The 50,013-nt window shown below is 59.2% G+C and carries 48 protein-coding genes (1 of these 48 running past the window's edge); 19 read left to right on the top strand and 29 right to left on the bottom strand.

Annotated features, from left to right (window positions below; genetic code table 11):
• Positions 1-76: 76 nt before the first annotated feature.
• The 6 genes from lpxK to MUU53_RS01275 form a co-directional block, all read right to left on the bottom strand.
• On the bottom strand, positions 77-1,123 hold the full coding sequence (gene lpxK / locus MUU53_RS01300; RefSeq protein WP_247259231.1) for a tetraacyldisaccharide 4'-kinase: 1,047 nt from the start codon (positions 1,121-1,123) through the stop codon (positions 77-79).
• A 38-nt stretch (positions 1,124-1,161) separates the two neighbouring features.
• A complete protein-coding gene (locus MUU53_RS01295; protein WP_247259230.1) occupies positions 1,162-1,896 on the bottom strand; it encodes an HAD family hydrolase in 735 nt (244 codons plus the stop codon).
• Positions 1,896-3,212 (bottom strand): lipid IV(A) 3-deoxy-D-manno-octulosonic acid transferase, encoded by a 1,317-nt coding sequence (waaA, locus tag MUU53_RS01290; RefSeq protein WP_247259255.1) that lies wholly within the window; start codon positions 3,210-3,212, stop codon positions 1,896-1,898. Before waaA ends, MUU53_RS01295 begins: the two co-directional genes overlap by 1 nt.
• 119 nt (positions 3,213-3,331) lie before the next feature.
• Complete coding sequence (locus MUU53_RS01285) at positions 3,332-3,571, bottom strand: DUF4170 domain-containing protein (protein ID WP_247259229.1); 240 nt, start codon at positions 3,569-3,571, stop codon at positions 3,332-3,334.
• Between the two features lie 59 nt (positions 3,572-3,630).
• The gene (locus tag MUU53_RS01280; protein WP_247259228.1) at positions 3,631-4,440 is read right to left on the bottom strand and encodes a 3'(2'),5'-bisphosphate nucleotidase CysQ; all 810 of its coding nucleotides are present in this window, start codon (positions 4,438-4,440) and stop codon (positions 3,631-3,633) included.
• On the bottom strand, positions 4,427-5,773 hold the full coding sequence (locus tag MUU53_RS01275) for a TldD/PmbA family protein (RefSeq protein WP_247259227.1): 1,347 nt from the start codon (positions 5,771-5,773) through the stop codon (positions 4,427-4,429). Before MUU53_RS01275 ends, MUU53_RS01280 begins: the two co-directional genes overlap by 14 nt.
• 101 nt (positions 5,774-5,874) lie before the next feature.
• On the opposite strand from MUU53_RS01275, the gene MUU53_RS01270 reads away from it, so the two are divergent.
• Positions 5,875-7,674, top strand: coding sequence for a monovalent cation:proton antiporter-2 (CPA2) family protein (locus tag MUU53_RS01270; RefSeq protein WP_247259226.1), 1,800 nt, complete (start codon positions 5,875-5,877; stop codon positions 7,672-7,674).
• 284 nt (positions 7,675-7,958) lie between these two features.
• Here the strand turns inward: MUU53_RS01270 and MUU53_RS01265 are convergent, their stop codons facing one another.
• From MUU53_RS01265 to MUU53_RS01255, 3 genes are read right to left on the bottom strand one after another with little or no spacing between them, the layout of a single operon-like run.
• Complete coding sequence (locus MUU53_RS01265) at positions 7,959-8,840, bottom strand: patatin-like phospholipase family protein (protein WP_247259225.1); 882 nt, start codon at positions 8,838-8,840, stop codon at positions 7,959-7,961.
• A gap of 12 nt (positions 8,841-8,852) precedes the next feature.
• Positions 8,853-9,413, bottom strand: a complete 561-nt coding sequence (gene rsmD / locus MUU53_RS01260; RefSeq protein WP_247259224.1) for a 16S rRNA (guanine(966)-N(2))-methyltransferase RsmD — start codon at positions 9,411-9,413, stop codon at positions 8,853-8,855.
• A gap of 3 nt (positions 9,414-9,416) precedes the next feature.
• A complete protein-coding gene (locus MUU53_RS01255) occupies positions 9,417-11,516 on the bottom strand; it encodes a pseudouridine synthase (protein WP_247259223.1) in 2,100 nt (699 codons plus the stop codon).
• Between the two features lie 158 nt (positions 11,517-11,674).
• Between MUU53_RS01255 and MUU53_RS01250 the strand changes: the two genes are divergently transcribed.
• Positions 11,675-12,148 (top strand): nucleoside deaminase, encoded by a 474-nt coding sequence (locus MUU53_RS01250; RefSeq protein WP_062553115.1) that lies wholly within the window; start codon positions 11,675-11,677, stop codon positions 12,146-12,148.
• 18 nt (positions 12,149-12,166) lie between these two features.
• Here the strand turns inward: MUU53_RS01250 and MUU53_RS01245 are convergent, their stop codons facing one another.
• From MUU53_RS01245 to chrA, 6 genes are all read right to left on the bottom strand, one after another.
• Complete coding sequence (locus tag MUU53_RS01245; RefSeq protein WP_062553116.1) at positions 12,167-12,793, bottom strand: hypothetical protein; 627 nt, start codon at positions 12,791-12,793, stop codon at positions 12,167-12,169.
• Positions 12,794-12,925: 132 nt separating this feature from the next.
• Positions 12,926-15,841 carry an isoleucine--tRNA ligase gene (ileS, locus tag MUU53_RS01240; RefSeq protein WP_247259222.1) on the bottom strand — a complete coding sequence of 972 codons (2,916 nt, stop codon included), beginning with the start codon at positions 15,839-15,841 and terminating at the stop codon, positions 12,926-12,928.
• A 237-nt stretch (positions 15,842-16,078) separates the two neighbouring features.
• Positions 16,079-16,318: a BrnA antitoxin family protein gene (locus tag MUU53_RS01235; RefSeq protein ID WP_062553118.1), complete on the bottom strand. Its 240-nt coding sequence runs from the start codon at positions 16,316-16,318 to the stop codon at positions 16,079-16,081.
• 43 nt (positions 16,319-16,361) lie between these two features.
• Positions 16,362-17,342: a bifunctional riboflavin kinase/FAD synthetase gene (locus tag MUU53_RS01230; protein WP_247259221.1), complete on the bottom strand. Its 981-nt coding sequence runs from the start codon at positions 17,340-17,342 to the stop codon at positions 16,362-16,364.
• A gap of 14 nt (positions 17,343-17,356) precedes the next feature.
• On the bottom strand, positions 17,357-18,205 hold the full coding sequence (locus tag MUU53_RS01225; RefSeq protein WP_247259254.1) for a TIGR01459 family HAD-type hydrolase: 849 nt from the start codon (positions 18,203-18,205) through the stop codon (positions 17,357-17,359).
• Positions 18,206-18,328: 123 nt separating this feature from the next.
• Positions 18,329-19,651, bottom strand: coding sequence for a chromate efflux transporter (gene chrA, locus MUU53_RS01220; protein ID WP_247259220.1), 1,323 nt, complete (start codon positions 19,649-19,651; stop codon positions 18,329-18,331).
• Positions 19,652-19,830: 179 nt separating this feature from the next.
• On the opposite strand from chrA, the gene groES reads away from it, so the two are divergent.
• On the top strand, positions 19,831-20,127 hold the full coding sequence (groES, locus tag MUU53_RS01215; protein ID WP_004109735.1) for a co-chaperone GroES: 297 nt from the start codon (positions 19,831-19,833) through the stop codon (positions 20,125-20,127).
• Between the two features lie 72 nt (positions 20,128-20,199).
• On the top strand, positions 20,200-21,837 hold the full coding sequence (gene groL, locus MUU53_RS01210) for a chaperonin GroEL (protein WP_062553121.1): 1,638 nt from the start codon (positions 20,200-20,202) through the stop codon (positions 21,835-21,837).
• Between the two features lie 356 nt (positions 21,838-22,193).
• On the opposite strand, the gene MUU53_RS01205 is transcribed toward groL, so the two are convergent.
• Complete coding sequence (locus MUU53_RS01205) at positions 22,194-22,508, bottom strand: hypothetical protein (protein WP_165132663.1); 315 nt, start codon at positions 22,506-22,508, stop codon at positions 22,194-22,196.
• A gap of 246 nt (positions 22,509-22,754) precedes the next feature.
• Here MUU53_RS01205 and MUU53_RS01200 point away from each other — a divergent pair, with 246 nt between their 5' ends.
• Complete coding sequence (locus MUU53_RS01200; protein WP_247259219.1) at positions 22,755-23,201, top strand: DoxX family protein; 447 nt, start codon at positions 22,755-22,757, stop codon at positions 23,199-23,201.
• 84 nt (positions 23,202-23,285) lie between these two features.
• Here the strand turns inward: MUU53_RS01200 and hisG are convergent, their stop codons facing one another.
• The 3 genes from hisG to hisS all read right to left on the bottom strand — a co-directional run bounded on the left by hisG (position 23,286) and on the right by hisS (position 26,902).
• Entirely contained in the window at positions 23,286-23,981 is a 696-nt protein-coding gene (gene hisG / locus MUU53_RS01195; RefSeq protein WP_247259218.1) for an ATP phosphoribosyltransferase, read from the bottom strand.
• On the bottom strand, positions 23,978-25,102 hold the full coding sequence (locus MUU53_RS01190; RefSeq protein WP_247259217.1) for an ATP phosphoribosyltransferase regulatory subunit: 1,125 nt from the start codon (positions 25,100-25,102) through the stop codon (positions 23,978-23,980). Before MUU53_RS01190 ends, hisG begins: the two co-directional genes overlap by 4 nt.
• A gap of 246 nt (positions 25,103-25,348) precedes the next feature.
• Positions 25,349-26,902, bottom strand: a complete 1,554-nt coding sequence (gene hisS / locus MUU53_RS01185) for a histidine--tRNA ligase (RefSeq protein WP_247259216.1) — start codon at positions 26,900-26,902, stop codon at positions 25,349-25,351.
• Between the two features lie 164 nt (positions 26,903-27,066).
• Here hisS and MUU53_RS01180 point away from each other — a divergent pair, with 164 nt between their 5' ends.
• From MUU53_RS01180 to MUU53_RS01155, 6 genes are all read left to right on the top strand, one after another.
• On the top strand, positions 27,067-27,816 hold the full coding sequence (locus MUU53_RS01180; protein WP_247259215.1) for a hypothetical protein: 750 nt from the start codon (positions 27,067-27,069) through the stop codon (positions 27,814-27,816).
• A gap of 194 nt (positions 27,817-28,010) precedes the next feature.
• A complete protein-coding gene (locus MUU53_RS01175) occupies positions 28,011-29,792 on the top strand; it encodes a di-heme-cytochrome C peroxidase (RefSeq protein WP_247259214.1) in 1,782 nt (593 codons plus the stop codon).
• A gap of 145 nt (positions 29,793-29,937) precedes the next feature.
• Positions 29,938-30,381 (top strand): hypothetical protein, encoded by a 444-nt coding sequence (locus tag MUU53_RS01170; RefSeq protein ID WP_247259213.1) that lies wholly within the window; start codon positions 29,938-29,940, stop codon positions 30,379-30,381.
• 45 nt (positions 30,382-30,426) lie between these two features.
• Positions 30,427-30,801, top strand: coding sequence for a CopM family metallochaperone (gene copM / locus MUU53_RS01165; RefSeq protein WP_247259212.1), 375 nt, complete (start codon positions 30,427-30,429; stop codon positions 30,799-30,801).
• A gap of 93 nt (positions 30,802-30,894) precedes the next feature.
• Positions 30,895-31,608: an HAD family hydrolase gene (locus MUU53_RS01160; RefSeq protein WP_247259211.1), complete on the top strand. Its 714-nt coding sequence runs from the start codon at positions 30,895-30,897 to the stop codon at positions 31,606-31,608.
• 162 nt (positions 31,609-31,770) lie between these two features.
• A complete protein-coding gene (locus tag MUU53_RS01155) occupies positions 31,771-32,007 on the top strand; it encodes a hypothetical protein (RefSeq protein WP_247259210.1) in 237 nt (78 codons plus the stop codon).
• A gap of 81 nt (positions 32,008-32,088) precedes the next feature.
• On the opposite strand, the gene MUU53_RS01150 is transcribed toward MUU53_RS01155, so the two are convergent.
• Positions 32,089-32,718 carry a DNA-3-methyladenine glycosylase I gene (locus tag MUU53_RS01150; RefSeq protein ID WP_247259209.1) on the bottom strand — a complete coding sequence of 210 codons (630 nt, stop codon included), beginning with the start codon at positions 32,716-32,718 and terminating at the stop codon, positions 32,089-32,091.
• 195 nt (positions 32,719-32,913) lie between these two features.
• On the opposite strand from MUU53_RS01150, the gene MUU53_RS01145 reads away from it, so the two are divergent.
• Both MUU53_RS01145 and MUU53_RS01140 read left to right on the top strand, forming a co-directional pair.
• Positions 32,914-33,759: a L,D-transpeptidase gene (locus MUU53_RS01145; protein ID WP_247259208.1), complete on the top strand. Its 846-nt coding sequence runs from the start codon at positions 32,914-32,916 to the stop codon at positions 33,757-33,759.
• A 133-nt stretch (positions 33,760-33,892) separates the two neighbouring features.
• A complete protein-coding gene (locus MUU53_RS01140) occupies positions 33,893-34,564 on the top strand; it encodes a L,D-transpeptidase (RefSeq protein WP_247259253.1) in 672 nt (223 codons plus the stop codon).
• 45 nt (positions 34,565-34,609) lie between these two features.
• Here the strand turns inward: MUU53_RS01140 and glcF are convergent, their stop codons facing one another.
• Genes glcF through MUU53_RS01125 form a run of 3 tightly spaced genes read right to left on the bottom strand, consistent with a single transcriptional unit; the run spans position 34,610 to position 38,559 of the window.
• On the bottom strand, positions 34,610-35,899 hold the full coding sequence (gene glcF / locus MUU53_RS01135) for a glycolate oxidase subunit GlcF (RefSeq protein ID WP_247259207.1): 1,290 nt from the start codon (positions 35,897-35,899) through the stop codon (positions 34,610-34,612).
• A 3-nt stretch (positions 35,900-35,902) separates the two neighbouring features.
• Positions 35,903-37,111 (bottom strand): glycolate oxidase subunit GlcE, encoded by a 1,209-nt coding sequence (gene glcE, locus MUU53_RS01130; protein WP_247259206.1) that lies wholly within the window; start codon positions 37,109-37,111, stop codon positions 35,903-35,905.
• Positions 37,108-38,559, bottom strand: a complete 1,452-nt coding sequence (locus tag MUU53_RS01125; RefSeq protein WP_247259205.1) for an FAD-linked oxidase C-terminal domain-containing protein — start codon at positions 38,557-38,559, stop codon at positions 37,108-37,110. Before MUU53_RS01125 ends, glcE begins: the two co-directional genes overlap by 4 nt.
• Positions 38,560-38,822: 263 nt before the next feature.
• On the opposite strand from MUU53_RS01125, the gene MUU53_RS01120 reads away from it, so the two are divergent.
• From MUU53_RS01120 to MUU53_RS01100, 5 genes are all read left to right on the top strand, one after another.
• Positions 38,823-39,326 carry an NUDIX hydrolase gene (locus MUU53_RS01120; RefSeq protein ID WP_247259204.1) on the top strand — a complete coding sequence of 168 codons (504 nt, stop codon included), beginning with the start codon at positions 38,823-38,825 and terminating at the stop codon, positions 39,324-39,326.
• Between the two features lie 108 nt (positions 39,327-39,434).
• Positions 39,435-40,937 (top strand): inorganic phosphate transporter, encoded by a 1,503-nt coding sequence (locus tag MUU53_RS01115; protein WP_247259203.1) that lies wholly within the window; start codon positions 39,435-39,437, stop codon positions 40,935-40,937.
• 13 nt (positions 40,938-40,950) lie between these two features.
• Positions 40,951-41,706 (top strand): 16S rRNA (uracil(1498)-N(3))-methyltransferase, encoded by a 756-nt coding sequence (locus tag MUU53_RS01110; RefSeq protein WP_247259202.1) that lies wholly within the window; start codon positions 40,951-40,953, stop codon positions 41,704-41,706.
• A 93-nt stretch (positions 41,707-41,799) separates the two neighbouring features.
• Entirely contained in the window at positions 41,800-43,173 is a 1,374-nt protein-coding gene (locus tag MUU53_RS01105; protein WP_247259201.1) for a glutamate--cysteine ligase, read from the top strand.
• 150 nt (positions 43,174-43,323) lie between these two features.
• The gene (locus MUU53_RS01100; RefSeq protein ID WP_247259200.1) at positions 43,324-44,202 is read left to right on the top strand and encodes a DUF937 domain-containing protein; all 879 of its coding nucleotides are present in this window, start codon (positions 43,324-43,326) and stop codon (positions 44,200-44,202) included.
• Between the two features lie 199 nt (positions 44,203-44,401).
• Here the strand turns inward: MUU53_RS01100 and MUU53_RS01095 are convergent, their stop codons facing one another.
• Positions 44,402-44,683 (bottom strand): hypothetical protein, encoded by a 282-nt coding sequence (locus MUU53_RS01095; protein ID WP_247259199.1) that lies wholly within the window; start codon positions 44,681-44,683, stop codon positions 44,402-44,404.
• Positions 44,684-44,867: 184 nt separating this feature from the next.
• Here MUU53_RS01095 and MUU53_RS01090 point away from each other — a divergent pair, with 184 nt between their 5' ends.
• Positions 44,868-45,824, top strand: a complete 957-nt coding sequence (locus MUU53_RS01090) for a LysR substrate-binding domain-containing protein (protein WP_247259198.1) — start codon at positions 44,868-44,870, stop codon at positions 45,822-45,824.
• Between the two features lie 20 nt (positions 45,825-45,844).
• On the opposite strand, the gene MUU53_RS01085 is transcribed toward MUU53_RS01090, so the two are convergent.
• The 5 genes from MUU53_RS01085 to guaB form a co-directional block, all read right to left on the bottom strand.
• Positions 45,845-46,693, bottom strand: coding sequence for a dienelactone hydrolase family protein (locus tag MUU53_RS01085; RefSeq protein WP_247259252.1), 849 nt, complete (start codon positions 46,691-46,693; stop codon positions 45,845-45,847).
• Positions 46,694-46,831: 138 nt separating this feature from the next.
• A complete protein-coding gene (gene adhP / locus MUU53_RS01080; protein WP_247259197.1) occupies positions 46,832-47,860 on the bottom strand; it encodes an alcohol dehydrogenase AdhP in 1,029 nt (342 codons plus the stop codon).
• A gap of 119 nt (positions 47,861-47,979) precedes the next feature.
• A complete protein-coding gene (locus MUU53_RS01075; protein WP_247259196.1) occupies positions 47,980-48,399 on the bottom strand; it encodes an MAPEG family protein in 420 nt (139 codons plus the stop codon).
• A gap of 54 nt (positions 48,400-48,453) precedes the next feature.
• Complete coding sequence (locus MUU53_RS01070; protein ID WP_247259195.1) at positions 48,454-48,819, bottom strand: hypothetical protein; 366 nt, start codon at positions 48,817-48,819, stop codon at positions 48,454-48,456.
• Positions 48,820-48,928: 109 nt separating this feature from the next.
• Positions 48,929-50,013: the 3' portion of an IMP dehydrogenase gene (guaB, locus tag MUU53_RS01065; protein ID WP_247259194.1), read on the bottom strand. It continues 409 nt past the right edge of the window; 1,085 of the gene's 1,494 nt are visible here — the last part of the coding sequence; the start codon falls outside the window, past its right edge — the gene reads right to left on this strand; its stop codon occupies positions 48,929-48,931.

The raw sequence follows: 50,013 nt of genomic DNA, 5'->3' as shown, positions 1-50,013 counted from the left end.
GATCGTACCTTGCGGGTATGCCCTTCGCCAAAAGCCTTGATCCTGACTGAAACCGAGCACGGCAGAACGATTCCATTTAGCCCTGAAACGCTCTACGTGCGCTAAGCAGGCGATTGCGGCAATTGAGGATTGCCTGATCGATCATCTTCGCTGGCGCGTGCGGATCATCGAACACCATCTCCACATCCACGACAGCCAGTTGCTGCAGCAGTTCTTCTGCTGCCCCATGATGTCCGATCAGACGGGCGCGGTCCTTCGCCGTCGTCACCAGTTGCAGATCCTGCTTTTGCGCATCCGCCAACAGATCCCGGATCTCATCCTCGGCAAAATAATGGTGATCGGGGAAGGAGCGCGTCGCAACCGGTTCCGCACCCACAGCTGACACTGTCCGGTAGAACTTTGCCGGATCTGCAATGCCCGCAAAGGCGAAGACCCGTTTGCCTTTAAGATCGGAATTTTCCATGGGCACGAGATTGGCAACCTGAACCGGGCGACCAGCTCGCGCGGCGCGGCGCACAAGAGCATCTGCTGCCGGACCATTGCCGACTTTGAGCATGGATGACATCTGCCGCAATTGCAGATCGATCGGTGCCCGCACCGGGCCACCCGGAACCAGATGACCATTCCCGATCCCACGCACAGAATCCACAACCACCAGTGCGAAATCAATCGTTAGCCGGGCGCTCTGGAAGCCATCGTCCATGATAATGAAATCGCAGCCTTCGGCAACCAGACGCTCTGCACCTTCGAAGCGTCTGCGTGAAATCACCGTCTTCGCTTCCCGCGCCAGAAGCAGCGGTTCGTCACCCACGGCGTCGGCACGGTGGTGATGCAGGTCGACGAGCGTGGTGACATCGAGCGAACCGCCATAGCCACGGCTCAAAAAGCCCGGCGTCAGACCCTTACCGACGGCGGCTTTCGCCATGGCCATTGCCGTTGGCGTCTTGCCGGCTCCGCCCACGGTAAAATTGCCGACACACAGAATAGGTATCGGAACAGACGGGCGATCCATGCGGGCCATCCGGCGACCGGCGATGCGGCCATAAAGATAGGAAACGGGGCTCAGGCTCCAGGCACGCCAATCGGCTTTCGTCCACCAGAATGGCGGTGCTTCCGAAACCATCTAACCCCTCCTCCGATCCGATGCGAAGGATCGGATCATCATGCTGTCTGGGCCTGCGGCAACAGTGTTTCGAGGCCCTTGATATCGCCCAGCACATGATCGGCCATGGCTTCCAGCGTTGCGGGCGAGCCGGTTCCCGTCAGCACGGCAACCTTCAAGCCGGCACCGGCTGCCGCCCCCATGTGCAAATCGTGATTGTTGTCGCCCACCATCGCGACCTGCGAAGGATCAAGACCCACGGCCTGGCAGAAGCCAAGCACCATGCCGGGTTCCGGCTTGCATCCATGGCCGCTGTCATAGCCCGCAATGAAATCGAGATGCTCGATGAAGCCGAACCGCCGGGCCGTCTCGCGGATCGATCGCTCGTTATCGCTGGAGGCGACGCCAAGCTTGAAGCCGCGCGCCTTCAGGCGTCCGAAATAGCCGCCGAGATCCGTCACCGGCACTGAAAAATCGGATGCGCGGACAAAGAGGTCGTCCAGTTCATTCGTCAGAGGACCAACAGCAAGAGGCGATCCAGCCGTGACGAAACCAGCCGCAATCTCGGCAGCAGTCCCCGCCGCAAACAGGCTGTCTGGCCGGGTCTTGCCCGTTGCCGGATCCATGCCGCAGGCGTTCATCAGGCGTTCCTCCAGTTCCACGCCACCGCCAGCCGCTGCAATACGCGCGGCCTCACGGTTCACCGGTCCCCAGCTTTCGTCATAGCGAATGAGGGTTCCATCCTTGTCGAACAGGAGGCCCTTGATGTGGGAGAGGTCCGCAGCGTCTGCCATCAGCCACCTGCACCGGCAGGACGCAGACGGGCCGTTACCGTCAGCGGGTTGATGTAGGGTTCGAGCGCCTTGATCGTTGTGGACAGGGCGCCCCGCATATCCTGGATTGCCTCGTGGCCGCTGTCGATCATCTTGTAGCGCGCCTGCTCGTTCGTCATCAGATAATGAACGGCCTTGGCCAGCATTTCGATATCACGCACCATCCGCGCACCGCCGCGCTTAACGATGTGCTGATAGGTCTCGCGGAAATTCTGCACATTGGGGCCGGAAAGCACCGCACAGCCCAGCATCGCGGACTCCATCGGGTTCTGCCCGCCTTCCGCCGTCAACGAGCGACCGACGAAAGAAATCTCCGTCAGCCGCAGATAAAGCCCCATCTCGCCGATCGTATCGCCGAGGAAGATATCCGTTTCCAGTGTGATTTCGTCACCGCGCGAACGACGCGCCACGACGAGCCCCTTTTCCACCAGCATGGCCTCGACCTCGTCCCCGCGCTCGGGATGGCGCGGGACGATGATCGTCAATTGCTGGTTCCGAGGCTTGAGTGCGCGGTGAACGAAGGCAGCGCCCTCTTCCTCGCCTGCGAAAGTGCAGATGGCCGCCCAGGTCTGGCGATCGCCGATCTGGGCACGGTAACGCGCAACTACGGCTTCGTCACAGGGCGGCGGATCGCTATCTCCCTTCAGGTTGCCGGATATCACCACCGGCCAGGCGCCCAGATCCTTGAAGCGTTCCGCATCGACATCCGAACGCGCCACTACAAGCGCGAGTTTGCCGAACAATAGCTCGGAAATGGAGAGATGGTTCTTCCAGCGGTCGAAGGAGCGGTCGGAAATACGCGCATTCACCCGGATCTGCGGAATGTTGCGGCGCGCGAGCTCTGCCACCGTTGTCGGCCAGATTTCGGACTCTGCCGTAATGGCCGCGTCCGGATGCCAATAGGCAATGAAGCGCTTGACCGAAAATTTCAGATCGAGCGGAACGTATTGATGGATGACCTCGCCTGCCAGACGCGTTTCCACGAGCGAGGCGGATGTGACGGTGCCGGTGGTCAGGAGAACATGGATCTCGCGCCGCATCAGTTCCTTGATCAGCGGAATGACGGCATTGGTTTCACCGACACTTGCCGCATGCACCCAGACCAGAGGCCCGCGCGGCCTTGGCTGGCTGGGATGACCGAACCGCTCCAGCCGACGGGCCCTGTCTTCCTTGCCCTTGAAAGCGCGATAGGAAAGATAGGGGACAGCGAGGGGATAGGCGCAGATTCCGGCCAGCCGGTACGCCAAAAGGGCTGCTTGCGCCATGCCGCTCCTCACTTGCCCCATCCGCTCATCAAGACCATCGACTTAATCGCTCCCCAACCGAATGCCGCAATCGTATGCTGTCAAAATACGTCAAAAACGCGCCGAAAACGGCACCCAGTGGCGTGGTTGCGTCAGTCGTTGGATTGTGGATCCAGAAGGCGGTGCATGTGCACGATGAAGTAACGCATCTGCGCGTTATCAACGGTCGCCTGAGCCTTGGCCTTCCAAGCCTGCAGGGCACTCGCATAGTCTGGAAAGATGCCGACGATGTCGAGCCCGTTCAAATCCTTGAACTGAACACTCTGGAGGCTTTCCAGCTCTCCGCCAAAAACCAGGTGAAGAAGTTGCTTTTTGCCGTCGCTATCGGTCATATTAGCTTAATCCTTTAATCTCCCTCGTCCTATTCTCCTGCGGCATTCCACAAAAAAGGTCAACAGGATCGCAGACCGAGGACAAGGCTTTCCAGAACATGTTCGGCACCTGCACATAACTCTTCGTGAGTGACGCGCTTGCGGTTGTAAACGAGGCGGTTACCTGCGAGATCGACCAGACGCCCGCCCGCCTGATGCAGGATTATGTCTGCCGCTGCAAGATCCCAATCGTGAGAATTCCGCTTTACCACCGTGCCGTCAATGCGGCCATCCGCAATCATGGCGATGCGATAGGCAAGTGAGGGTACGTGACGAATGCGCTTGAGCGTGCTTCGAACATCGTCCGGAAAGCGGGCCAGCATATCCTCCGGAAGCGCAATCTGCCGAAGCTCTCCCTCGCGTGGCTTTGAGACTTCTATTGAAACGCCATCCTTCACCGCAGGCAGACCGATGGCCGCGTACAGTTCCTCACCAAGGGCCGGCGCAAACAGGACTCCGGCAACAGGCTCTCCACGATGGACAACGGCCACGCTGACGCACCAGGTCTTCTCGCCATTGATGAAGGCGCGGGTTCCATCGATCGGATCGATGACAAAAAGGGTTTCGGCGTCAAGACGGGCCTCGTCGTCATCCGTCTCTTCCGAAAGCCAGCCATAATTCGGGCGCGCCTTCAACAGGATGTCCTGAAGCCGGTCGTTTGCCGCGAAATCCGCCGCGCTCACGGGGGATCGTCCGCCCTCCGTCTTCCACCAGACTTCTGGCGACTGGCCGAAGAAAGCGAAGGCAACTTCACCCGCCTCTCGCGCTGCACGGCGGATCAGCGCGAGATCATCGCTCCAGTCTGTTCTGGGGTTTTCAGCGTCCGGCAAGCGTCATGCCTTCAATCGCGATGGTAGGAGCAGCCGTGCCGAAGCTTCGATCAATATCGTTGGCTGGCGTGACCCGCATGAACATATCCTTCAGGTTGGACGCAATCGTCACCTCGGAGACCGGATAGGTGATTTCGCCGTTCTCGATCCAGAAGCCGGTTGCGCCCCGGGAATATTCGCCCGTGATCATGTTGACGCCGTGACCGATGAGTTCGGTGACATAGAAGCCGTTACCAATGCTGCGGATCAGATCCTGCGGCGAGATGTCACCCGGCTCAAGGGCCAGATTAGTGGATGCAGGATTGACGCTCGTGCCGCCCCGGACGCCGCGACCGTTGGTGGGCAGTCCCAGTTCCCGGCCCGTGGACGTGGACAGGAACCAGTGGTTCAGCACCCCGTCCTCGATCATCACCATGGGCTCACCCTTGACGCCTTCGCCATCGAAGGGGCGCGAGGAAGAGCCGCGCACGATCAGCGGATCATCGGTGATGTTGAGGCCTGATTTCAAAACCTGTTGCCCCATGCGATCGCGCAGGAAGCTTGTCTTGCGCGCCACGGATGCGCCGTTGATGGCACCGGCAATATGACCGACGAAGCCCCGCGCAATGCGGGGATCGAACACAACGGTAACGTTGCTCGCCGTGGGTACCTGTCGTGGATTGATGCGCTTTACCACGCGCTCGCCTGCCCGTCTTCCGATGTCACGCGCATCGTCCAGCTCAGCAAAGTAGAGGCGGCTGTCGTAGTCGTAGTCACGCTCCATCTTCGTGCCCTCGCCCGCGATCACGCTGACGGAACAACCGAAACGGCTTGCCATGTAGCTGCCAGAAAACCCGTGCGACGTAACCAGCACGAGACCGCCAGCACCGGCGGATGCGCCTGCGCCGGAGGAATTGGTCACACCGCCGACAGCTAAGGCCGCCTCTTCGGCTGCCAGTGCTGCATCGGTCAGCGTATCGGTCGAAACTTCGGTCGGATCGAAGAGATCGAGATCGGGATAGCTGTGCGCCAGGTCCTTTTCATCGGCCTGGCAGGCGAACCGATCTTCCGGCGAGACCTTGGCCATGGCAACGGCCCGTTCTGCCAATGCCTTGAGATCGAAACCGGGATTGGCAGATACACTTGCCACGCGCTGGCCGACAAAGACCCGCAGCGAAAAATCATCGCTTTCCGCGCTCTGCGTATTTTCTACCTTGCCCAGCCGCACGCTGACGGAGCGCGAGCGCGAGCGTACCACGACCGCATCGGCCTGGTCGGCTCCGGCCTTCATGGCGAGATCGATAAGTTCGCTGGCGCGGGTCACCAGGGCAGAGGAATCAATTTCGGATGTCATTCGCTTAAACCCTTCGTTCACGAACCATGTATTGTGCACTAAACAAAGCATCAAGTGCGGCAAGCGATTCTTGTCAGCCCCCAATCCGGACGAGAGGCTCCATGGTGACACCCGATCCACTGTTCAACGAAACCCTGCTTCTGCTGGGTGGCGCCATTCTGGCCGCGCCGATCTTCAAGAAACTGGGTCTCGGGACCGTTCTGGGCTACCTCGCAGCCGGTATCGTCATCGGGCCGATCCTGCGGCTGATCTCCGATCCGGAAGAGGTGCTGCATGTTTCAGAACTCGGTGTCGTGTTCCTTCTCTTCATCATCGGCCTTGAACTGAAGCCCTCCCGCCTGTGGCAGATGCGCGGCGATATCTTCGTTCTCGGAACCGCGCAGGTTCTGTTCTCCGGATTGCTTCTTTCAGGTCTCGCCTATCTCGCCAATATTGCCAGTTGGCAGGGAAGCGTGATTGCAGGCTTTGGCCTTGCGCTTTCCTCCACGGCCTTTGCCCTGCAGATCCTTGCAGACAATGGCGAAGCCAACGCGCTTTATGGACGTCGCGCCTTTTCTATCCTGCTTTTCCAGGATCTCGCCATCGTGCCGCTTCTGGCGCTTGTGACCATTCTGGGTTCGGGACCGGAGGCCAGCACATCGACTATCCTTGTCGATTCAGGTCGCGCCATTCTCGCCGTCGCAGCCATGGTGGTTGCAGGTCGCTATCTGCTGACGCCGATGTTTCAGGTGATTGCCCGGACGGGCGCCCGCGAAGTGATGCTTGCCGCGGCACTTCTGGTGGTGCTGGGGTCTGCCGTGCTGATGCAACTCGTTGGCCTCTCCATGGCCATGGGCGCCTTTCTTGCGGGCATCATGCTGGCTGAATCCTCCTATCGCCACGAGCTGGAAGCGGATATCGAGCCCTTTCGCGGCCTGCTGCTCGCCATGTTCTTCATGGCAGTGGGCCTCTCCCTTGATCTCAACGCCATCCTGTCGAACCTGCTTCTGATCGTGGCCGGCGTGCCATTGTTCATGATCGCCAAGGGATTGGTAATCTACGTGCTCTGCCGCCTCTGGGGTTCGACTAAGGAGGATGCGGCCAGCATCGCAGCACTTTTGCCGCAGGGCGGTGAATTCGGCTTCGTGCTGTTCACCACGGCGGTCTCCGCCGGTCTTCTGACGGCTGGTGCATCCTCGCTGCTGATTGCCAGCGTGACGCTTTCCATGGCGTTGACACCACTCGGCTCAGCACTTGCGCGGCGCTATTTCACCGGAGAGCAGAAGCGAGAAGAAATAGAAGAGGATTTCGAAGGTGCGGGTGCGGATGTGCTAATGATCGGCTTTTCGCGCTTCGGCCAGATCGCCGCGCAGATCCTGCTCGCCGGGGGCCGCGACGTGACCGTGATCGACGATTCTCCGGACCGCATCCGACAGGCGAGCTCTTTCGGTTTTCGCATCTACTTTGGAGATGGCGCCCGCAAGGAGGTTCTCCTGGCGGCGGGTATCGAGCGGGCGAAGATCGTTGCGATCTGTACGCATCGCCGCGATATCACCGACAGGATCGTGGATCTCATCCGGTCCGAGTTTCCAGAGGTGAAACTGTTCGTACGCTCCTATGATCGTATTCACACGATCTCGTTGCGGGCACGCGAGGTGGATTACGAGATCCGCGAAACGCTGGAATCCGGCCTGCTCTTCGGCCAGAAAACGCTGGAGGCGCTTGGAAAGACGGAAACGGAAGCCGCCGAGATCGGCGCCGATATCCGTCGGCGGGACGAGGAACGCCTGCAGATACAGGCAGCCGAGGGACTGACCGCCGGTCTGCACATGCTCCACACGCGCCCGGTTCGCCCGGAGCCTCTGACCAAGCCGAAGAGGCAGCCGGTGGCACACGAAGCCGATTCCGCGGGACAAGCCTGAGCCGCGCGGCTATCTCATACCAAATGTCGATGATAGGGACCGATTGCGCCGGAGCGATTTTGGTTTGCGGCGAGAAGAAAACCACAGTCGGACCCGAAGGTCCGGCGCGGATTTTCGACGACGTCCGAAGACCAAAATCGCCCGGTCCTCTGGATGGGCCGGATTTCCTCCACCGACTTTGTCGCAATCCTCGACCGATGCAGGCGCATCGCTCTCCGGTATGCTCCTCCTCGGATGAAGGTCTCCGGTCCCACGCAATCGGTTCATATCATCGACATTTGGTATCAGTCGCGGTCCCGGCCTTCCATCAACTTCTCGAAGGAGCGCTTCAACTCATCCTTGACGGGCTGGGACTCCTCGAGAATCTCCCGTGCTTTCAGGAAATCCAGCACACGGAACCGGTTGACCGAGGGGCGCAGGAAAATGTGGGGCGGATGCAGCTTCATCTTCAGCGAGATGGCTGACTGCATCATCAACTGGCTGGCGCCGAACATGCTATCAAAACGGCTGGGCGGATGGGTTCCATCGCCTTCCGGCGCGCCGACGACATCGACACCGATGACGATGTCGCAGTCCTCCATCAGGTGCTCCCAGGGGATGGGGTTGAAGATACCGCCATCCACCATGATGCGGCCATTGATCCGCACCGGCATGAAAAGCCCGGGAATTGCCGCAGAGGCCGCTATGGCCAATCGCAAATCGCCGGTTTCCAGAATGGCTTCCGTTTGGCCGTAATAATCGGTGACGGCGATCTTCATCGGGATGGACAGAGCACTGAAGCTCTGCGGAATTGCCGGAGACAGGAAGGCCTCCAGAATGCGCTCGAGGTTGAAGTGCCCGAGGCGGAAGCCGCCGATGCCATCGCGCATGCTGGCGGGACCGAGCGACCAGAGGCGGTTGAAAACAGCGTTGCGGTTGCCGACCGTTTCCAGCGTGTAGTCGCGGATCTCGGCGCCGCTCATTCCTGCCGCCATGCCGGTGCCAAAGATTGCACCGATCGACGAACCTGCAATCGCGATTGGGCGAATGCCCATTTCATCAAGCGCCTCGATGACGGCAATATGGGCAATGCCACGCGCGCCGCCACCGCCAAAGGCAACGGCCACGCGGGGAGCACCATTTGAGGGGACGACATGCTCTGCGCCGGGGGAGATCCGTGTCGTCATCGCGCTTTGCCTTCAGGCTGGTTTGTAGCGGAAAAAGTCTATGCGGGTTTCGCCAAAAACCCTCTGTTCCAGCGGCTGGAAAACAAGATCGCACGCCACGGTCACATCCGCCCTTTCCTCCAGAACCACCAGCGCATCCGGTGCAATCCAGCCACCCTTATGGGCGGAAAGAAGCGCTTGCTCGCCGAGACCCTGACCGTAGGGCGGATCTGCGAAGACAAAATGAAACGGTTCGATGTTTCCAACGGTGCCGAGACTGGTCGCATCCCGCCTCAAGATGCGAGCACGGCCATGCAGGCCGAACTGCTCGATGTTTTCCCAGAGAAGACCGCGTCCCTCAACGCCGTTCTCGACGAACAGTGCGCTGCGGCAGCCGCGCGACAGAGCCTCCAGGCCCACCGCGCCGGTTCCGGCAAACAGGTCGAGAACCCGGCTGCCATCCACGGCCTCCGGGTAGACATGGCTGATGATGTTGAACAGGCTCTCCCGCGTCCGGTCGATGGTCGGCCGGATCGCGTTTGATTTTGGCGTGGCGAGACTTCGGCCACGGAATTCACCACCGACAATGCGCACGTCTTAGCCCCTCGGACCGCGAGGACCCTTACCACCCCTCGGGCCACCGCGCGAACCGGAACCCGGACCGCGCCCGCCAGCCGGACGACCGCCCGGCTTACCGGAACCACCGGGACGACCACCCGGCTTGCCCGCACCACCGGGTTTGCCGCCGAATTTTCCGGCAGGCTTGCCACCGAAGCTCTTGCCCGCTGGCTTGCCCGATCTTTCGCCACCGGATCTTTCGCCAAAGGAGCGCTCGCCAGATGCGCGACCGCCCGGCTTGCCGCCGAACCCGCCGCGTCCGCCTTCGCGATCTCCGCGCTCGCTGCGCTGTGGACGGTCACCACGATCAGGCCTGTCGCCAAAGGGACGACCACGGCCTTCAGAGCGTTCTCCCTGCGGACGCGAGAACTTGCGTTCGCCGCCCCCGCGCGTCGGGCGCTCGCCGCCGGTATCCTTGCCGAACGTTGGCTTCGACCGCGGACGGTCGGAGAATGAACGGTCTCCGCCTTCCCTGCGTTCTCCACGCTCGGGACGTTCTCCCCGCGCAGGACGATCACCACGGTCCGGACGCTCTGAGCGGAACGGGCGGTCACCGCGATCCTGGCGTGGCCCGCGATCGCTACGGTCACCACGATCACTGCGATCCCCGCGGTCACGGAAGCCGCCGCCATCCTCGTCACGAGAACGACGCTGTGCCGGCGCTTCCTCGGCGCGGATCCAGTCGCTGTCACCTTCGACACGGTTGATGTTGGGACGACGCGGAGCCTCGGTCGGCTTGTTGAACAGGCGTTCCGCCTCGGCGCGCGCCGAGCTCTTGCCAGCGCCTCCATCCTTGGTGGGACGAGCGCCGGGCGCCATCCAGACGTTAGCTGTGCGGGATGTGCCCATGGGCGCACGCTTCTTGGGCTTCTCGTCTTCGAAACGATCGTCGCGGCCCCCGGACCGGCTATCGAACTTGCCGGAAGGCTTGCCCTTGCCAGCAAACTTGCCGTCGCCGCGACCCTTCGGCTTGTCGCCAAACCTGCCGCCCTCGCGACGCTCGCCGCGCGGTGCATCGCGATCATCGCGATTGCCAGCGGGCTTTTCAGCAGTACGCTTCTCACCAGCACGCTTTTCACCAGCACTCCAGGCCTTCTCGGCACGGGGAGCCTTCACCTCGGGCTTGTCCTCGTCCGGCGGCGGATTGTTGTAGATCGGCGCGTCGAAATTGGCCTTGGCCTCTTCGATCAGACGTGGGCCAAGCTGATCGCGCAGCATGCGGCCGCGCGCTTCCACCACATGGCCTTCCGGCAGATCGCCCAGTTGGAACGGCCCGTAGGAGATGCGGATCAGACGGTTGACGTCGAGCCCCAGAGCACCCAGGACGTTCTTGATTTCGCGGTTCTTGCCTTCACGAAGACCCATGGTGATCCACACATTGTGGCCCTGGGTGCGATCAAGCGTCGCTTCGATGGCACCATAGAGGACGCCATCGACGGCAATGCCGTCCTTCAGCTTGTCCAGTTGCTCCTGGCTGACTTCGCCATGGGCGCGCACGCGATAGCGGCGCAGCCAGCCTGTGGTGGGAAGTTCCAGCACGCGGGACAGACCGCCATCATTGGTCAGCAGCAGAAGGCCCTCGGTATTGATATCGAGACGGCCGATCGACATCACGCGCGGCAGTTCTTCCGGCAGGTTTTCGAAGACTGTCGGACGCCCTTCCGGATCGGAATTCGTGGTCACCAGACCGGCAGGCTTGTGGTAGAGCCAGAGGCGCGTGCGCTCGATGCCGCGGATAGGCTGGCCGTCCACTTCGATCTTGTCAGCCAGGGTCGCGTTCACGACAGGCGTATCCAGCACCGTTCCGTTGAGGCTGACGCGGCCTTCCATGATCATGCGCTCGACATCGCGGCGCGAGGCAATCCCTGCGCGCGCCAGGATCTTGGAAATGCGCTCCGGCTTGTCCGCTGTCGCAGCAGCCACAGCCGACGCATCGACGGCTGGCTTGCGGAAGGGCTTCTGAGGGCCCTTCTTTGCGGAAAACGCGCCATCATCGGATTTGCGGGCTGCGGTTGGTTTCTTCCTGTCGCGATCGAAGGGCTTGCCTCCTTCGCGCTTCGGCTTGTCTTTAAAGCTCATATGTTGTTTGCCTGAAGCGAGGGTGGGACATCGCGTCCTACCTTAAGTGCGTGTGTTGACTGTCATGACGTCTTGTCGCATCTCGGTTGAACCGGCGCGACGCAGGTTGGGACCGTTCCTATCAGGTCAGGCCCGCCGGGTTAAGAGGGAATCGCCGCATGAGCGGGACAAATCGTTTCATGGATGCGGCGATCGAGGAGGCAATCCGGGCGAAAGAGCGCGATGAGGTGCCGATCGGCGCGGTTGTGGTGCTGGATGGCGAGATCGTCGGACGCGGCGGAAATCGCACCCGTGAGCGGAACGATGTCACGGCGCATGCGGAAATCGTGGCGTTGCGGATGGCTTGCGAGGCCCTGGGACAAGAGCGGCTGGTCGGCGCAGATCTTTATGTCACGCTCGAACCCTGCACCATGTGTGCGGCGGCCATTTCCTTTGCGCGCATCCGCAGGCTCTATTACGGCGCCAGAGATATCAAAGGGGGAGCGGTGGAAAGCGGCGTTCGCTTCTTCAACCAGCCGACCTGCCACCATTCGCCGGATGTCTATTCCGGCTTCGCAGAGACGACAACTTCTCGCTTGCTGGTGGATTTCTTCCAGGCCAAGCGAGATGGCGCATTTTCGGGCAAAGGCTGACGCTGGGACGGGAGCCCCTTACTTGAAGGGGTTCCACCAGGACGACGAATTGGAAGAAGCGGCAGCGGCAGACTTCTTGCGCTCACGCTCTTTCTTCAGTTCCGGTTCGCCGAGATCGGTCAGGTTGGCGCTATCGGCCACGCGATACTGAACCGGCGGCTCGGTGAGCGTGCGGCGCTGACCCGCAATGCCCGGGCTTTCCGCATTGGCCTTGGCCTGACGGAAGGCTTCCCACTTCTGGGCCTCTGTCATCGTACCGGCCTTGCCATCACCAGCCAGCAGAGGCGAGCGATAATGCGGGTTGTTCTTGTTGGCTTCCGCCTCGTCACGCAGACGTGCGCGTGTTTCTTCCGGAGACTCGACCCAGTTCGGATTTGCTTCGCGGCTTGCAAGCGAGGTCTGCGGTTGCGGCAGGTTATCTGTGCGGGCCTTGTTGACCACCAGACCGGGACGCGGATTGTACTTGGTGCTTGGCTTGTCTTCCGGACCCAGCGAAATGGCGGAACCCAGATCGTCCACCAACTGCTCGCCGGCGGTCTTGCTCGTTCCATAGGTCGGGCTCGAAACGCAGCCGGACAAACCAACCACTGCCGCAGCCGCGGCGAGTAGGCCGAGCCTTACACGAATTGCCTGCAACGTCTTCATACCAACCCTTCCAGACGCGCCCCGTCCTGGCGCGCGAGATCACTCAAAACCCCGATTGGCCGAAAAATCCGGCCAATTTCAGGCAGACTTACCGGATGACGCGGCAAAGCGCAATCATCCGGTATTCTTCACTCACTTCAATGCGGCCAGTTCACGCAGCGCCTCGGCATCGCGCGCCGAGACATCCGGGTATGCCGGATCGGAACCGACATCCTTGGTGATCCTCCACGAACGGGCGCATTTGACGCCTTCCGCAAGCTTCGGCTCGACCGCAACCTTGGTGCCATCGTCCAGACGGAATGCCTCTGCCGGACCTTCTCCTGCCACCACGGAAATATCCGAGGTGATGCAGATTTCCGCGAAATCGAGACCTTCCAGCGCCTTCAGAAGCTCCGGATCAGCCACGTGCACGACGGGTGCGGCTTCCAGCGAAGAGCCGATGCGCTTTTCCTTGCGCTCGATTTCCAGAGCGCCTGTCACGGCACGGCGAACGGCGCGCACCTGCTTCCACTTTTCCGAAACCGTCTCGTTTGCCCAGTTCGACGGAATTGCCGGGAACTGTTCGAGATGCACGGACGTGGCGGACGGATCACGCGACAGCCATGCCTCTTCCGTGGTGAACGGCATCATCGGCGCAAACCACAGCACGAGGCAATCGAACAGCTTGCGGATGACGAAAAGGGCCGCGCGACGACGAGCCGAAGACGGCGCATCGCAATAAAGCGCATCCTTGCGGATATCGAAGTAGAAGGCCGACAGCTCGACGTTGGCGAAATCCGACAGAGCGCGGACGATGCGCTTGAAATCGAACTCGTCATAGCCCTTGCGCACCAGCTGATCGAGCTCGCTGAGGCGATGCAGCATCAGCTTTTCGAGTTCCGGCAGATCCGCATAGGCAATCTCATCGCCATGATCATGCGCCAGCGTTCCCAACATCCAGCGGATGGTGTTGCGGATCTTGCGATAGGCATCGATGTTCGTCTGGATGATCGTCTTGCCGAGGCGCTGGTCTTCGGCATAGTCGGTCGACATGACCCAGAGGCGCAGGATATCGGCGCCGGATTCCTTCATCACATCCTGCGGCGTCACCGTGTTGCCGAGCGATTTCGACATCTTGCGGCCATCTTCCGCCATGGTGAAACCATGGGTAATGACGGCATTGTAGGGCGCGCGGCCACGCGTTGCGCAGCTTTCCAGCAGCGAGGAATGGAACCAGCCGCGATGCTGGTCGGAGCCTTCCAGATAGACATCCGCCGGCCACTTCAGATCCGGGCGATCTTCCAAGGTGAAGGTATGGGTGGAGCCGGAATCGAACCAGACATCGAGGATGTCGGTGACCATCTGCCACTTGTCGCCGTCATGCTCGGAGCCTAAGAAACGCTCCTTGGCGCCTTCCGCGAACCAGGCATCTGCCCCTTCCTTCTCGAAGGCTTCGAGAATACGCGCGTTGACCTTCTCATCCTTCAGGACATTGCCTTCCGCATCGGCGAAGACGCAGATCGGCACGCCCCAGGCTCGCTGGCGGGAAAGCACCCAATCCGGGCGCTGCTCGATCATGGCGCGCAGGCGGTTCTGGCCACCGGCAGGCACGAAACGCGTCTGGTCGATGGCCGAGAGGGCGCGCGTGCGCAACGTGGTGCCATCGGACAAATCCTTGTCCATATAGACGAACCATTGCGGCGTGTTGCGGAAGATCACCGGCTTCTTGGAGCGCCAGCTATGCGGATATTCATGCTTGATACGGCCACGAGCAAACAGGTTGTTGGCGGCGATCAGGGCCTCCATCACACGCTTGTTGGCGTCACCCTTCTTGCCGTTGTCGTCGATAACACGCGCAGCACCGCCTTCAGCCGAAGGGCCAAAGCCGGGCGCTTCTTCCGTGTAGAAACCGGCGTCATCCACCGGGAACGGGATCTTCGTGTCGATGCCGCGTTCGGCAAGTGCCTTGCCATGCCCCATCCAGGCATCAAAGTCTTCGCGACCATGGCTCGGAGCGGTGTGCACGAAGCCCGTACCTGCATCATCGGTGACGTGATCGCCATCGAGCAGCGGCACCTTGAAGGTGTAGCCAAGGTGTGCGAGCGGATGGGCGCAGGTGATGGAGCCAAGTTCCTGCGCCGAGACCTGACGAACGCGCTTGAACTCCAGCTTGGCCTTGGCAAAAGCATCCGCTGCAAGCTTGTCGGCGAAGATGAGCTTTTCACCTGGACGAGGACCGAAGTCGTTCGCAGCCGCAGTGACTTCGTAAAGGCCGTATTCGATGCGTGACGAATAGGAGATCGCGCGGTTGCCCGGGATCGTCCAAGGAGTCGTGGTCCAGATGACGACGAACGAACCGTCGAGATCGCCTGATGCACCAACGGCAGGAAACTTCACCCAGATCGTGTCGCTTTCGACCTCGGCATATTCCACTTCCGCTTCGGCCAGAGCCGTGCGCTCGACAACCGACCACATGATGGGCTTGGAGCCGCGATAGAGCTGGCCGCTCATGGCGATCTTCAGGAGCTCGCCAGCGATGCGGGCTTCCGCGTGGAAGGCCATGGTCGTGTAGGGATTGTCGAAATCACCCTCAATGCCGAGACGGCGGAACTCTTCCGACTGGATGTTGATCCAGCCTTGCGCGAACTCGCGGCACTCCTGGCGAAATTCGTTGACCGGAACTTCGTTCTTGTCCTTGCCCTTTTCGCGATACTTTTCCTCGATCTTCCACTCGATCGGCAGGCCGTGGCAATCCCAGCCGGGAACATAATTGGCATCGAAGCCGCGCATCTGGAACGAGCGGGTGATGACGTCCTTCAGCACCTTGTTCAGCGCATGGCCGATATGGATGTTGCCGTTGGCGTAAGGAGGGCCGTCATGAAGAACGAACTTCTCGCGGCCAGCGGCGGAGGCGCGAAGTTGCTTGTAAAGCCCCATGTCCTTCCACTTCTTCGCCATTTCCGGCTCCTTCTGGGGAAGGCCGGCGCGCATGGGGAAATCGGTCTCGGGCAGGAACAGGGTGGACGAATAATCTTGCTTGTCTGCGGTATCGGTCTTGATGTCGGTCATGGATCAGCCATCGGAAAAGCGACGCTCGGTCGGTCGCAGGATAAGGAAACTGGCGGCACGTCGCGCTGGAACCAGCACGGAAAACCCGGACCTTTCCGCTACCGTTCAGGCGGCTGGAAAGGCCGGGCCGATAATTCGCTTCAAGGAGGCCGCAGCAAAAACTTTCATGATGCCCGGTTCTTTAGGGGTTTTTCGCCATAAAGAAAAGGGGCTTGCGAGGGCGCCGTCCGGGATATTCTACTCACCCTTCTGTGCGTCCACCACGGCGCGAAGAGCATCATTGATGCGCTCTTGCCAACCGGGGCCATCATTCTGGAAATGCTCAAGCACGTCGCTGTCGAGCTTGATCGAGACCATTTCCTTCACCTTGGGCGGAGAGCGGCGCTCAACTGCAGGTGCAGCCTGCTTCTTGGCGGGCTTGAACAGGGCTTCGGCGGCCTCCATCGGGTTGACCGGTCTGCGCGGTGTAGAGGCCATGGATCTGGTTTCCTGACAGGAGTTTCAATGAAGGAGCGGCAAGTCAAAACGCAATGACACGATCTACGGGACCAAGCGGCTGGACACCAGCCAGCAGCGCGCGAGCCTCTTCCTCATCCCGCTTCATCTGCTCCACCAGGGGATCGAGCCCATCGAATTTCAGTTCCGGGCGCAGATAGCCGAAGAAGGAAACGGCACAGATTTCGCCGTACAGACTGCCGGAAAAATCGAACACAAAGGTTTCCAGCAGCGGCGCACCGTTATCCGTCACCGTGGGGCGGCGGCCATAGCTCGCGACACCATCATGAATGGTGCCGTCTGCACGACGGAAGCGCACGGCATAAATCCCCGGCTTCAGGCCAGCTTCGGGTGCTATGCGCATATTGGCCGTGGGATAGCCCAGGGTGCGGCCCAGTTTTTCGCCATGCACCACTTCGGCTTCCACCGTGTAGCGATAGCCGAGAAGTCCGGCAGCCTCGGCAACATCGCCCGCAATCAGCAGGTCCCGAATGCGGCTGGATGAAACCACCTCGGCATTTTCGTCGCGGAAAGCATCAACAAGCGACACATCGAAACCGTAGCGTCGACCCGCATCCATGAGAAATGCGGGACCGCCCTCGCGGCCACGGCCGAAATGGAAATCAAAGCCGGTGACCACGGAACTGGCCTGCAGCCAATCGCTCAGAACAGACTGCACGAATTCCTCGGCGGAACGCTTGGAAAATTCCGCATCGAACGGATATTCGATGACCGAGCGGAAGCCCATGGCCTCCAGAAGTCGCGCCTTCAGCGGCGCAGGGGTGAGCCGAAAAACCGGCTGGTCCGGCTTGAACAGCGTGCGTGGATGCGGCTCGAAGGTCAAAACCAGTGCGGGCACACCGCGCTGTTCAGCGATCTCAAGTGCGCGTTCGAGCACGCTGCGGTGGCCGCGATGCACGCCATCGAAGTTTCCGATCGCCACGACACCACCCTTCAGGCTATCGGGCAGCGGCTCTTTCTTCTCGTTTCGGTGAAACACGGTCATCGTTCAGGCACCCACTAAGCCAGCCGCGGCATCCACCATTTCGGCGTCGCCCCTTCCCGCTTCAGGTAAGCATTGAGGATCGCCTCGTCCGTCTGGCCATTGACCGTATATTCAGCGGCGTGAATACCGCCAGAGACGTAGAGCAGGTCGAGACCATAGCTCAAGGCGCCCTTCACGTCGGTCGGCATGCCGTCGCCCACGGCAATGACCTTGGCGAGGTCGATTTCGCCCCTCACCTCGCGCGCTGCCGCAAGGGCGGCCTCATAGATCGGCGAATGGGGCTTGCCGGCAATGCGGGTGGAACCGCCCAGCTGTTCGAAATAGGCGGCAACGGCACCGGCACACGGAATGATGCGGTGGCCACGCTCGACGACCAGATCCGGATTGGCGCAAATGAGAGGCGCGCCCTTCTCAACGAAGCGCACCAGCATGTCGTGATAGTCTTCCGGCACTTCCTTCTCGTCATCGAAGAAGCCGGTGCAGACGATTGCCTCCGCATCCGCCTCGCCGGTCACGTTCACATCGAGCCCCTCGAACAGCGGCATGTCGCGCTCCGGGCCGAGCAGAAACACGTTTTTCGGGCCTTCGGCGATCAGCTTGCGGGTCACATCGCCGGAGGTGACGATCCGGTCATAGGCGCTGTCGGGAACCCCCAGCACGCGCAGCTGGTCGATGACACCCGGCGCCGGGCGCGGCGAATTGGTAATGAGAACAACGGTGAGACCGGCCTTGCGCGCTTCTTCCAGCGCCGTGCAGGCGGCAGGAAAAGCATCCACCCCGTTATGCAGAACACCCCAGACATCGGAGAGGATCAGCTCGTAGCCGGTTGTGATTTCACCGAGGGTCTTGATGCGGTCTGCCATGGTCATCCGGTCTTTTCATGAAAACTACTGGTGCTGACATGGCAAAGCCGGACCGGCTTGGCAAGGAGTTTCAGTCAAGCCGAATGATGCCAGTGTGTTCATGATACGCGTGGCCGGATTGGTTCAGCTTGTAAATACCTGCCAGACGACGCCCGCCAGCGCACAGAAGGCCAGCACTTTCACCATTCCAGCCTGCATACGGATCAAAAGAAATGCGGAAACCAGAAACAGTGCGAGGGCCGCCGGATCAAGGGACGATAGAACCGGCACAAGAAGGCCCGACGCATCCTTTCCCGGCATGGGCGGCAAGAGCGGTATGCGATGCATTTCCTTGAAAAGCACGTGCAAGCCGAACCAGAGCGCCAGATTGCAGATCACGCCGACAACCGCTGCCGCGATGGCCGACAGCGCCGCGGACATGCGGGCATGGCCGCGCAGACGTTCGATGTAGGGGGCGCCTGCAAAAATCCAGAGGAAGCTCGGCACGAAGGTCGCCCAGGCGGCCAGAAACGCACCCAGAATACCGCCGATCACCGGATCGATGCCGTTCACCGTTCTGAAGCCGACGAGATAGCCGATATGGGACAGGACGAGGACAAGCGGGCCGGGCGTCGTTTCCGCCAGCGCCAGACCATCGACCATCTCACCCGGCTTCAGCCATCCGTAATCCTGGACGACAACCTGCGCCACATAGGCAAGCACCGCATACGCGCCCCCGAATGTGACCAGGGCCATCCGCGAGAAAAAGCCAAACAGGGTCGCCAAGGGTTCGAAACCATCGACGAGCCAGAGGATCAGCAGCGGCGATTGCCAGATTGCAACCCAGAACAGCAGGGACAAAATCTGGGATGCCAGAGCAGGCTGCCCTACCCCTGCATCGATCGACGGAGTGACGGGAGCGGTGAACCGGCTTCGCCAGTAACCGAGAAGGCCCGCGCCGAGAACCACAAGCGGAAACGGCAGATCCAGAACGAAGAGAGCGAGGAAGGCGCCGACCGCAAGCGCGATATGAAAGCCTGATTTCAATGTTCGCGCCGAGAGCCGAACCAGCGCCTGGACCACGATGGCAAGCACCGCAGCCTTGAGGCCAAAAAAGAGACCCGTCAGCCAATCGGTCTGTTGATATAGCGCATAGGCTGTGGAAAGGCCGATCATGACGGCGAGACCGGGAAGTACGAAGAGGAGTCCGGCCAGGATGCCGCCACGCACACCCTTGACGAGCCAGCCGATATAGGTGGCAAGCTGCTGCGCTTCCGGTCCGGGAAGCAGCATGCAATAGCTCAAGGCATGCAGAAATCTTTCCTCTGAAAGCCACTGCCTTTCTTCCACCACAGCCTTGTGCAACATCGCGATCTGACCGGCTGGACCACCGAAACTCAACAGGCCGATACGGGCGAAGACCCGCAGAACCTCCGAGAATTCAGGGGTTTGCGCCGGAGTTTCCATCACGGGTTTCGAGGAAGCAGGAAGACGTTCAGAATCGGCCAATTTTTTACGAAACCCGTTCTTGACTCAGCCGCAGCTCAATCTTATCTGTTCGCCGCTAGCACTCGTACAGAGTGAGTGCTAACAACAATGATACGGGCTTCAAACCCGTCAATGTCATTTGATCGAGGGATTAGACAATGGCAAGCACCAATTTCCGCCCGCTGCACGACCGCGTTGTCGTTCGTCGCGTCGAATCTGAAGAGAAGACGAAGGGTGGCATCATCATTCCAGACACCGCCAAGGAAAAGCCGCAGGAAGGCGAAATCGTCGCTGTTGGTTCCGGCGCTCGTGACGAGTCCGGCAAGGTTGTCGCGCTTGACGTCAAGGTTGGTGATCGCGTCCTGTTCGGCAAGTGGTCCGGCACGGAAGTAAAGCTCAACGGCGAAGACCTTCTGATCATGAAGGAAGCCGACATCATGGGCATCATCGGCTGATTTCAGTCGGGACGTTATCCATCACAAGATTGAACGACAGTGAGCTGTAACCGCTCAGAGGAGTTTTAAAAAATGGCTGCTAAAGAAGTAAAATTCGGCCGTACCGCGCGCGAAAAGATGCTGCGTGGCGTCGACATTCTCGCTGATGCCGTCAAGGTAACGCTCGGCCCGAAGGGTCGTAACGTTGTTATCGACAAGTCCTTCGGCGCTCCGCGCATCACCAAGGACGGTGTATCGGTTGCCAAGGAAATCGAACTGGAAGACAAGTTCGAGAACATGGGCGCCCAGATGGTCCGCGAAGTTGCTTCGAAGACCAACGACATCGCAGGCGACGGCACCACTACCGCAACCGTTCTTGCCCAGGCTATCGTTCGCGAAGGCCAGAAGGCTGTTGCTGCCGGCATGAACCCGATGGACCTGAAGCGCGGTATCGACCTCGCTGTTGCAGAAGTCGTCAAGGACCTGCAGGCCAAGGCAAAGAAGATCAACACCTCTGAGGAAGTTGCTCAGGTTGGTACGATCTCTGCAAACGGCGACACCCAGGTTGGCCGCGACATTGCTGAAGCCATGCAGAAGGTTGGCAACGAAGGCGTTATCACCGTCGAAGAAGCCAAGACCGCCGAGACCGAACTCGAAGTCGTCGAAGGCATGCAGTTCGACCGCGGCTACCTGTCGCCCTACTTCGTGACCAACCCTGAAAAGATGGTTGCAGATCTGGACGACGCTTTCATTCTCCTCCACGAGAAGAAGCTCTCCAACCTGCAGGCCATGCTGCCGGTTCTCGAAGCCGTTGTTCAGACGGGTAAGCCGCTCCTCATCATCGCTGAAGACGTCGAAGGCGAAGCTCTTGCAACGCTCGTCGTCAACAAGCTGCGTGGCGGCCTGAAGATTGCTGCCGTCAAGGCTCCTGGCTTCGGCGATCGCCGCAAGGCCATGCTGGAAGACATCGCGATCCTGACCGGTGGTACCGTGATCTCCGAAGATCTCGGCATCAAGCTCGAGAACGTCACGCTCGACATGCTCGGCCGTGCCAAGAAGGTTTCGATCTCCAAGGAAAACACCACGATCGTCGATGGTAACGGCCAGAAGGCTGACATCGAAGGCCGCGTTGCCCAGATCAAGGCTCAGATCGAAGAAACCACATCCGACTACGACCGCGAAAAGCTGCAGGAGCGTCTTGCAAAGCTGGCCGGTGGCGTTGCCGTGATCCGCGTTGGCGGTGCAACGGAAGTTGAAGTGAAGGAGCGCAAGGATCGCATCGACGACGCTCTGAACGCAACGCGCGCTGCTGTTCAGGAAGGCATCGTACCGGGCGGTGGTACTGCTCTGCTGCGTTCTTCCACGAAGATCTCCGTCAAGGGCGCAAACGACGACCAGGAAGCTGGTATCAACATCGTTCGCCGCGCACTGCAGGCTCTGGTTCGCCAGATCGCAGAAAACGCTGGTGACGAAGCTTCGATCGTTGTTGGCAAGATCCTCGACAAGAACGACGACAACTTCGGCTACAACGCTCAGACTTCCGAGTACGGCGACATGATCGCCATGGGTATCGTTGACCCGGTCAAGGTTGTTCGCACGGCTCTGCAGAACGCAGCTTCGGTTGCTTCCCTGCTGATCACGACGGAAGCCATGATCGCAGAACTGCCGAAGAAGGACGCACCTGCAATGCCAGCTGGCGGCATGGGCGGCATGGGTGGCATGGACTTCTAAGTCCAAGCCTTCCAGCATCTGGAATACGGAAAGGGCGGCTCGAAAGGCCGCCCTTTTTGCATTCAGCACTGTCAACGCGACGCCTTAGAGCGTTTCAGGGCTAAATGGAATCGTTCTGCCGTGATCGGTTTCAGTCAGGATCAAGGCTTTTGGCGAAGGGCATACCCGCAAGGTACGGTCGAGACCAAAGCCGCAGGTAATGGCTGAAAATGATCCGGCCCTCCGGGTTTGAGATGGCGGGTCATCTGCTTTGTCGCAGGGCTTGGCCGTATGCTGAGGCTACGACACGCGCCCTTCTCCTCGCATCTGCTCCCGCCCTCTCAAACAGAACTGTTTCCATTTAACCCTGAAGCGCTCTAGTAATAGCCGCGGCCATTGTTGCTCTTCTGGTAGATATTGCGTGACGCACGATCCTGCATGCGCTCGATCTTGCGGCGCTCCTGCCGCGTCACATAGCCATCACGCCCTGCGCGCGCCTGGGCACGATCGATCCTGCGCTGCTGCTGGATCAGACGTTGCGCCTCCCGCGGCGTCAACTCACCCTGGCGCAGGGCGCGATGAATGCGCTGCTCCTGACGATATTCGCGCGCTTCGGAACGATAGGTCTGTGCGAAGACCGGAACCGAAGAGGCCATGACGAGGGCCAGCGCGCTGATAATGATTTTCTTCATGGTGTTTCCTTCCGACGCTTGTGTCTGAGGCGCAGGTTGCCCAGCGCCGCCTGAATGTGAGATGAAATCAGTATTCAGGTTTGCGGTATAAACGCGGCCGGGGCCATCCCGTTCCGATCACGGAATTGTTGTTCGTTAATATCGAACAATTCGTTGCCGTTCGTTCATCTTTCTCGGCGCGATAATCTGGCGCATAGTCACTCCATACAATTTAACGCCTCCCAAGGCCTTCTCTGGAGTCTATCTATGTCCTCGACCAACAATGCGCTGATCCTTGTTGCGCGCATCCTCCTCTCCTTCATCTTCATAACCGCTGGATTTGGAAAGCTGGCCGATCCTTCAGGAACAGCTGGCATGATCACTGGGGCTGGTCTTCCTGCTGCAACGCCTCTTGCCTATCTGGCTGGCGCTTTCGAACTGGTTGCTGGCCTCTTCGTCCTGGTTGGCTTCCAGACCAAACTCACGGGCTTTGCGCTTGCCGCATTCTGCATATTCACCGGCGCTGTCTTCCATTCCGGCACGATTGCCGTTCCGGGCTGGCCTGAAGCCGCTCTCGGCTGGCTGAACACGCTGAACCAGATCATGATGATGAAGAACTTCACGCTCGCTGGCGCATATCTGCTGCTTGCCACTGTCGGCGCAGGCGCCTACTCGCTCGACGCCCGTCGCGGCGTAAAACCAGCGCTGGCCTGATCTTTCGCCTGACCTCCAAGGCACATAAAAAGCCCGCCGGATCGACAAGGATCCGGCGGGTTTTTCCATGCATTCAAGAATGGTTTAGAGAACGCTTCGCACGGCCTTGATAATACGGGCAACGGTCGGATTGCCCTCATGCTCCGGCTTTCGTGCGCGCACGAGACAGGCTTCGGAACGAAGAATAACGCCGTCCGAAAGAACCTTCAGATGATTGGCCTTCAGCGTCGATCCGGTCGTTGTGATGTCCACGATGATATCGGCCTGTCCGGCTGCCGGCGCGCCTTCTGTCGCGCCCAGGCTTTCCACGATCCGATACAATTGAATGCCGTGTTGCGACGAGAAGTGCTGCTGGGTCAGCCGCCAATACTTCGTTGCAATCGCCAGACGGCGGCCATGACGGGCACGAAACTCCGCCGCCACATCGCCGAGATCGGCCATGGTTTCGACATCGAGCCAAATGTCCGGCACAGCGACGATGACATCCGCATGGCCGAAGCCCAGGCGCGCTGCGATCTCCACCCGCTTGTCGGCTTCTGCCAGACCTTCGCGGACGAGATCCTCACCGGTCACGCCGAAATCCACCGTGCCGTTGCCGATCTCGCGCGAGATCTCCGAGGCTGAGAGGAAAGCGATTTCCACATCGTCAAAGCCTTCGACGCGACCGCGATAGGAGCGGTCATTGCCGACGGCGACGATCTTCATGCCCGCCCGCTCGAAGATGGCGGAGGCATCGTCCTTCATGCGGCCTTTGGAGGGAAGCCCGATGGTGATGCTCATCGTGTTACCTCCAAAGATCTTTCAATCCGGTCCAGCCACATGGAAAAACCGACAGCCGGGATATGGTCTTTTGCGCCGAGCAGGGTCAGCATGCGGTCATAACGGCCGCCGCCCACCAGCACGTCATGGCCGCCCCGCACGGTGATCTCGAACACAAGACCCGTGTAGTAGTCCAGCGGACGACCGAAGGCTGCACGCCAGGTGATATCGGCCAGTGAAGCGCCAGCTTTGCCAAGGGCCGCTACGCGGGCATCGAAACCTTCAATCGCTTTTTCCAGCGGGAGATTGGCAGACTTCGCGAAATCCGCCAGCACACCCGGGGCATAGCGAAGCGAGACATTGATGGAGAGGAACTCCTTCAAGGCATCGAGCTTGGTCGCGTCCAGCGAAACGCCCGCCAGCAGCCGCTTCTCCTTGAGACGGCGTACGATTTCTTCCGGCGAACGGCTGGCATTCGTCAGGTAGCCGGTCCGGTCCATCTCATTGGTCAGATGCGTCACCAGCCCTGCCTCGTCCCCGGTGTCCAGCAGAAGCTCGACCTCCGGTGACAGACCCCCCACGGGTTGCGCCTTGGCCAGGCGCGCAATCATGGCTTCCAGCAGATCCGTCTGGCCGAAGGCGCGAACCAACCGACGCTGCCAGCCGGCGGGAAGGCCAAGGGCCGCCACCACCGCTTCGAAGACGGCCTGATCCCCGATGGTCACGGCAAAAGCCTTGTCCGGCAGAACCTTTTGCAGGCAGCCCAGCGCATCGGCAACGATGCGGGCATCGGCGCTGGCTGCATCCCTTTCGCCGAGATCCTCAATGCCTGCCTGGTAGAACTCGTTGGCCCCTTCCCGGCGCTGGCGAAACACCTGCCCCAGATAGGAATAGCGCTTCGGCGTGCCTGTCGCCGTTTCGATGTGGCGCAGGCAGACGGGAATGGTGAATTCGGGGCGAAGACACAGGCTCTCGCCCCGCTCGTTTTCCGTCAGGAAGATCCGCCGCCGCAGATCCTCTCCCGCCATATCGAGAAAGGGTTCGGCGGCTAAAATGACAGGTGTATCCACCCGCGTGGCATTGCGCGTGGCGAAATCATCCAGAATGATCCCGGCAAAATCCGGCATGTCGGTCAGTGGCATATCAGCCTGCCTTCCATGAAAGATCCCCTCTGGGCTGCCGCCCATCTCCCCCACAAGGGGGGAGAAGACTTGGAGCAGGCGTCTAACCCCAACTTGATGTCCCGGCACCCCCCTCTGTCACTTCGTGACATCTCCCCCTCAAGGGGGGAGATCAGCGGGAGTACGCGGCGCTCACCACGAGTCGATCTCCCCCCTTGAGGGGGAGATGCCCGGCAGGGCAGAGGGGGGTAAACCACAGGCATGGGATTAATCACCCTTCGCCCGGTGACGATCCTCGGCCTGCTGCTCAAGGATCTCCTTGACCTTCGCGACGAGCTCCGCTTCCGGCACCACGACCTGTGCAACGCGGGCCTCGCGCCATTCGGTGTTATCGGTAATCTCACCCGACAGACGCTTGCCCTCGATCAGGTCCTTGATCTGTACGACGCCCTGTTCACGCTCGTCGCCGCCCTGAATGATAGCGATCGGAGAGCCACGACGGTCGGCATATTTCAGCTGATTGCCGAACTTCTTCCAGTTGCCCTGATACATTTCGGCGCGAATGCCTTCGTTACGCAAGCCTTGAGTGAAGCGCTGGTAGCGGCCCATGGCCTCGACATCGCCATCCATGACGGTGACGAGAACCGGCGCCAGAATCTCATCCTGCCCCAGCTTGCCAAGGTTTTTCAGCGCCGTCATCAGGCGGGAGACACCGATGGAGAAGCCCGTGGCCGGAACCGGCTGACCCATGAAGCGGGAGACCAGACCATCATAACGACCGCCGCCGCCGACAGAGCCGAAGACGACCTTTTCGCCCTTTTCATTGGTGACATCGAAGGTCAGTTCCGCTTCGTAGACGGGACCGGTGTAATATTCGAGGCCGCGCACGACTGAAGGATCGATCTTGATGCGGGTCGCATCGTAACCAGCAGCGCGCACCAAATCATGTATATGCAACAGCTCAGTTGCACCTTCAGTAGGCACCTCATATTCTACGAGCCGATCATGGAGGTTCATGATAGTTAATCGATCATCGACGGTACTATTTGGACCGCTCCCTTCAGCGCCCCAGCCAAGCGTATTCAACAGCCTCATAATTTGAGCATCATCGAGCCCGGCTCCCTTGGTATGATCACCGCTCTCGTCAGTACGCCCCTTCACGCTAAGAAGCTGCACAACACCAGGAATGCCAAATTTATCTAGCTTGTCTAATGCTCGCAAAACCGACAGGCGCTGACCAACTTTGTCCTCACCGGATAAGCCTACTGCTGCCAACACAGAATCCAGAACCTTCCGGTTATTGACCCGGATCACATAATCGCCGCGCTTGATGCCGAGTGCTTCCAGCGTATCGGCCATCATCATGCACATTTCGGCATCGGCGTTGACGCCCGGAGCGCCCACCGTATCGGCATCGAACTGCATGAACTGGCGGAAGCGGCCCGGACCTGGCTTCTCGTTGCGGAACACATAGCCTGCGCGATAGGTGCGGTAGGGCAGCTGGATCTCGTTGAAGTTTTCCGCCACGTGGCGGGCGAGCGGTGCCGTCAAATCATAACGCGCAGACATCCACTGCTCGTCATCGTCCTGCAGCGAGAACACGCCTTCGTTCGGGCGATCGCTATCGGGCAGGAACTTGCCCAGCGCATCGGTATATTCGAACAGCGGCGTCTCGATCGGGTCGAAACCGTAGCGCTCGTAGACTTCGCGGATCTTGGCGACCATCTCGTTGGTGGCATGGATATCGGCGGCAGTGCGATCAACAAAGCCGCGCGGCAGGCGGGCTTTCAGTTTCTGGGGCTTCTTCTGCTTGTCGCTCATGGTGATCTTCCTTGCCACCGGCACCCTTGAAAATGGCCGGAATTTTGAGCGGTTTCTTAGAGGATGAAGGCTGAAGCGGCAAGGCCGAAGGGGTGGCGGCGCAGCTAGGCCAAGCATATAATTGCATCCTTCCTGGCGCTAACCTGAAAGTTTCGATTGCATCAATGATCCCCGAAGCCCTGCAATATGCGGCAAGCCTTGCCGTCACACCTGCCGACTTTCGCCGCCATGTTTCGTCGTCCGTGCGGCTGTGGGCGCGGGCGAAGCGCTGCAAGCGCGATTGGGCAACGCATGAGGCGAATACGAAATCGCATATTCTTCACGCCGTCTCCGATCTCAGGCAGAGGCGCACCGCGGTCGTGCTCGGGTCCGGCCTCTTGCGCGACGTGCCGATGGATGAGCTTGTCCAAGCCTTCGATACGGTGGTGCTGGTGGATCTCGTTCATCTTGCCAGCGTTCGCGCATGGGTCGCGCTTCGTGGCAAAGGCAAGGTCCGGCTGATCACGCGGGATGTATCGGGACTGGAAGACGCCCTCAAGGGCGCACGAGTGGAGCCGTTGGCATTCCTGCGGCAGGTGCCCTATCTGGATTTCGTGGCATCCACCAATCTCCTATCCCAGATCGGGGTCGGCGCACGGCGCAAACTGGAAAAGAGGCCCGGTCAGGCGGACCTGATAGTACCCCAGTTAATCCATGCCCATCTCACAGGCCTATCCGGACTGCCCTGCAAGGCCTGCCTTGTGACGGATGTCGCCTATCAGGTGACCGACCGGCAGGGAAAGGTGCTGGAGACCGGCGATCTTCTGGCCGGGATCGAAGCCCCTCCCAGCGCCCGTCACTGGAACTGGCCGGTGGTGCCGTTTGGTGAAGACAGCCGGGATTACGAGGCGGTGCACCGGGTGATTGCTGTTTAGAGAACTGGCGTGATTGGCCGCGGCGGTGAGCAGAAAATGTGGCGGCAAACAACAAATTTCATAGCTCTACAATACACTTAGAATTGAATATTCATCCCTGAGGGGATTTTTTATTGTTTATAATTGTAATTTTCAACTTATCATCGCATTATAAGCGTGGCGTTTGTTTTCTACTACGGGTTGGGGATTTTAAAATGACGAGCATATTTATGAGGGGCGCGGTTCTCGCGCTGGGGCTATTTTGCGTAGCTTCGCACCCCGTAAGCGCGCAGGAAATTGTCTACGCAGATCAGGGGAGTGACTGGAACGCAACGACGCGAACGTTGTACTATACGCAAGATCAGGGCTCACGCCTGATTGCGCTGTCATGGATGCAGGCCCTGAAACAACCGGATGGAACGAGCTTCCTTGCAGACGGCTTGCAACGTTATGGCTATCTTCCGATGAACGGGCCGTCGCAGGGACTGCCGGTCGGTTTTCCGGTTACGGGTGCCGCTCCACAACAAATGGTTGGCATGACCTGTTCCGCCTGTCATACCCGTGAAATCGCGGTATCTGGAACGCGCTACCGCATTGATGGCGGTCCGGCGCTTGTGAATTTCCATGGCCTTATGGTTGACCTGAACACGGCGGCGCAGGCCGTTGCGACAAACGCCGCCGCGTTCGACAGCTTTGCCAAGGAAGTACTTGGCACGCAGTATAAGGATCCCAACAGTTTATCCTGGCTGAAAACAGAATTCACACTCTGGGCGCAGCGTTTCGATGCCATTGTCAAGAATGGTGTTCCGCATGAAAACTGGGGTGTGGGGCGCCTCGATGCGGTTGGCATGATCTTCAACCGGTTGACCGGTCTCGATATTGGCCCACCGCCATCCAACCTTCTGGTTGCTAACATCCAGCCTGCCGATGCGCCAGTGCGCTATCCATTCCTTTGGAATGCCGCCATTCAGGACAAGACGCAATGGCCCGGATTTGCGGAAAATGGCAGCGACATACTTGGTCTGGCGCGGAATGTGGGCGAAGTCTACGGCGTGTTTGGAGAGTTTGCACCGAAGAAAGAGAAATGGTCTCTGCTGGGATATGACTATCTGGCGGGCAACTCTGTCAATTTCAGTGGCCTGTCCACTCTGGAAGGATTGATCAAAAAGATGGGCCCGCCGAAATTCCCGTTCCCGGTCAATCAGAAACTGGCCGAAAAGGGCAAGGCTGTCTTCAATCAACCGGGCAACAATGGCTGTGCCGACTGTCATGGCATTAAGCCCGGCCAGCCGAGGCTGCTCAACTCTACCTGGGCCACGCCCCTTCTGGACGTTGGAACCGATAGCCGCCAGTATGACATACTGAACTGGACAGCAGAGACCGGGGTAATGGAGGGTGCACGCATTCCTTTTGCGCATGACACACTGGGCAAGACCGCCTCTTCGCTCGACATTCTGACTGTGAGTGTAGCCAACAGCATTCTGCAATATTACGGCAGCAAGCTGTTCGATCTGCGGGAAGATGCTCAGACACTTTTAGCCGCAGCACCATCCGTGCTGGGGGACATGGCTGATCTGCCGGAAGCGCGCCTACCCGGAACACTTCAGGAGTTGAAGCTGGCCTTCCCAAAGTCGCGCGGTGACAATCAAAAACTCATGACCGCGCGGGCGACTGATGGCTCGACCAACTTCAAGTATGAATCCCGCGTGCTTCAGGGCATCTGGGCAACAGCACCTTACCTACACAACGGCTCTGTGCCGACGCTGGAGGATCTGCTGAAGCCTGCGGCGCAACGACCAACCCAATTCGCCGTAGGCCGGGATTACGATATCAAGAAGGTTGGCCTTGCTGCCACCCAAACCGGCTTGCAGTCAACGACGGTGACGACAGGCTGCGACCAGCGCAATTCCGGTAACAGCCGTTGCGGCCACGAGTTCGGCACTGCTTTGCCGGATTCGGACAAACAGGCTCTGCTGGAATATCTGAAGACGCTTTAACCCATGACTCTATCGCATGATCCGCGCAAAACCGCTGGTCGCTTTTGCGTGGATCATGTTTCAAGGCTTGCGAGAGGAAGACGGAACTCGGCGACGGTTTGCCGAGTCGCTGCCGTCTGACGAACAGATTTGACCGATCAAAAACATGACTGCGAATTCACTTGTCAAAGTCATTCGTGCCATTAGTTTTACGGGTATGCACCGTTTCGCAAAACTCCTCATGCTGCTTGCGCTAACCCTTCAGGGGTTCATGCCAGCCATGGCTATGGCACCGCCGGTCACCATACTGGATAATGCCCCGCGCCATGGCATGAGCCACGAGCAGATGATGGCGACGAAGGCGAGCGTTTCCCACGCGCATCACCAAGCTCTTCAAGATGCGCCGCCTTCGCCGCGGGATAACAGTTGGCATTGTCCGCTTCTGCCCGCCAATTGCACCATGGCGTTCTGCATCGCCTGTACCGCGCTGCCGCCGCCGCTCATCTTCACCTCAGGCCCGATTGCGGCACCGGATAGGCCCGCACCTGCACTGATGTCTCCCATGAGCGACGAAACCCCGCGCCCGCTGGTTCCCCCTCCCCGCGCTTGAGTTGTGTGCCTTCCCAGAACTCAAGATCCATTCAGGAGAAGAACCATGAAGCTCTCAATGCTTTCTGCTGCCATCGTGGCGCTCGGCATCACTGTCACCCCTGCCCTGTCGCAGGACATCAAGATGAAAGGGCATCAGGGCCACCAGGGCATGGCCATGGACAAATCCGCCTCGACCAAAGCCTTCGAAGCGGCGAACAGCAAGATGCACAAGGACATGATGGTGCCCTACACCGGCAAAACGGATGTCGATTTCGTGCGCTCCATGATCCCGCACCATCAAGGCGCCATCGACATGGCCAAGATCCAGCTTCAATACGGCAAGGATCCCGCCATTCGCAAACTGGCCGAGGAGGTGATCACAGCCCAGGAGGCCGAGATCAAGATGATGCAGGACTGGCTGGCCAAGAACGGCGGCTGACGCACTCTTGCTGACCGATTTCGACAATGGCGCGCCCGCGCCATTGTCTCGCGGCAGTCTGACACTACACTCAGGTTCGAAGAGGAGGCCGCCTTGACGATACGCCCAGTCTCGATGATCGGCTTCGATGCCGACGACACGCTCTGGCAGAACGAGCAATATTACCGTTTCACGGAACAGAGTTTCCGTGATCTGCTGGCAGAGTATGCGCAAGGCGAACACGTGTCCGAGCGGCTACTGGAGGCGGAGAAACGCAACCTCGCCCATTATGGGTTCGGCATAAAGGGCTTCACGCTCTCAATGATCGAGACCGCCATCGAGGTGACGGAAGGCAGGGTTCCAAGCCAAACCATCAGCGAAATCCTGATGATCGGGCGCGAACTGCTGAAGCATCCTGTAGAATGCCTGCCGTATGCGCGAGAGGCTCTGGAAAGTCTACGCGGGCAGTATTTTCTCGTCCTGATCACCAAGGGAGATCTGTTCGATCAGGAGCGGAAACTGGCCCAATCCGGGCTTGGCGATTTTTTCGATGCGGTGGAAATCGTGTCAGACAAGACGGCGACCACCTACAGACGGATTTTCGGCAAGTATGGAGAAGGGCCGCAGCGCGCCATGATGGTGGGCAATTCGCTGAAATCCGACATTGTCCCCGCCATTGCCGCTGGCGCCTGGGGCGTGTTCGTGCCGCATGAACTGACCTGGGTGCTGGAGCATGTCGACAAACCGACAGAGGCGCCGCGGTTTCGGGAAATTAAAGATCTGAGAGATTTGGAAAACCTGATCAAAAATATAGATTCCAATATCTGAATCATAACCTGACTTTTTCGAGTTAAAGTCTGCCATTTCAATTCTAGACTGGATACATAGTCACAAGCGAATTTTCCTTTTACATAATTCAGAACAATTTGTTATTGCTTTATGTAATGTGAAGTTACGGTTTCCCCGGCGCTTTTGCCACGGAGGATCGTCATGGCTATCAACATCACCTATGCAGGCTATGGAGTTTGGGAAAAAACTCGCGACGCGACAAGTGAAATTAAAAAGGCCTATGCAAGCGGACAACGGCGTTTTCTTGCGACAAACGATTGGGTAGGCGATCCAGCGCCAGGTGAGCGCAAGTATCTCTATATCGTTTGGGATGGCGGTGGGTTTATGACGTCCGGCGTTGTGGGTGAGGATGACGACCGGGGCGTCAATCTCCCCTGAATTCCGGCAAGAACGAACTTGCTGATTTAAGTGCGAAAGAGACCTGGAGGTTTTCCAACCTCCAGGACCATAGAATAGGCCTTATGGTCGAACCAAATCCGTTCGTAGGGCCTCGGTCTCCTCGCGAATGCAGCAGCCTTCGATGTGGTCGTTGACCAGCCCCATGGCCTGCATGAAGGCGTAGACCGTCGTCGGGCCAACGAACGTCCATCCGCGCTTCTTCAGATCCTTCGACAGACGAACCGAGACCGCCGTCGTTGGATTGGCGCGCAGGTGTTCGAGATCAACGACGGATGGACGCTCCTCCGGCTTTGGCTCATAGGACCAGAAGAAGCGCGCCAGCGAACCGAACTCGTCGCGCAATTCGATGGCTCTGCGAGCATTGTTGATGGTCGAGACGATCTTGCCGCGATGGCGGATGATGCCCGCATCAGCGACGAGACGTTCGACATCCGTACCATCGAACAGCGCAACCTTTTCGAAATCGAAGCTGGCAAAGGCTGCACGAAAATTCTCGCGCTTGCGCAGAATGGTCAGCCAGGACAGGCCCGACTGGAACCCTTCGAGGCAGATCTTCTCGAACAGCCGCCTGTCATCCGTCACTGGGCGGCCCCATTCCTCATCATGATAGCGGATGTAATCCGGCAGGTTCTGATGCCAGAAGCAGCGGCAGCGGCCATCCGGGCCCTCGATAATGCCAGATTTTTCCACCGCGAATCCTCCCCGATCTACAAGCCGCTTCGGTTTAACAGCTATCAACCATGTTTTAAAACCGGCGATTAACCTTGCCGAAAGCTTTCCGGCATTCACGGCATTCGCACCACCCGAAATTTACCATTCGCTTTAATCTTTGGGTCACGGTCGCAGCAAAGCCACTGCCATAGTGAATGTAGGAAGAGGGATACCATGCCCAGCAGAGCGAAATCACTGGTCCTGATGTTGTGCGCAACGATGGGACTGACGGCCACCGAAGCCACGGCGCAGGATCGTTACCGTGAACGTCCACCGGTCGTGGTGAGCCCCGATCTTACCGCTCCCTGGGTCATGCAACTCGGCGGGCAGGTTCGCGCTCCCGACAGCTACCGTGTTCAGCCGATGCAGCGCGGCGTTCGCGATTACCGGGACCCGGCCACGCGCGATGCGGCGCAGCCTCGCTATGCCTATCCCTCACATCAACCGGCTTATGTCGTGCCGCGCACGCAGACGACGCAGATTCGGCCAAACCGCATGCCAGCGCAGCAGGCACCGGTCCAGCAGGCGGCCATGCAGCGCGTTCCCGTCATCAAGGGTCAGATCGAACCGCAATTCCTGCCGCAGATGGTGGCCTACCAGACCGAGCACAAGCCCGGCACGATCGTGATCGATACGAACAACCGCTTCCTCTATCTCGTGATGGAAGGCGGACAGGCCAAGCGCTACGGCGTTGGTGTCGGCAAGCCCGGCTTTGAATGGGCGGGCACCCATACGGTTACCCGCAAGGCGGAATGGCCGGACTGGCATCCGCCTAAGGAAATGATCGCGCGTGAAGCCGCAAAGGGCCATTATCTTCCAGTGAAGATGGAAGGCGGCCCGGAAAATCCGCTTGGTGCGCGCGCCCTCTACCTTGGCTCCACCCTCTACCGCATTCATGGGACCAACGCGCCGTGGACGATCGGCAGTGCCGTTTCCTCCGGCTGCATCCGCATGCGAAACGAGGATGTGACGGACCTCTACGGCCGCGTAAATGTCGGCACGAAGGTCATCGTGATGTAAAAGTCGCGGCATGGCAGAGTTTTCGGACGCTGCAATGCCGGACCACTTGCATTCTCTGGCAAATCAATAAAACTTTGCGAACTTGCAAAAGCCAGTTTTAGGGGGACGGGGAATGGCAGTTTTCAGGCATGGCATGGCGCTTGGCTTAGCGGCATGCTCGTTGTTGGCATCGTTTGATACAGCATCCGCTTTTACGCGGGGACAGCAGCCCGCAGCGCAAAGATCAAACGACGTGACCTTCGTTGCACAGCGTCGCGAACCGGACGAAAAGTTCCAGAGGCGCGTCGTTCGGCTGGCGACGACGGAAGCGCCGGGTACGATCATCATCGATACCAACAACAAGTTCCTCTACCTCGTTGAAGGCAATGACCGGGCCATTCGCTATGGCGTCGGCGTTGGTCGCGAAGGCTTCGGCTGGTCCGGCATCGTCAAGATCGGCCGGAAAGAGGAATGGCCGGAATGGCGTCCGCCTAAGGAAATGATTGCCCGTGAGGCTCGCAAGGGTCACCATCTTCCTGTCGTCCAGAAGGGCGGTGAAGACAATCCGCTCGGTGCCCGTGCCATGTATCTCTACAAAGGTGGCCGCGACACGATTTTCCGCATCCACGGAACCAACCAGCCTTGGACAATCGGTCTCAACATGTCATCCGGCTGCATTCGCATGATGAACAAGGATGTCGAGCATCTCTATTCCCGTGCCCAGATTGGCGCGAAGGTGATCGTCATCGGCCCGGGCAACAAGCAGGGTGCTGTCGCATTCGAGGATCGCGGCATTGATATCCTGCGCACGATCTTTGGCGGTTGAATTCTGGATGCTGGCGGCGATTTCTGCGACCGCCAGCATTCCTGGTTAGCTCAATTTATCCGGCTTCGGGCCGCCATAGGCCCAATCCAGAAGCTCCACCGTATGGACGGTGGGCGTCTTCGTGCCGCTGGCGATCTGGGTCATGCAGCCAATATTGCCGGTGGCGATGATATCGGCCTTCGTCGCTTCGATGTTCTTGACCTTGCGCGCCTTCAACTGGGCAGAAATCTCCGGCTGCAGGATGTTATAGGTTCCGGCAGAACCACAGCACAGATGCCCTTCCGTCGGATCGCGCACCGCAAAGCCCGCATTGCGCAGCAGCGCCTTCGGCTGCAATGTGATCTTCTGACCGTGCTGCATCGAACAGGCGGAGTGATAAGCCACGGTCAGGCCGCGGCTCTCCTGCTTTGGCAGATCGAGCATGGCCAGATATTCCGTAATGTCTTTGGCCAGCGCTGAAACCCGTCTGGCCTTTTCCGCATATGCAGGATCAAGCCGGAGCATATGGCCGTAATCCTTGATGGTCGTGCCGCAGCCGGATGCGGTGATGATGATGGCATCGAGGCCACGCTTTTCGACCTCTTCGATCCACACGTCCACATTGCGGCGGGCAAAATCCAGCGCCTGCTCTTCGCGACCCATGTGGTGGACCAGCGCGCCACAGCATCCCTCCCCTTTCGGGCGGGCAATCTCGACGCCAAGGCGGGTGAGAAGCCGCTCCGTTGCCTCATTGATGCGCGGATCAAGAACCGGCTGGGCGCATCCGGCCAGTATGGCAACGCGACCTCGTTTCGGGACGGCAAGCGGCCGGGATTGCTGAGGCAGCGGCTGCGGCAGATTTGCGGGTGCAAGCGTCAGCATGGCCGCCAGCGGCTTCAGCGGGGAGAAGCGGCCAAGCAGCGGACCGAAGGGTTTGCCCATCCGGGCAAGTTTCAGCGCCGCGCGAAACCGCGAAGGGTATGGCAAAACGAAGGCCAGAACATTGCGGATCAACCGGTCGACCAGCGGGCGGCGGTAGGTGTTTTCCACATGCACGCGAGCATTGTCGATCAGGTGCATATAGTCCACGCCCGAGGGGCAGGTGGTGGTGCAGGCAAGACAGGACAGGCAGCGATCCAGATGCTTGACGACCTCCGCATCGGCGGCGCGACCGTTTTCCAGCATATCCTTGATGAGGTAGATGCGCCCGCGCGGACTATCCAGCTCGTTGCCCAGCGTCACATAGGTGGGACAGGTCGCCGTGCAGAAACCGCAATGCACGCAGCGGCGCAGAATGGCCTCGGATTCTGCCACATGGGGATCGGCAAGCTGCTCGGCGGTGAAATTGGTCTGCATCGCTCAGCCTCTTGCCATCTTGCCCGGGTTGAAAATGCCGGCTGGATCCAACTGGCTCTTGATCCTTGCCTGAAGCGCAAGAACCGCTGCGGGCAAGGGCTCGTACGCGTTTTCTGTTGCCCTCATATCAACGCTCGCCCGAACAAGCGTCGCGTGGCCGCCGCCGATCTGATGCATGACGTGACGCACGAGTTCTCCTTCCGGCTCGGATTCCATGCGCATCCACAAAAGGCCACCTTGCCAGTCGTAGAAGCAATCGATCCCCGCCTGCAAGCGAAGGGCCGCGACCAGCTGGAAACCGCTGGTGGGCGCGACGGAGACCTTCCACAAGGGCTTCATCGTGCCATCGACATAGGGTTTGACATCGCGGATTTCCTGCCAGAGAACGCGGCTTTCTTCGGCATCCAACTGGCTGATGGGCGCAAGTGATTGCAGCGTTGCGACCAGTTTTTCGGCACGCACGGCCACCGATGCGGCAAGGCCTTCGAGCCTTAGAACCGTGGCGGGTCCGTCCGGCAGAGTGGCGTTCAGGAAGCGGCCCCTGACGCTTTCCGGCAGATGTGCCGCGCCTGAGACCTCGACCGACAGGCTCATGGCAATCGCCATGGCGCGAGTGGCCTCTCCATCGTCAAGTCCAGAGAGAATGATGGTGCGCTGGTCCTGCGGGCGCGGAAGGACACGGAAGGTAACTTCGGTCAGAAAGCCCAGTGTCCCGAAGGAGCCGGCCAGCAGCTTGACGAGATCCAGGCCGGTGACATTCTTCATCACACGTCCACCGGCTCTCAGAACCTCGCCGCGACCATTGATGTAGCGGACGCCCAGAAGGCTGTCACGCGCTGCACCGGCAACGAACCGGCGGGGACCGGATGTATTGGTTGCGAAGATGCCGCCGATTGTCGGTTCGCCCGAAGTGCCCATGACGGGGCGATGGTCCATGGGCTCGAAGGCCAGCATCTGGCCATTTTCGGCAAGCGCCTCATCGATCTCGGCCACCGGCGTTCCAGCGCGTGCGGTCAAAACCATTTCTGCCGGATCATAAGCGACAATGCCGGAAAGTCCGGGCGAACGCAGGACGCCCTGTGCTTCGACTTGCTGACCGAAGCCGCTGCGGGTATTGCCGCCAGAAATTGCGAGACTGCGTTTTGCTTCGGCGGCGGCGCGGATCATATCCGCCGCCTCGTCTTCACATGTCGGGACCAGAAGAAGGCTCATGCGGCACCGGCAGTCTGCGGCCGTCCGTCAAGCGGGAAGACCTTGGAGGGATTGAGCAGCCATTGACCGTCAAAGGCTTCCCGGACACGGATCTGCTGATCGAGTTCGGCCCGCGTGTATTGATGCAGCATCAGATCCCGCTTTTCGATGCCAACGCCATGCTCCCCGGTCAGGCAGCCTCCGGCATCGACGCACAGTTTCAGAATTTCGTTGCCAGCGGCTTCCGCCTTGGCCGCCTCAATGGGATCGTTTGCATTGAACAGGATCAGCGGGTGCATGTTGCCATCCCCCGCATGGAAGACATTGGCGACACGCAGGCCGAACCCTTCGACGATTTCACCCGTACGCTTCAGGACATAGGAAAGCTGGCTAAGCGGCACCGTGCCATCCATGCAGATATAATCCGCGATTCGCCCGGTTGCGCCGAAGGCGGATTTGCGGCCCTTCCAGATCAGCGCCGCCTCGGTGGCAGACTGGCTTTCACGCACGGTTTTGACGCCGTGGCGACGGGCAATCTCGACGATGCTGGCCAACATGGCCTCCATCTCGGCTTCGGACCCCTCAACCTCGACAATCAGCAAGGCTTCGACATCCAGCGGATAGCCAGCCTTGGCAAAGGCCTCACAGATTTCGATGGCTGGCTTGTCCATGAATTCGATTGCCACGGGGATAATCCCCGCCCCGATGACATCTGCCACACAGGCCCCGGCCTCCTCGGAACTCGTGAAGCCGAAAAGTACCGGACGCGCCCCTTCCGGCTTTGCAAGCAGGCGCACTGTTGCCTCGGTCACGATACCAAGTTGGCCTTCCGATCCACAAACCAGGCCCAGAAGATCGTAACCGGCACTATCCAGATGCTTGCCGCCCAGATCGATGACCGTGCCGTCCATCAGCACCATCTTGACGCCCAAGAGATTGTTGGTCGTTACGCCATATTTCAGACAGTGGGCACCGCCGGAATTCATAGCGATGTTGCCGCCTATGGTGCAGGCGAGCTGCGAGCTTGGGTCGGGAGCATAGAAATAGCCCTCGGGCCCGACCGTGTCCGAAATGGAAAGGTTCGTGACCCCCGCCTGCACGGTTGCCGTGCGATTGGCAAAGTCGACTTCGAGAATTCGCGACATCTTCGACAGACCGATGACGATCGCGTCCTCCTGCGGAATGGCCCCGCCACACAAAGAGGTACCAGCGCCCCGCGGCACGACAGGGACGCCATAGCGATGACAGTATTTCAGCACTGCCGCCACCTGGGCGGTGGTGTGAGGCAAAACGACGGCCAGCGGCAGCCGACGATACGCGACGAAGGCGTCCGTTTCGAAGGGAACAAGTTCGCGCGGCTCATGCACCAGGCAATCGGCCGGGAGCAGATCCGCCAGATCCGCGATGATTGTAGAACGGCGAGCCAGCACCTTTTCGCGCGGCTGAAGAAACGAAATCACGTCAGACAAGACTGCCTCCCTCATCTGGTCAATATCGCATTCCTCTCACTTTCGTGTAGGCGCATCAAGCTTGTGCCGCTGCCAAAGCAGACTTATCTGAAACTCGATGCCTGCAATGGTGGTGACCGGTTAAGGCTCATGCAACTTATCGCCCGTAAAATCTGTTTCTAGACGAGGAGCAAAGGTCGGCACTATTGTTTTATATATACTGAACAGCTGTGCAAGGGCTGATTCTTGCGTCATAATCGGTCGCAGAAAGGAGATGTAGGAAAGTGAGTCTGCTCGATCGCATAACGGAAAACATTTTGCTGATGATGCGGCGACCGCCGCGTCAGCAATATGCCGCACTGTGCTATCGGATCGATTCCATCCATGGGCTCCAGATCCTGCTTCTGACCAGCCGCGAAACCCGACGCTGGGTCATCCCCAAGGGTTGGCCGATGAAGGGCAAGAAGGCCCATGCCGTTGCCGAGCGTGAAGCTTTAGAGGAAGCGGGGGTGCGCGGCACTGCCGAGAAGGAAGCCTTTGGTCACTTTGGATATCTCAAGAAGCTCAAGAATGGCTTGAAAGTTCCTGTTCGGGTTCAGGTCCATCCGCTACGCGTCGACGCAATGGTGGATAACTTCAAGGAAAAGGGTGTCCGCGATCTGGATTGGGCCGATTGCCAGACGGCGGCATCGCGCGTTCAGGAACCGGAACTGCGCAACCTCATCCTTGCTTTCGGAAATCATCCCGATCATCGCGTGAGCTCGTCGCTCAAGGCCGTCGGTCGCTAAATTGTCAACCGTCTGCCAAAGACCGCTGATTACATCGGCAATACAAAGATGGCGGTTTGAGGCTGCGTGAATAATCCTGACCCATCAAAGGCGAACCGGCGAAAGTCCTTGCGCAAAGCAACGCTGGATAAAGATCTGGAAAAGATTAACCTTGTCGAGGATGCCTCGCGCCATATCGGGCGCAGGCTGGCTGCCCCCGGAGCGGCCTTTCTTTTTGTCGTCGCAGCGATGCTGATGGCCGTGGGCGCCATGACGGGTCATCCGGAAAGTATTCTTATTGTCCTTGCGGCGGCGCTTGCCGCATACATGGCCATGAATATCGGCGCAAACGACGTTGCCAACAATATTGGCGCTGCGGTTGGCGCGCGTGCCATGAGCATCGGAACGGGCCTTGTGCTGGCGGCGATTTGCGAGATCGCAGGCGCGCTGATCTCCGGCAGCGATGTCGTGCGGACAATCGCGATCGGCATCGTGCGACCGAACATGGTGCAGGGACCAGTTCAACTGTCGCTGATCATGATGGCAGCTCTCATTGCCGCAGCAGCCTGGATCAATATCGCAACCTGGATCAACGCACCGGTTTCGACCACCCATTCGATCGTGGGTGGTGTCATGGGCGCTGGCGTTGCAGCTGCGGGGGTGAATGCCGTCAACTGGTCCGTGCTCGGCGGCATCGCAATCAGCTGGGTCGTATCGCCTCTTCTCGGTGCGCTGATCGCCGTGGCCATGCTCGCCTTTATCAAGACGTTCATCATCTATACGCCCGACAAGATTGCCGCGGCCCGGCGTTGGGTGCCGCTTTTGATTGCTCTGATGTTCGGCAGTTTCACCACCTATATCCTCATCGTTTTGCCAAACGAGATTATATTCCTGTCGATGCACGTCACGCTGAGTATTGGTTTCGTGACCGGCGTCCTGGTTTGGATGATAATTCAACCTATAATTGCAAAAAGCGCGGAAGGACTTGAGAACCGCAACCAGTCCCTGCGCGTGCTGTTTCGCATTCCACTGATTTTTTCTGCGGCGCTGCTCTCCTTTGCTCATGGCGCGAACGATGTTTCCAATGCAATCGGACCCCTGGCGGCCATCGTTTCTGCCCTGGAAGGATCCCAGAATTTCGAGATGCAGTCCGTACCCCTCTGGGAACTGACGATCGGCGGGTTGGGAATTGCCCTTGGCCTGCTACTTTTTGGACCGCGACTGGTCAATCTGGTTGGCAAGGAGATCACCAAGCTCAATCCGATGCGGGCCTACTGCGTTGCTCTTTCGGCCGCGGTCACCGTCATTTTAGCCTCCAGCATCGGCGCTCCGGTGAGCTCGACGCACATCGCTGTCGGCTCAGTCTTCGGTGTCGGGCTGTTTCGCGAATGGTACATTCGCCGGTCTGCGCAGAGACAGACCTATCTTTCCCTGACTGCACAAGAACAGGGGATGACCGAAGTCGCCCCGGGCAAGCCCCCGCGAGATGTCAATCAGGCTGAAGAACGACGCCGACGCCTGGTGCGCCGATCGCACCTGCTGAGCATTCTTGCAGCATGGATGATCACGGTTCCGCTGTCGGCGGCCCTTGCAGGTGGCGTGGTGATGCTTATGTTGCGGTTTTTAGGCTGAACAGGCATTCCCGATGCGCGCCAACTTCCGTATGCAAAGACTCTTCGTTGCCTCTGCCATTTCGGCTGGCGCCGAGCTGGAGGCCACGGCCGATCAGTACAATTATCTCGTCAACGTGCTGCGTATGCAGGCCGATGACGACGTGCTGATCTTCGATGGTGCAAATGGCGAATGGCGTGCCAGGCTGGTGCTTCCCAGCCGCAAGAAACTGCTGTTGGCGCCTGTGGAGCAGACGCGACCCCAGACACCGCTGCCGGATCTTCATTATCTTTTCGCACCATTGAAGGTGGGGAGGCTGGACTATCTGGTGCAGAAGGCCGTCGAGATGGGCGCAGGCCTGCTTCAGCCGGTCATGACACAGCATGTCCAGGGCAAGATCACCAATCTGGATCGTTTGCAGGCCAATGTCGTGGAAGCCGCAGAGCAATGCGGAATTCTTTCCGTGCCGGAGGTTCGCACGCCTGTTCGCCTGCGCGATCTGCTGGAAACCTGGCCGAAGGACCGCCGCATCATCTACTGCGATGAAGGCGAGGAAAGCCAGAACCCCCTACCCGTCCTTTCTGGAATTTCCGAACGCAAGCTGGCACTGCTCGTGGGTCCGGAAGGCGGCTTTTCCGAGGAGGAGCGCCAATGGCTTCGCACCCTTCCCTACGTCACCGCAATTCCGCTTGGTCCGCGAATCTTGCGGGCGGATACGGCAGCCGTTGCAGCACTTGCCGTGGTTCAGGCTGCAATTGGTGATTGGTCATCCAGTGCATATTCAATCTGACTTGCAAAAGAAATTCACTTGCACCGATCAAAGATCCGGTTCAAGCAGCCATCATCGGAATCCCATCCGCAATTTCATTGAACAAGGTCTCCCATGGCCCGTGACACTACCGATAGCACACCGCTGACCTCTACGGCTGAACTGGCCGACTATCTGGCAAAGGGCTGCAAGCCGGAAAGCGATTTCCGGATCGGCACCGAGCATGAAAAGTTTGCGTTCTTCCGGGCGGATAACAGTCCCGTTCCCTATTTCGGTGATCGCAGCATTTCCGCCCTGCTGAACGGCATGCAGGAAAAGCTGGGCTGGGAACCGATCATGGATGGCGACAACATCATCGGCCTGGGCGAGCAGTCCGGCATGGGTGCGATCTCCATCGAACCCGGCGGCCAGTTCGAGCTCTCCGGTGCGCCGCTTGAGACCCTGCATCAGACCTGTCGTGAATCCAACCAGCACCTTGCCGTCTTGCGCGACATAGCGGAGCCGATGGGCATCCGCTTCCTTGGTATCGGCGGTAGTCCGAAATGGACGCTGGCCGAGACGCCGCGCATGCCGAAATCCCGCTACGACATCATGACGCGCTACATGCCGAAAGTGGGACGTCATGGCCTGGACATGATGTATCGCACCTGCACCATCCAGGTGAACCTGGACTTCTCTTCCGAGGGCGATATGGCGCGGAAGATGAAGCTTTCGATGAAGCTGCAATCGCTCGCGACTGCCCTGTTTGCCTCCTCACCCTTCACGGAAGGCAAGCCGAACGGTCTGCAAAGCTGGCGCGGCGAGATCTGGCGCGATACCGACAATGCGCGCTCTGGCTTGCTGCCCAAAGCTCTCGGCGATGGTTTCACATTCGAAGACTATGTGGAATGGGCACTGGATGTACCGATGTATTTCATCGTGCGCGACGGCCGCTATCATGATTGCACCCACGTGACCTTCCGCCAGTTCATGAATGGCGCCCTGAAAGGCGAGGTCACGGACTGGGAGCCCAATATGGGCGACTGGACCAACCACCTGTCGACATTGTTCCCGGATGTGCGGCTGAAGCGCTACCTGGAAATGCGTGGAGCGGATGGCGGCCCGTGGCGTCGCATCTGCGCGCTTCCCGCCTTCTGGGTCGGTCTACTATACGATGACACCGCCATGGCGGCTGCCGAGGAGGTGACCGCAGGCTGGAGCTTCGAGGCGGTGCAGGCTCTTCGGGATGCGGTTCCGGCAGCGGGCCTTCAGGCCGAGATTGCCGGACATCCGCTGATGGAGACGGCACGCGAGATCGTACGAATTTCAACCGATGGTCTGAAGCGGCGTGCTCGCCTGAACGGCGATGGTCAGGATGAACGCATCTTCCTGCAGCCGCTTGAAGAAATTCTGGCGAAGAAACGTGTTCTTGCGGAAGAACTGCTCGTTCTCTTCAACGGGCGCTGGAATGGATCGGTCGATCCGGTTTTCGACGAATACCAATACTGACCATCAGCGTTTGACGATGGGTTATTGATGATCAGGGAGGGGCCATGCCCCTTCCCCCCTTTCTCTCTGAATTACCTCCGAAAACCGCTGCACAGTTTACCGGATGCGCTATAGTGCGGTCATAAGCACAATCCAGAGAGGAGCCATAGAATGCTGCCGCTGTTCGATATGATCATGAGAGCGCAGAACGGTGCAGCCATGGATGCCATGGCCAAGCAGTTCAATTTGGCGCAGGAGCAGACAGCGCAGGCCATGGCCGCACTGCTGCCTGCCTTCTCCTCCGGTTTCAAGCGATCGAGTACTAATCCCTACGATATGAGCTCGCTGATGAGCGCCATGTATTCCGGCAATTATGGCAAGTATTTCGAGGATGTCAGCAAGGCCTTTACCCCACAGGGCATGATGGATGGCAATGCCGTACTGGAGAAGCTCTTCGGTTCCAAGGAGGTTTCCCGAGCGGTGGCAGAGCAGGCCGCACAACTGACCGGCATCGGGCAAGACGTGCTGAAGCAGATGATGCCTGCCATGGCAGATACGCTGATGGGCGGACTGTTCAAGCAGATGAGCGGCCAGATGACGCCAAACAATGCCTTTTCGCCGGACGCCATGACCCGCATGAGCGAGCAATGGCTACAGGCCATTGGTTTCCAGCCGAAGCCGAAACCGCAAGCCGACCCCTTCTCCCTTGATAATCCGATGTTCCAGGCTGTGCGCAGTTTCTGGGGGCTGGACAAGCAGCAGGAACAGAAGGTGCAGGCGACCGGAAATCCCTTCCTCGACAACCCCTTCGCCAAAGCATTTCAGGACATGATGACCCGCGGATTGCAATCCAAGCCAGCCGAGGAAGCCGCGCAGCCACAGGCGCAGGCAGAAGTACCCCAGCCGGATAGCGAGGCTTTCCGGTCTATGCTGAATTCCATGTTCGATACAGGGGTTGAGGTCCAGAAAGCCTATCAGAAGAATATGGAAGCACTCTTGGAAGGCTACCGGCGCGGTGCAGCCGCAGAGCCAAGCAAGAGTGACGGCTGAGCCCCTTCCACGATAAAAAAAGCCCGGCAGGTGGGCATACCGGCCGGGCAAGGGGCAGGGATATTGGCGTACCCTGCGGGGAAAATTCGAGTTGGAGCATTCCGAACAGGCGGGAGGCGTATCACCTGACCCGAAATGCCAAGGCGGCAGGATAGGCCACCTGAAGTTTGAACTCAGCCCAACGGTTGGGCTTGTCACCTCACGGAGAAAATGTGCTGCGTTGACGAGGAGCAGGCGGCAAGAGCGTGAACGGATCCTTCAACAGACCTGTCGTTTCAAGTGCGTGATCAACGTCCCGGCGGTTAAGACCGATGTCTCGCAAATGGACTTCGTCAAGCTCTGCGATCGCTGACAGCGCCTGTCGATTGCGCAGACCGTTCAATACGGATTTGACCCAGAATACAGCCGAGGCGAAGAAACGTGTTTCGGCTTTGCCAGCAGTAGCCAGTGCAGGGGTAAAGGTCCGGTCGGTCGTGCGCATGGGAGTATCCTTTCGATTCGGCACGAGGGAGCTCGCTCCTGCACGGCTGCACAGGAGTGACAGCATTTGGCGGCGTTGGGGGTCAATGTCGCTTTGCTATGTTTTAGTTATCGCCGAATTCATATTGATCAGTCCAACGAATGTTTCTAATGATTAACATCAGAGAACCTGATGGATAAAACAAATGTCTGCACCTTTGGATATAGATCAGCTGCATACCTTCGTCGCAATCGTCGACGCGGGCAGTTTCACGAAGGCAGCTGACCGCGTGTTCAAGACGCAGAGCGCGGTGTCCATGCAGATGCGACGTCTGGAAGAACGAGTCGGCAAGCAGCTCTTCACCAAGGACGGACGAGGCAACCGGCTTACGGCGGAAGGTGAAAAACTCCTGAACTATGCGCGCCGCATCATTCGCCTCAACAACGAAGCAATCGCCGCATTTGACGACAACCGTCTTGAAGGCACCTTGCGCATTGGCACGCCCGATGACTATGCCGACCGCTACATGCCTGAAATCATTGGTCGTTTTGCCAAGACACATCCGAATGTCGAGCTTTACATCGTCTGCGAGCCCTCCGTCGATCTGGCCGAGAAGATGGCAAGAGGCGAACTTGACATCGCGCTCGTGACCCATAATCCACGTGCGCGGCAATCGGATGTGGTGCGAACCGAGCCGCTGTGCTGGGTCGCATCGGCAAATCATCCGCTGCGGGACAGCGCGCCTGTGCCTCTGGCCGTTGGACGCCGTGATTGCAACTGGCGACAGCTTGCCTGCTCGGCGCTCGATGCGGATGGGCGCGACTATCAGATTCTGTTCACAAGCTGGTCTTCAACCGTGGTCGCCGCGGCCGTGCTGGCTGGAATGGCGGTTTCGGTGCTGCCGGAATCGGCACTTCGCCCTGGCATGAAAGTTCTTACGCAGACGGATGGCTTTCCTTCGCTGCCCCCGGTCCAGATCGGTTTGATGAAACGCCCCGGTCTGTCGACTTCGCTGATGACGGCGATCACGGATCACATCACCGCATGTCTCGACAATATTTCGTCGACGGTGGCTGCCGATGAGGTGGATGGCGCGGAAATCAAGCCGTTCGGCCGCAGCGGAACACGCTTGCGCAGCATACCGATGATGCCCGGCTGGTAACCGGGCAACATCCACTGCGATCAGGCCAGATACTTCTTGAAGAAGGCTGTCGTGCGGCTCCAGGCAAGATCGGCTGCAGCCTTGTCGTAGCGCGCCGCCGAGGTATCATTGTTGAAGGCGTGGTTGACGCCGTCATAGATGAAGATCTCGAATGTCTTGCCGTTATCCGTCAGCGCTTTCTTGTAGGCGTCGATCCCGGCATTGATCCGTTCATCGAGACCCGCATAATGCAGCAGGAGCGGCGCCTTGATGGCAGGAACATCGGCTGCCGGTGCCTGCGTGCCATAATAGGCGACGCCTGCGTTCAACTCCGGTGACTTGGTGGCCATGCGATTGACCAGGCCGCCTCCCCAGCAGAAACCAACCGCACCCACCTTGCCATTGGCGCCCTGACGCTTGGCGAGAAATGCCCGTGTGGCCTCGCCATTGGCGACCGTTTGGGCCATGTCGAGCGTGCTGAACATCTCGCGTGCCTTGTCCTCGTTCGACGGTGTGCCGCCCTGCGGAGACAGGAAATCCGGCGCAAGTACCACGAAGCCATCGACAGCCACGCGGCGGGCGACATCACGAATATGCTCGTTCAAGCCGCGATTTTCATGGATGACGATGACAGATCCCAATGGGCCAGAAGCGGATTTCGGCGTGACGAGATAGCCCTTCATCTCACCCGAGGCACCGGGATAGGTGACATCCTGACCGGCGACACGGCTATCATCCGCAGCCACCATGGCGGCCTGCGCGCTATTTGCCGCGAGCATGGGAGCGATGGTTGCCGCGGCTGCGCCAGAGCCTGCAAGGACCGTCAACCTTTCCATGAACTTCCGACGGTCAAGACTGAGATGGGTGTATTCATCGTAGGCGTCGATCATGGCCTGCGTGATGTTCGGCTTGCCCGCTTCTTCGGTCACTGCTCTTCCTCCGTTTGATCGTTATGCGAAGAAGATGGAACAAGTCGAGCGGCCAGACAGCCGCTCATTATTGTCTTCGCATACACTTCTACGTGAGAATCAGGTTGTTAGATCCAGGACGATACGTCCATCGATCTTGCCCGCCTCCATGCGGTGGAAGATGTCGTTGATGTTTTCGATCCGGTCCCACGAGAAATGCGAGGCAACCTTGCCTTCGCCCGCGAACATCAGGCTTTCCTCCAGATCCTGCCGTGTGCCGACGATCGATCCGCGCACGGTGATGCGCTTCAGCACCGTATCGAACACGGGCAGAGAGATGAAACCAGGTGGCAGCCCGACGAGCGACATGGTGCCCTTGGAGCGCAGGAAACCATAGGCCTGCTCCATAGCCTTGGGCGAGACAGCCGTCACCAATGCGCCGTGAACGCCACCTGTTGCCTTCTGAACCTGCGCGATGGCATCGGCATCCCGACCATTGACGGTCAGATCGGCACCGAAGGTTTTGGCCAGCGCCAGCTTGTCATCGAAGATGTCTGCAGCAACAACATGCATGCCCATGGCCTTGGCATATTGAACGGCCAGATGGCCCAGCCCGCCGATGCCCGAGATGACCACCCATTCCCCCGGCCTGACTTCCGTTTCCTTGAGACCCTTGTAGACGGTCACGCCCGCACACAGGATCGGGGCTGCCGGTCCGAATTCGAGATTGTCCGGTATCTTTCCGACAAAGGCGGGATCGGCCAGGCCATATTGTGCGAAGGTGCCGTTGACCGAATAGCCGGTATTCTGCTGCGAGCCGCACAATGTTTCCCATCCCGTGCGGCAGGGCGAGCAGCAACCGCATGCCGTGTGCAGCCACGGAACGCCCACACGATCGCCCTCTTTCACGGATTTCACGCCGGCACCGAGTTTGGCCACGAAGCCCACGCCCTCATGGCCCGGAATAAAGGGAGGGTTCGGCTTGACCGGCCAATCGCCATTGGCGGCATGGAGATCCGTATGGCACACGCCAGTCGCCATGTACTTCACGAGAAGCTGGCCTGGGCCCGGCTCCGGAACTGCCACTTCCTCGATTGCGAGCGGCTGCCCGAAGGCACGCACCACGGCAGCTTTCATTGTCCAAGCCATGATTGAACTCCATCTAGAAACAACAAGGTCCGGGCGGTCGAGCAGCCCGAACCTTGTCTAGATGAGATTGAGCATCGGCGTGTTGATCTGCCTCAACTACCTGGATTTGAGCATCTGACTCAGGTCAGCACCATCCAGATGGCGAGCCAGATCCACATGATCAGTAGCGCACCAAAGCCCACAATGAAAGCTGGTCTACGATGGGCAATATGGTTCGTGGAAATGTGAATATAGCTGTGCACGTAGCGGGAAATGACAAAAAGCCAGGCGAGCAGGACCGTACCGATATTGTCCGCATTGACGATGTAGATCGCTATGCAGGCAACATGGAAGAAGATCGGCAGTTCAAACTGGTTCTTCAGGTTGTTATGCACAAACAGGCTGTCTTCCGGCTCGCTCAGGTTCTGGCGGAACTGGGCCACTGTTGCCCGCCCACCTTTGACTGCCGCAACGCGCCTGCGTGACAGAAGCACGTAGAGCACGAAGACAAGCACGACATGGGCAAACATCGGCCAGATCATGGATTGATCCGAAATCATTCACATTCCTTTCCAGGCATTCCCGCAATACGTGGCCACTTCCGGTGCCTACCCTTATTGACGTCGAAGACGGAGCGTCTCGGTGCCGGAACCATCCTCGCCGGATACGGTCCAGACGCCTTCCAGCACGCCATCGCCCTTTACCTCATAGACCACCAGACCGACATCCTTACCAAGAATGTAGGAGGCGGCAAACGCGTTCTCGTAGAGCATGCAGATACCTGTAGACGACGTTGAGCCCGTTTTCCACTCGATGGAGCACGTCGTTTCGCTGGTCAGCTTGATGCGGGCCGTGCCCTGATACTTGCTGCCGTCCAGATTGGTTCCGCGGACATCATAAGTACCGGCCTCGACCGTCTGGCCGAGGACGGGAAAGGCCGGAAGAGCGGCCAGAACTGCGACTGCAATCAGTTTTCTCATTGTCTACCCCTGATCCCCTGAAGCCCCGCGTGATGAACAGGGCAGCACCAGAATAGTCAGGGCGTTGCGGCTGGCAATGGCGCCTGTCGCGAAGATGGAACTTTATTTATTAACCGCCGCTGCCGGGATAGTTAGGGCTTTCACGGGTAATGGTGACGCCATGCGGATGGCTTTCCCGTAGGCCAGCGCCGGAGATGCGTACGAAGGTCGCCCTTTCCTGGAAGTCCTTGATGTCCTTGCCACCCACATAGCCCATGGCCGCCTTCAGGCCGCCCGCAAGCTGATGAAGCACGGCCGACACCGGACCCTTGTAGGGAACCTGACCTTCGATGCCTTCCGGCACCAGCTTCAACGTATCGCGCACTTCCGCCTGGAAATAGCGGTCTGCCGAACCGCGCGCCATGGCACCAACGGACCCCATTCCGCGATAGGCCTTGAAGGAACGACCCTGGTACAGATAGACCTCGCCCGGGCTTTCATCCGTTCCGGCCAGCAACGAGCCGACCATGACGGCAGATGCACCGGCGGCAATGGCTTTTGCCACGTCGCCGGAGAATTTCAGGCCACCATCGGCGATAACCGGAATGTCGTGCTTGTTGGCTTCCTCGACAGCCGCCATGACGGCTGCAAGCTGGGGCACACCAACACCTGCCACAACGCGTGTGGTGCAGATCGAACCGGGACCGATACCAACCTTCACGCAATCGGCACCGGAATCGATGAGCGCACGCGTTCCCTCGCCCGTTGCCACATTACCTGCGATGATGCGGATGGCATTCGACATCTTCTTGACGTGTGCGACGGCGTCCAGAACCTTCTGGCTATGTCCATGCGCCGTATCGACGACGATCACGTCGCAACCCGCCTCGATCAGGCGTTCGGCACGCTCGACACCGTCGTCACCGGTCGAAATTGCAGCGGCAACGCGAAGACGACCCTGCGCATCCTTGGCCGCATGCGGGTTCAGCTGCGACTTTTCAATGTCCTTGACGGTGATCAGACCGATGCAGCGTCCGTCATTGTCGACGACGAGCAGCTTCTCGATGCGGTGGGAATGAAGCAGGCGCTTGGCTTCCTGCTGGTCTACGCCATCCTTGACCGTCACGAGGTTTTCGCGGGTCATCAATTCGTAGATCTTCTGGTTCGGATTGGAGGCAAAGCGAACGTCACGGTTGGTGAGGATACCGACAAGCC

Source organism: Affinirhizobium lemnae, from assembly GCF_022968395.1.
GTDB lineage: Bacteria > Pseudomonadota > Alphaproteobacteria > Rhizobiales > Rhizobiaceae > Neorhizobium > Neorhizobium lemnae.
The sequence above is the reverse complement of the archived record's forward strand: the minus strand, read 5'-3'. Positions and strand labels throughout refer to the sequence as shown.

Coding starts and splice junctions, on each gene's coding strand:
- groES (WP_004109735.1), top strand. CDS start 19,831: ATGGCAAGCACCAATTTCCGCCCGCTGCACGACCGCGTTGTCGTTCGT.
- MUU53_RS01295 (WP_247259230.1), bottom strand. CDS start 1,896: ATGGCAGACGCTGCGGACCTCTCCCACATCAAGGGCCTCCTGTTCGAC.
- adhP (WP_247259197.1), bottom strand. CDS start 47,860: ATGGCTTGGACAATGAAAGCTGCCGTGGTGCGTGCCTTCGGGCAGCCG.
- MUU53_RS01170 (WP_247259213.1), top strand. CDS start 29,938: ATGACTGCGAATTCACTTGTCAAAGTCATTCGTGCCATTAGTTTTACG.
- MUU53_RS01110 (WP_247259202.1), top strand. CDS start 40,951: ATGCGCGCCAACTTCCGTATGCAAAGACTCTTCGTTGCCTCTGCCATT.
- groL (WP_062553121.1), top strand. CDS start 20,200: ATGGCTGCTAAAGAAGTAAAATTCGGCCGTACCGCGCGCGAAAAGATG.
- MUU53_RS01205 (WP_165132663.1), bottom strand. CDS start 22,508: ATGAAGAAAATCATTATCAGCGCGCTGGCCCTCGTCATGGCCTCTTCG.
- MUU53_RS01285 (WP_247259229.1), bottom strand. CDS start 3,571: ATGACCGATAGCGACGGCAAAAAGCAACTTCTTCACCTGGTTTTTGGC.
- MUU53_RS01145 (WP_247259208.1), top strand. CDS start 32,914: ATGCCCAGCAGAGCGAAATCACTGGTCCTGATGTTGTGCGCAACGATG.
- MUU53_RS01190 (WP_247259217.1), bottom strand. CDS start 25,102: ATGCCACTGACCGACATGCCGGATTTTGCCGGGATCATTCTGGATGAT.
- MUU53_RS01245 (WP_062553116.1), bottom strand. CDS start 12,793: ATGAAGACGTTGCAGGCAATTCGTGTAAGGCTCGGCCTACTCGCCGCG.
- glcE (WP_247259206.1), bottom strand. CDS start 37,111: ATGAGCCTTCTTCTGGTCCCGACATGTGAAGACGAGGCGGCGGATATG.
- copM (WP_247259212.1), top strand. CDS start 30,427: ATGAAGCTCTCAATGCTTTCTGCTGCCATCGTGGCGCTCGGCATCACT.
- MUU53_RS01235 (WP_062553118.1), bottom strand. CDS start 16,318: ATGGCCTCTACACCGCGCAGACCGGTCAACCCGATGGAGGCCGCCGAA.
- MUU53_RS01095 (WP_247259199.1), bottom strand. CDS start 44,683: ATGCGCACGACCGACCGGACCTTTACCCCTGCACTGGCTACTGCTGGC.
- ileS (WP_247259222.1), bottom strand. CDS start 15,841: ATGACCGACATCAAGACCGATACCGCAGACAAGCAAGATTATTCGTCC.
- MUU53_RS01230 (WP_247259221.1), bottom strand. CDS start 17,342: ATGACCGTGTTTCACCGAAACGAGAAGAAAGAGCCGCTGCCCGATAGC.
- MUU53_RS01090 (WP_247259198.1), top strand. CDS start 44,868: ATGTCTGCACCTTTGGATATAGATCAGCTGCATACCTTCGTCGCAATC.
- MUU53_RS01085 (WP_247259252.1), bottom strand. CDS start 46,693: ATGATCGACGCCTACGATGAATACACCCATCTCAGTCTTGACCGTCGG.
- MUU53_RS01255 (WP_247259223.1), bottom strand. CDS start 11,516: ATGAGCTTTAAAGACAAGCCGAAGCGCGAAGGAGGCAAGCCCTTCGAT.
- MUU53_RS01200 (WP_247259219.1), top strand. CDS start 22,755: ATGTCCTCGACCAACAATGCGCTGATCCTTGTTGCGCGCATCCTCCTC.
- MUU53_RS01155 (WP_247259210.1), top strand. CDS start 31,771: ATGGCTATCAACATCACCTATGCAGGCTATGGAGTTTGGGAAAAAACT.
- MUU53_RS01075 (WP_247259196.1), bottom strand. CDS start 48,399: ATGATTTCGGATCAATCCATGATCTGGCCGATGTTTGCCCATGTCGTG.
- MUU53_RS01105 (WP_247259201.1), top strand. CDS start 41,800: ATGGCCCGTGACACTACCGATAGCACACCGCTGACCTCTACGGCTGAA.
- MUU53_RS01175 (WP_247259214.1), top strand. CDS start 28,011: ATGACGAGCATATTTATGAGGGGCGCGGTTCTCGCGCTGGGGCTATTT.
- chrA (WP_247259220.1), bottom strand. CDS start 19,651: ATGGAAACTCCGGCGCAAACCCCTGAATTCTCGGAGGTTCTGCGGGTC.
- MUU53_RS01225 (WP_247259254.1), bottom strand. CDS start 18,205: ATGGCAGACCGCATCAAGACCCTCGGTGAAATCACAACCGGCTACGAG.
- MUU53_RS01270 (WP_247259226.1), top strand. CDS start 5,875: ATGGTGACACCCGATCCACTGTTCAACGAAACCCTGCTTCTGCTGGGT.
- hisG (WP_247259218.1), bottom strand. CDS start 23,981: ATGAGCATCACCATCGGGCTTCCCTCCAAAGGCCGCATGAAGGACGAT.
- glcF (WP_247259207.1), bottom strand. CDS start 35,899: ATGCAGACCAATTTCACCGCCGAGCAGCTTGCCGATCCCCATGTGGCA.
- lpxK (WP_247259231.1), bottom strand. CDS start 1,123: ATGGTTTCGGAAGCACCGCCATTCTGGTGGACGAAAGCCGATTGGCGT.
- MUU53_RS01250 (WP_062553115.1), top strand. CDS start 11,675: ATGAGCGGGACAAATCGTTTCATGGATGCGGCGATCGAGGAGGCAATC.
- MUU53_RS01275 (WP_247259227.1), bottom strand. CDS start 5,773: ATGACATCCGAAATTGATTCCTCTGCCCTGGTGACCCGCGCCAGCGAA.
- MUU53_RS01100 (WP_247259200.1), top strand. CDS start 43,324: ATGCTGCCGCTGTTCGATATGATCATGAGAGCGCAGAACGGTGCAGCC.
- MUU53_RS01265 (WP_247259225.1), bottom strand. CDS start 8,840: ATGACGACACGGATCTCCCCCGGCGCAGAGCATGTCGTCCCCTCAAAT.
- hisS (WP_247259216.1), bottom strand. CDS start 26,902: ATGAGCGACAAGCAGAAGAAGCCCCAGAAACTGAAAGCCCGCCTGCCG.
- MUU53_RS01140 (WP_247259253.1), top strand. CDS start 33,893: ATGGCGCTTGGCTTAGCGGCATGCTCGTTGTTGGCATCGTTTGATACA.
- MUU53_RS01070 (WP_247259195.1), bottom strand. CDS start 48,819: ATGAGAAAACTGATTGCAGTCGCAGTTCTGGCCGCTCTTCCGGCCTTT.
- MUU53_RS01180 (WP_247259215.1), top strand. CDS start 27,067: ATGATCCCCGAAGCCCTGCAATATGCGGCAAGCCTTGCCGTCACACCT.